The sequence below is a fragment of the Bacteroides caecigallinarum genome, from assembly GCF_016901995.1.
In the GTDB taxonomy this organism is placed as follows: domain Bacteria; phylum Bacteroidota; class Bacteroidia; order Bacteroidales; family Bacteroidaceae; genus Phocaeicola; species Phocaeicola cellulolyticus.
On the sequence record NZ_JACJLE010000001.1, the window covers coordinates 57,672 to 112,630 of the forward strand.

At 39.9% G+C, this 54,959-nt stretch carries 69 protein-coding genes and 4 tRNA genes (2 of these 73 cut by a window edge); 22 read left to right on the plus strand and 51 right to left on the minus strand.

The window, feature by feature from the left end; translation table 11 throughout:
* The 3 genes from H6A61_RS00230 to cysK form a co-directional block, all read left to right on the plus strand.
* A protein-coding gene (locus tag H6A61_RS00230; RefSeq protein ID WP_154043434.1) for an Lrp/AsnC family transcriptional regulator crosses the window boundary here: on the plus strand, positions 1-280 show its 3' portion. 185 nt of this gene lie to the left of the window's left edge; 280 of the gene's 465 nt are visible here — the last part of the coding sequence; the start codon falls outside the window, past its left edge; it ends in the stop codon at positions 278-280.
* Positions 280-609, plus strand: coding sequence for a DUF4491 family protein (locus H6A61_RS00235; RefSeq protein WP_154043435.1), 330 nt, complete (start codon positions 280-282; stop codon positions 607-609). The genes H6A61_RS00230 and H6A61_RS00235 overlap by 1 nt, the downstream gene beginning before the upstream one ends.
* Positions 610-704: 95 nt before the next feature.
* The gene (gene cysK / locus H6A61_RS00240) at positions 705-1,637 is read left to right on the plus strand and encodes a cysteine synthase A (protein WP_204390333.1); all 933 of its coding nucleotides are present in this window, start codon (positions 705-707) and stop codon (positions 1,635-1,637) included.
* 40 nt (positions 1,638-1,677) lie between these two features.
* On the opposite strand, the gene H6A61_RS00245 is transcribed toward cysK, so the two are convergent.
* The 6 genes from H6A61_RS00245 to H6A61_RS00270 form a co-directional block, all read right to left on the minus strand.
* Positions 1,678-1,983, minus strand: a complete 306-nt coding sequence (locus H6A61_RS00245) for a nucleotidyltransferase domain-containing protein (protein ID WP_204390334.1) — start codon at positions 1,981-1,983, stop codon at positions 1,678-1,680.
* Between the two features lie 27 nt (positions 1,984-2,010).
* A complete protein-coding gene (locus H6A61_RS00250) occupies positions 2,011-2,439 on the minus strand; it encodes an HI0074 family nucleotidyltransferase substrate-binding subunit (RefSeq protein WP_204390335.1) in 429 nt (142 codons plus the stop codon).
* A gap of 156 nt (positions 2,440-2,595) precedes the next feature.
* Positions 2,596-2,670 (minus strand) — tRNA-Val (locus tag H6A61_RS00255).
* A gap of 36 nt (positions 2,671-2,706) precedes the next feature.
* Positions 2,707-2,781, minus strand: a tRNA-Val gene (locus H6A61_RS00260).
* A gap of 35 nt (positions 2,782-2,816) precedes the next feature.
* Positions 2,817-2,891 (minus strand) — tRNA-Val (locus H6A61_RS00265).
* A 33-nt stretch (positions 2,892-2,924) separates the two neighbouring features.
* Positions 2,925-2,999 (minus strand) — tRNA-Val (locus H6A61_RS00270).
* A 458-nt stretch (positions 3,000-3,457) separates the two neighbouring features.
* Here H6A61_RS00270 and H6A61_RS00275 point away from each other — a divergent pair.
* Positions 3,458-4,426 (plus strand): calcium/sodium antiporter, encoded by a 969-nt coding sequence (locus tag H6A61_RS00275; protein ID WP_204390336.1) that lies wholly within the window; start codon positions 3,458-3,460, stop codon positions 4,424-4,426.
* 84 nt (positions 4,427-4,510) lie between these two features.
* Here the strand turns inward: H6A61_RS00275 and trpS are convergent, their stop codons facing one another.
* Positions 4,511-5,602 carry a tryptophan--tRNA ligase gene (gene trpS, locus H6A61_RS00280; protein ID WP_204390337.1) on the minus strand — a complete coding sequence of 364 codons (1,092 nt, stop codon included), beginning with the start codon at positions 5,600-5,602 and terminating at the stop codon, positions 4,511-4,513.
* Between the two features lie 80 nt (positions 5,603-5,682).
* Positions 5,683-6,321, minus strand: coding sequence for a lipoprotein signal peptidase (locus H6A61_RS00285; protein WP_204390338.1), 639 nt, complete (start codon positions 6,319-6,321; stop codon positions 5,683-5,685).
* A 325-nt stretch (positions 6,322-6,646) separates the two neighbouring features.
* Between H6A61_RS00285 and H6A61_RS00290 the strand changes: the two genes are divergently transcribed.
* From H6A61_RS00290 to carB, 4 genes are all read left to right on the plus strand, one after another.
* Positions 6,647-7,387, plus strand: a complete 741-nt coding sequence (locus tag H6A61_RS00290) for a (Fe-S)-binding protein (RefSeq protein ID WP_154043439.1) — start codon at positions 6,647-6,649, stop codon at positions 7,385-7,387.
* Positions 7,384-8,751: a lactate utilization protein B gene (locus H6A61_RS00295; protein WP_204390339.1), complete on the plus strand. Its 1,368-nt coding sequence runs from the start codon at positions 7,384-7,386 to the stop codon at positions 8,749-8,751. The genes H6A61_RS00290 and H6A61_RS00295 overlap by 4 nt, the downstream gene beginning before the upstream one ends.
* A 2-nt stretch (positions 8,752-8,753) precedes the next feature.
* Positions 8,754-9,368 (plus strand): LutC/YkgG family protein, encoded by a 615-nt coding sequence (locus tag H6A61_RS00300; RefSeq protein WP_204390340.1) that lies wholly within the window; start codon positions 8,754-8,756, stop codon positions 9,366-9,368.
* Positions 9,369-9,625: 257 nt separating this feature from the next.
* Positions 9,626-12,850, plus strand: coding sequence for a carbamoyl-phosphate synthase (glutamine-hydrolyzing) large subunit (carB, locus tag H6A61_RS00305; RefSeq protein ID WP_204390341.1), 3,225 nt, complete (start codon positions 9,626-9,628; stop codon positions 12,848-12,850).
* Positions 12,851-13,017: 167 nt separating this feature from the next.
* On the opposite strand, the gene H6A61_RS00310 is transcribed toward carB, so the two are convergent.
* From H6A61_RS00310 to H6A61_RS00330, 5 genes are all read right to left on the minus strand, one after another.
* The gene (locus tag H6A61_RS00310) at positions 13,018-13,317 is read right to left on the minus strand and encodes a heavy-metal-associated domain-containing protein (protein ID WP_154043443.1); all 300 of its coding nucleotides are present in this window, start codon (positions 13,315-13,317) and stop codon (positions 13,018-13,020) included.
* Positions 13,318-13,442: 125 nt separating this feature from the next.
* Complete coding sequence (locus tag H6A61_RS00315; protein WP_154043444.1) at positions 13,443-15,662, minus strand: TonB-dependent receptor plug domain-containing protein; 2,220 nt, start codon at positions 15,660-15,662, stop codon at positions 13,443-13,445.
* Positions 15,663-15,779: 117 nt separating this feature from the next.
* Positions 15,780-16,202: a hypothetical protein gene (locus H6A61_RS00320; protein ID WP_154043445.1), complete on the minus strand. Its 423-nt coding sequence runs from the start codon at positions 16,200-16,202 to the stop codon at positions 15,780-15,782.
* 131 nt (positions 16,203-16,333) lie between these two features.
* Positions 16,334-17,398, minus strand: coding sequence for a butyrate kinase (gene buk, locus H6A61_RS00325; RefSeq protein WP_154043446.1), 1,065 nt, complete (start codon positions 17,396-17,398; stop codon positions 16,334-16,336).
* Between the two features lie 13 nt (positions 17,399-17,411).
* Positions 17,412-18,323, minus strand: coding sequence for a phosphate acyltransferase (locus H6A61_RS00330; protein ID WP_204390342.1), 912 nt, complete (start codon positions 18,321-18,323; stop codon positions 17,412-17,414).
* Between the two features lie 79 nt (positions 18,324-18,402).
* Between H6A61_RS00330 and H6A61_RS00335 the strand changes: the two genes are divergently transcribed.
* Positions 18,403-20,169: a gamma-glutamyl-gamma-aminobutyrate hydrolase family protein gene (locus H6A61_RS00335; RefSeq protein ID WP_204390343.1), complete on the plus strand. Its 1,767-nt coding sequence runs from the start codon at positions 18,403-18,405 to the stop codon at positions 20,167-20,169.
* 70 nt (positions 20,170-20,239) lie between these two features.
* Here the strand turns inward: H6A61_RS00335 and H6A61_RS00340 are convergent, their stop codons facing one another.
* Entirely contained in the window at positions 20,240-21,769 is a 1,530-nt protein-coding gene (locus tag H6A61_RS00340; protein WP_154043449.1) for a Gfo/Idh/MocA family protein, read from the minus strand.
* 371 nt (positions 21,770-22,140) lie between these two features.
* Here H6A61_RS00340 and H6A61_RS00345 point away from each other — a divergent pair, with 371 nt between their 5' ends.
* Both H6A61_RS00345 and H6A61_RS00350 read left to right on the plus strand, forming a co-directional pair.
* Positions 22,141-22,368: a winged helix-turn-helix domain-containing protein gene (locus tag H6A61_RS00345; protein WP_204390344.1), complete on the plus strand. Its 228-nt coding sequence runs from the start codon at positions 22,141-22,143 to the stop codon at positions 22,366-22,368.
* 1 nt (position 22,369) lies between these two features.
* Positions 22,370-22,591, plus strand: coding sequence for a winged helix-turn-helix domain-containing protein (locus H6A61_RS00350; RefSeq protein WP_154043451.1), 222 nt, complete (start codon positions 22,370-22,372; stop codon positions 22,589-22,591).
* Positions 22,592-22,735: 144 nt separating this feature from the next.
* Here the strand turns inward: H6A61_RS00350 and groL are convergent, their stop codons facing one another.
* The 3 genes from groL to H6A61_RS00365 all read right to left on the minus strand — a co-directional run bounded on the left by groL (position 22,736) and on the right by H6A61_RS00365 (position 25,519).
* Positions 22,736-24,373 carry a chaperonin GroEL gene (gene groL, locus H6A61_RS00355; protein WP_154043458.1) on the minus strand — a complete coding sequence of 546 codons (1,638 nt, stop codon included), beginning with the start codon at positions 24,371-24,373 and terminating at the stop codon, positions 22,736-22,738.
* Positions 24,374-24,407: 34 nt separating this feature from the next.
* The gene (locus H6A61_RS00360; RefSeq protein ID WP_154043459.1) at positions 24,408-24,680 is read right to left on the minus strand and encodes a co-chaperone GroES; all 273 of its coding nucleotides are present in this window, start codon (positions 24,678-24,680) and stop codon (positions 24,408-24,410) included.
* Positions 24,681-24,895: 215 nt separating this feature from the next.
* Positions 24,896-25,519, minus strand: a complete 624-nt coding sequence (locus tag H6A61_RS00365; protein ID WP_204390345.1) for a Crp/Fnr family transcriptional regulator — start codon at positions 25,517-25,519, stop codon at positions 24,896-24,898.
* A gap of 132 nt (positions 25,520-25,651) precedes the next feature.
* On the opposite strand from H6A61_RS00365, the gene hcp reads away from it, so the two are divergent.
* From hcp to H6A61_RS00380, 3 genes are all read left to right on the plus strand, one after another.
* A complete protein-coding gene (gene hcp / locus H6A61_RS00370) occupies positions 25,652-27,331 on the plus strand; it encodes a hydroxylamine reductase (RefSeq protein ID WP_204390346.1) in 1,680 nt (559 codons plus the stop codon).
* Between the two features lie 150 nt (positions 27,332-27,481).
* Positions 27,482-27,847 carry a BlaI/MecI/CopY family transcriptional regulator gene (locus H6A61_RS00375; RefSeq protein WP_204390347.1) on the plus strand — a complete coding sequence of 122 codons (366 nt, stop codon included), beginning with the start codon at positions 27,482-27,484 and terminating at the stop codon, positions 27,845-27,847.
* Between the two features lie 25 nt (positions 27,848-27,872).
* Complete coding sequence (locus H6A61_RS00380) at positions 27,873-29,885, plus strand: M56 family metallopeptidase (RefSeq protein WP_204390348.1); 2,013 nt, start codon at positions 27,873-27,875, stop codon at positions 29,883-29,885.
* Between the two features lie 160 nt (positions 29,886-30,045).
* On the opposite strand, the gene efp is transcribed toward H6A61_RS00380, so the two are convergent.
* Positions 30,046-30,612: an elongation factor P gene (gene efp, locus H6A61_RS00385; protein WP_154043464.1), complete on the minus strand. Its 567-nt coding sequence runs from the start codon at positions 30,610-30,612 to the stop codon at positions 30,046-30,048.
* 192 nt (positions 30,613-30,804) lie between these two features.
* Between efp and rpmH the strand changes: the two genes are divergently transcribed.
* From rpmH to H6A61_RS00420, 7 genes are all read left to right on the plus strand, one after another.
* The gene (gene rpmH / locus H6A61_RS00390) at positions 30,805-30,966 is read left to right on the plus strand and encodes a 50S ribosomal protein L34 (protein ID WP_004292199.1); all 162 of its coding nucleotides are present in this window, start codon (positions 30,805-30,807) and stop codon (positions 30,964-30,966) included.
* Positions 30,967-31,105: 139 nt separating this feature from the next.
* Positions 31,106-31,756 carry a PASTA domain-containing protein gene (locus H6A61_RS00395; protein WP_154043465.1) on the plus strand — a complete coding sequence of 217 codons (651 nt, stop codon included), beginning with the start codon at positions 31,106-31,108 and terminating at the stop codon, positions 31,754-31,756.
* 14 nt (positions 31,757-31,770) lie between these two features.
* A complete protein-coding gene (locus tag H6A61_RS00400) occupies positions 31,771-32,844 on the plus strand; it encodes an RluA family pseudouridine synthase (RefSeq protein WP_204390349.1) in 1,074 nt (357 codons plus the stop codon).
* Positions 32,845-32,859: 15 nt separating this feature from the next.
* Entirely contained in the window at positions 32,860-33,849 is a 990-nt protein-coding gene (locus H6A61_RS00405; protein WP_204390350.1) for a D-alanine--D-alanine ligase, read from the plus strand.
* A 28-nt stretch (positions 33,850-33,877) separates the two neighbouring features.
* Entirely contained in the window at positions 33,878-35,032 is a 1,155-nt protein-coding gene (locus tag H6A61_RS00410; RefSeq protein WP_204390351.1) for a 1-acyl-sn-glycerol-3-phosphate acyltransferase, read from the plus strand.
* A complete protein-coding gene (locus H6A61_RS00415; RefSeq protein WP_204390352.1) occupies positions 35,029-35,685 on the plus strand; it encodes a NigD-like protein in 657 nt (218 codons plus the stop codon). Before H6A61_RS00410 ends, H6A61_RS00415 begins: the two co-directional genes overlap by 4 nt.
* 12 nt (positions 35,686-35,697) lie before the next feature.
* Positions 35,698-36,099, plus strand: a complete 402-nt coding sequence (locus tag H6A61_RS00420) for a rhodanese-like domain-containing protein (protein ID WP_204390353.1) — start codon at positions 35,698-35,700, stop codon at positions 36,097-36,099.
* Between the two features lie 52 nt (positions 36,100-36,151).
* Here H6A61_RS00420 and H6A61_RS00425 read toward each other — a convergent pair whose 3' ends face one another.
* The gene (locus tag H6A61_RS00425) at positions 36,152-37,114 is read right to left on the minus strand and encodes an acetylornithine carbamoyltransferase (RefSeq protein WP_204390354.1); all 963 of its coding nucleotides are present in this window, start codon (positions 37,112-37,114) and stop codon (positions 36,152-36,154) included.
* Between the two features lie 97 nt (positions 37,115-37,211).
* On the minus strand, positions 37,212-38,459 hold the full coding sequence (locus H6A61_RS00430; RefSeq protein ID WP_204390355.1) for a glutamate-5-semialdehyde dehydrogenase: 1,248 nt from the start codon (positions 38,457-38,459) through the stop codon (positions 37,212-37,214).
* Positions 38,460-38,669: 210 nt separating this feature from the next.
* Between H6A61_RS00430 and H6A61_RS00435 the strand changes: the two genes are divergently transcribed.
* A complete protein-coding gene (locus tag H6A61_RS00435; RefSeq protein WP_154043472.1) occupies positions 38,670-38,909 on the plus strand; it encodes a DUF2007-related protein in 240 nt (79 codons plus the stop codon).
* Positions 38,910-39,013: 104 nt separating this feature from the next.
* Here H6A61_RS00435 and rplQ read toward each other — a convergent pair whose 3' ends face one another.
* The 31 genes from rplQ to fusA all read right to left on the minus strand — a co-directional run.
* Complete coding sequence (gene rplQ, locus H6A61_RS00440; RefSeq protein ID WP_154043473.1) at positions 39,014-39,499, minus strand: 50S ribosomal protein L17; 486 nt, start codon at positions 39,497-39,499, stop codon at positions 39,014-39,016.
* Positions 39,500-39,502: 3 nt separating this feature from the next.
* The gene (locus H6A61_RS00445; RefSeq protein ID WP_154043474.1) at positions 39,503-40,495 is read right to left on the minus strand and encodes a DNA-directed RNA polymerase subunit alpha; all 993 of its coding nucleotides are present in this window, start codon (positions 40,493-40,495) and stop codon (positions 39,503-39,505) included.
* Positions 40,496-40,506: 11 nt separating this feature from the next.
* A complete protein-coding gene (gene rpsD, locus H6A61_RS00450; RefSeq protein ID WP_154043475.1) occupies positions 40,507-41,112 on the minus strand; it encodes a 30S ribosomal protein S4 in 606 nt (201 codons plus the stop codon).
* Positions 41,113-41,155: 43 nt separating this feature from the next.
* Positions 41,156-41,545, minus strand: a complete 390-nt coding sequence (gene rpsK / locus H6A61_RS00455) for a 30S ribosomal protein S11 (protein WP_005844897.1) — start codon at positions 41,543-41,545, stop codon at positions 41,156-41,158.
* 11 nt (positions 41,546-41,556) lie between these two features.
* Positions 41,557-41,937: a 30S ribosomal protein S13 gene (gene rpsM / locus H6A61_RS00460; protein WP_154043476.1), complete on the minus strand. Its 381-nt coding sequence runs from the start codon at positions 41,935-41,937 to the stop codon at positions 41,557-41,559.
* A gap of 33 nt (positions 41,938-41,970) precedes the next feature.
* Complete coding sequence (ykgO, locus tag H6A61_RS00465) at positions 41,971-42,087, minus strand: type B 50S ribosomal protein L36 (RefSeq protein ID WP_002558051.1); 117 nt, start codon at positions 42,085-42,087, stop codon at positions 41,971-41,973.
* A 13-nt stretch (positions 42,088-42,100) separates the two neighbouring features.
* Entirely contained in the window at positions 42,101-42,319 is a 219-nt protein-coding gene (gene infA / locus H6A61_RS00470; RefSeq protein ID WP_002558052.1) for a translation initiation factor IF-1, read from the minus strand.
* 9 nt (positions 42,320-42,328) lie between these two features.
* Positions 42,329-43,120: a type I methionyl aminopeptidase gene (gene map / locus H6A61_RS00475; protein ID WP_204390356.1), complete on the minus strand. Its 792-nt coding sequence runs from the start codon at positions 43,118-43,120 to the stop codon at positions 42,329-42,331.
* Positions 43,121-43,127: 7 nt separating this feature from the next.
* Positions 43,128-44,474: a preprotein translocase subunit SecY gene (gene secY, locus H6A61_RS00480; protein ID WP_154043478.1), complete on the minus strand. Its 1,347-nt coding sequence runs from the start codon at positions 44,472-44,474 to the stop codon at positions 43,128-43,130.
* A 4-nt stretch (positions 44,475-44,478) separates the two neighbouring features.
* On the minus strand, positions 44,479-44,925 hold the full coding sequence (gene rplO, locus H6A61_RS00485; protein WP_154043479.1) for a 50S ribosomal protein L15: 447 nt from the start codon (positions 44,923-44,925) through the stop codon (positions 44,479-44,481).
* Between the two features lie 29 nt (positions 44,926-44,954).
* Complete coding sequence (gene rpmD / locus H6A61_RS00490) at positions 44,955-45,131, minus strand: 50S ribosomal protein L30 (protein ID WP_154043480.1); 177 nt, start codon at positions 45,129-45,131, stop codon at positions 44,955-44,957.
* 10 nt (positions 45,132-45,141) lie between these two features.
* Positions 45,142-45,657 carry a 30S ribosomal protein S5 gene (gene rpsE / locus H6A61_RS00495; protein WP_204390357.1) on the minus strand — a complete coding sequence of 172 codons (516 nt, stop codon included), beginning with the start codon at positions 45,655-45,657 and terminating at the stop codon, positions 45,142-45,144.
* A gap of 6 nt (positions 45,658-45,663) precedes the next feature.
* Entirely contained in the window at positions 45,664-46,005 is a 342-nt protein-coding gene (gene rplR / locus H6A61_RS00500; protein ID WP_154043482.1) for a 50S ribosomal protein L18, read from the minus strand.
* A gap of 21 nt (positions 46,006-46,026) precedes the next feature.
* Complete coding sequence (rplF, locus tag H6A61_RS00505; protein ID WP_154043483.1) at positions 46,027-46,596, minus strand: 50S ribosomal protein L6; 570 nt, start codon at positions 46,594-46,596, stop codon at positions 46,027-46,029.
* 15 nt (positions 46,597-46,611) lie between these two features.
* Complete coding sequence (rpsH, locus tag H6A61_RS00510; RefSeq protein WP_154043484.1) at positions 46,612-47,007, minus strand: 30S ribosomal protein S8; 396 nt, start codon at positions 47,005-47,007, stop codon at positions 46,612-46,614.
* A gap of 58 nt (positions 47,008-47,065) precedes the next feature.
* Positions 47,066-47,365, minus strand: coding sequence for a 30S ribosomal protein S14 (gene rpsN / locus H6A61_RS00515; protein WP_154043485.1), 300 nt, complete (start codon positions 47,363-47,365; stop codon positions 47,066-47,068).
* A gap of 6 nt (positions 47,366-47,371) precedes the next feature.
* The gene (gene rplE / locus H6A61_RS00520; RefSeq protein ID WP_204390358.1) at positions 47,372-47,929 is read right to left on the minus strand and encodes a 50S ribosomal protein L5; all 558 of its coding nucleotides are present in this window, start codon (positions 47,927-47,929) and stop codon (positions 47,372-47,374) included.
* A gap of 3 nt (positions 47,930-47,932) precedes the next feature.
* Positions 47,933-48,253: a 50S ribosomal protein L24 gene (rplX, locus tag H6A61_RS00525; RefSeq protein ID WP_154043487.1), complete on the minus strand. Its 321-nt coding sequence runs from the start codon at positions 48,251-48,253 to the stop codon at positions 47,933-47,935.
* Positions 48,254-48,273: 20 nt separating this feature from the next.
* Positions 48,274-48,639 (minus strand): 50S ribosomal protein L14, encoded by a 366-nt coding sequence (gene rplN / locus H6A61_RS00530; RefSeq protein ID WP_154043488.1) that lies wholly within the window; start codon positions 48,637-48,639, stop codon positions 48,274-48,276.
* Between the two features lie 2 nt (positions 48,640-48,641).
* Complete coding sequence (gene rpsQ, locus H6A61_RS00535; protein WP_154043489.1) at positions 48,642-48,899, minus strand: 30S ribosomal protein S17; 258 nt, start codon at positions 48,897-48,899, stop codon at positions 48,642-48,644.
* 11 nt (positions 48,900-48,910) lie between these two features.
* Complete coding sequence (gene rpmC / locus H6A61_RS00540) at positions 48,911-49,105, minus strand: 50S ribosomal protein L29 (protein ID WP_154043490.1); 195 nt, start codon at positions 49,103-49,105, stop codon at positions 48,911-48,913.
* A 7-nt stretch (positions 49,106-49,112) separates the two neighbouring features.
* The gene (gene rplP / locus H6A61_RS00545; protein ID WP_154043491.1) at positions 49,113-49,544 is read right to left on the minus strand and encodes a 50S ribosomal protein L16; all 432 of its coding nucleotides are present in this window, start codon (positions 49,542-49,544) and stop codon (positions 49,113-49,115) included.
* A 21-nt stretch (positions 49,545-49,565) separates the two neighbouring features.
* Positions 49,566-50,297 carry a 30S ribosomal protein S3 gene (gene rpsC / locus H6A61_RS00550; protein WP_204390359.1) on the minus strand — a complete coding sequence of 244 codons (732 nt, stop codon included), beginning with the start codon at positions 50,295-50,297 and terminating at the stop codon, positions 49,566-49,568.
* Between the two features lie 6 nt (positions 50,298-50,303).
* Positions 50,304-50,714: a 50S ribosomal protein L22 gene (gene rplV, locus H6A61_RS00555; RefSeq protein ID WP_154043493.1), complete on the minus strand. Its 411-nt coding sequence runs from the start codon at positions 50,712-50,714 to the stop codon at positions 50,304-50,306.
* Positions 50,715-50,751: 37 nt separating this feature from the next.
* A complete protein-coding gene (gene rpsS / locus H6A61_RS00560) occupies positions 50,752-51,021 on the minus strand; it encodes a 30S ribosomal protein S19 (protein WP_013618002.1) in 270 nt (89 codons plus the stop codon).
* A gap of 22 nt (positions 51,022-51,043) precedes the next feature.
* A complete protein-coding gene (gene rplB, locus H6A61_RS00565) occupies positions 51,044-51,865 on the minus strand; it encodes a 50S ribosomal protein L2 (protein ID WP_154043494.1) in 822 nt (273 codons plus the stop codon).
* 8 nt (positions 51,866-51,873) lie between these two features.
* On the minus strand, positions 51,874-52,164 hold the full coding sequence (gene rplW / locus H6A61_RS00570) for a 50S ribosomal protein L23 (RefSeq protein WP_154043495.1): 291 nt from the start codon (positions 52,162-52,164) through the stop codon (positions 51,874-51,876).
* A gap of 19 nt (positions 52,165-52,183) precedes the next feature.
* Positions 52,184-52,813, minus strand: coding sequence for a 50S ribosomal protein L4 (gene rplD / locus H6A61_RS00575; RefSeq protein WP_154043496.1), 630 nt, complete (start codon positions 52,811-52,813; stop codon positions 52,184-52,186).
* Positions 52,813-53,430, minus strand: a complete 618-nt coding sequence (gene rplC, locus H6A61_RS00580; protein ID WP_154043497.1) for a 50S ribosomal protein L3 — start codon at positions 53,428-53,430, stop codon at positions 52,813-52,815. The genes rplD and rplC overlap by 1 nt, the downstream gene beginning before the upstream one ends.
* Positions 53,431-53,450: 20 nt before the next feature.
* Complete coding sequence (rpsJ, locus tag H6A61_RS00585; RefSeq protein WP_002558075.1) at positions 53,451-53,756, minus strand: 30S ribosomal protein S10; 306 nt, start codon at positions 53,754-53,756, stop codon at positions 53,451-53,453.
* Between the two features lie 91 nt (positions 53,757-53,847).
* On the minus strand, positions 53,848-54,959 hold the 3' portion of the coding sequence (gene fusA / locus H6A61_RS00590) for an elongation factor G (protein WP_154043498.1). It continues 1,006 nt past the right edge of the window; only the last 1,112 of its 2,118 coding nucleotides appear in the window; its start codon lies beyond the right edge, outside the window; its stop codon occupies positions 53,848-53,850.

Consider the following 54,959-nt stretch of genomic DNA (forward strand, 5'->3'; position numbering starts at 1 on the left):
AGGCTACATGACATGTACATACGTTGGTATCAAGCTGGAAAAAGGCTCAATGTATAAAAGCGTTGTGGCAGAACTGAACAAGATTCCTGAAATCGTGGAATGTCACTTCACTACAGGTCCTTACACAATGCTTACAAAGCTATATTCTAAAGACAACGAGCATCTGATGGATTTATTGAACTCACGTATTCAGGAAATTCCTGGTGTTACTGCCACTGAAACACTGATTTCATTGGAACAGAGCATAAAGAAAGAAATCCCTATTCATCTGGATAAATAATGGAAACAATAGCCGGATTAAACGCAGGAGGTATAATCATAGGTCTGTGCACATTCCTGATAATCGGTTTCTTCCATCCCGTAGTGGTCAAAGCCGAATATTATTGGGGAACAAGGTGCTGGTGGATTTTTCTTCTGCTTGGCATTGCTGGTTTAACAGGTTCTGTATTAACAGATAATATTCTGATATCCACACTCTTGGGAGTATTTTCATTCTCTTCGTTCTGGACTATAAAGGAACTTTTCGAACAGAGAGAAAGAGTCTTAAAAGGATGGTTCCCTATGAATCCTAAAAGGGAAAAAGAATACAGGACAAATTCAGATAAATAAAAGTAAAGCAAAATAGAAGATAAAGAGTTCATGGACTTCCATAAGGAATTGCGTGAACTCTTTTTTTTATCACATAACCACAAAAGCTCATAATCATGCAAAATATCAAAAACAATCTGACAGAGCTTATCGGCAACACTCCGATGCTCAGACTGAACAACATGGAGAGAACTTACAGTTCCGAGGCTTCAGTAATTGCAAAACTTGAAATGTTCAATCCGGGCGGAAGCGCAAAGGACAGGATTGCACTCAACATGATAAACGATGCCGAAGCAAAAGGGATACTCAAACCCGGAGCCACTATCATAGAACCTACCAGCGGAAACACCGGTGTAGGACTGGCATGGATTGCCGGACTGAAAGGTTACAAACTTATACTCACAATGCCGGAAACAATGAGTCGCGAAAGACAACTCCTTCTTAAAGCATACGGAGCAGAACTTGTGCTTACCACCGGCAGCAAAGGCATGGGAGGTGCTATAGAAAAAGCAAAGGAACTGAATTCTGAAATTGAAGGTTCGGTCATTCTGCAACAGTTCTGCAATCCGGCAAACCCGGAAGCCCATTACAACACTACCGCTGAAGAGATATGGAGAGACACTGATGGCAAGATAGACGTCTTCGTAGCTGGAGTCGGCACAGGAGGAACCATAAGCGGAACAGGCCGAAAGCTGAAAGAGAAGAATCCGGAGATAGAACTTATAGCCGTAGAACCGGACTCATCGGCAGTAATTTCAGGCGACAAACCGGGCCCGCACAAAATTCAGGGTATAGGTGCAGGCTTCATTCCAGATACACTTGACACAAAGATTATTGACAGAGTGTTCCGCGTAAAGAACGATGATGCAATGGCAACAGCACGCGAGCTTGCAAATAAAGAAGGAATACTTTGCGGAATATCATCCGGAGCGGCTGCATACGCAGCAATGAAACTATCTCAGGAAAGCAGATACAAAGGAAAGAACATTGTAGTATTGCTACCTGATACAGGTGAGAGATATCTCTCTACAGAACTTTTCGACAGATAACAAAAAAGCCTCGCAAATGCGAGGCTTTTCTTATATACTATCAACTCTCTTTCTTATAAAAAATCTTTCCCACACGGTTTATATGCTCACCTATAGGAGTATCCACATTCTTATTATAATCAACCACATCAACCTTATAGAGCAATCCCAAATCCTCTATCTGAATATTTATATCCATCAGCTGATTAAATGTGAGATCATGTCCTATAGCCGCCAAATCAATATCAGACCCTTCCGAATAAGAGCCTTTGGCTCTGGAACCAAAAATAAGCACCTCTTCAATATTCGGAAAACGCTGAAATACACTGCATATATCCGCTACAACCGTATCACTCAAGCCGTACATAATCCATTTATCAATTAAGTTTATCAGTTAAACCAACCCCAAGCGGAGTTTCTCCTGTTCAAGTTTATCATCCAACTGTTTCAGCAGATGAGAATATTCATCATATATCTTGCGTACAATCTCAATGGCATCACCCTCATTATAAGTATGCGAAGTGGTTATTCGTGCTTTAGCCATTCTGCGCCAACCATCATGGTTGGAAATCATACCATCCTCGAATGCCATCTGAAGCGTACCGTTCGGACCTTGTACAAACTCGTAGCCCTTATACTTCATCAAATCCTGAAGAGTCTTCCAGGCAAGTTCGAAAGTATACTCAAAACGCTGTATCAATCCTTCCATTTCCAGTTCAGACAAATCATCAGCCCTCTTTTCAGATTCTGTTATATCCAGAATACGCTTATTTGCACGATGATAGCTATCATATCTTTGTAACCAACGTATATCCTGTTCCATATTTATATCAATAGTCATATATTTATAAAATGAAATACGAGCAACACAAAGATAACGATTTATTATAAATGTCAAAATACTATACTAAAGAAATATAAATGAATGGAATTAGCTTTTTAGGACTAAACTTAATTAAAGAAAGAATATCTTCTAAAGTGGGCGTTGACGGATTCGAACCGCCGACCCTCTGCTTGTAAGGCAGATGCTCTGAACCAGCTGAGCTAAACGCCCGAAAGGAGAATATTTGATCAAATTATTTCTTTGAAGTGGGCGTTGACGGATTCGAACCGCCGACCCTCTGCTTGTAAGGCAGATGCTCTGAACCAGCTGAGCTAAACGCCCGAAAGGGGGAAATTTGATCAATTATTATTTAGGAGTGGGCGTTGACGGATTCGAACCGCCGACCCTCTGCTTGTAAGGCAGATGCTCTGAACCAGCTGAGCTAAACGCCCCTAAAACAAATTGAAAAAGAGATTTAATCGGAGTGGGCGTTGACGGATTCGAACCGCCGACCCTCTGCTTGTAAGGCAGATGCTCTGAACCAGCTGAGCTAAACGCCCGAAAAGGTCTCTTTGTCAATTGCGATGCAAAGGTATTACTTTTTTTTTAACCGACAATACATTTCCCGTTTTTTTTCTCAAAAAAACCTGTTTTTATTCTTTTTCGTACGTAATCATCATGCAAAAAGGCCTTACATGTTTATCTCCACACGGCCGTGTGGAGTACTCGACACGAACGTGAGGAGAACTCCGCACGAGCGTGTGGAGATCTTGACACGAGCGTGTGGAGACAGACCAGTTTTGTATTTCTGAAAACTGAAACACCTCATTCATTTCAGTAAGTCAAAAAGACATTTCAGAAAGTTAAAATCTTATCATACAGTCAGCGCATCCCCCGAGTTTGAAGGTTCAATACAAATAAGCCGCGAGAAAGTTCCTGCAATAAAAATGTGGTTGGCAGAGGAAATATAATATTAAACTATATCTTTGCAACCGTAAAAAACAATAAACTAAAAGTTATGATTTGGAATATCTTTATATTGGTTGCAGGTCTGGCATTGATATTGGTTGGAGCCAACGCACTGACAGACGGAGCCGCATCTGTGGCTAAACGGTTTAAAATATCCGACCTCGTAATCGGTCTTACTATCGTGGCATTCGGTACATCAGCACCTGAGCTGGTAATAAGCCTCCTGTCTTCAATACAGGGTAGCGCGGAAATGGCGATAGGTAATGTGGTGGGTAGCAATATCTTCAACATACTTATGATTATAGGCTGTACGGCTATGGTACTACCTATACAGGTGGGACAAGGAACAATGAGCAAGGAGATACCTCTGGTTATTCTTTCCTCACTAGTACTAGCTTTTATGGCTAATGATATCTGGCTAGACGGTGGAAGCAGCAATGTGATAGGTCGTGCCGACGGACTTGTACTGTTGGCTTTCTTCCTTATATTCATGCGCTACACATTCTCAATAGCTCGCAATCAGGAGGGAGAGTCTGAGGAACAGAAAATAGCTGAAATGCCTGTATGGCGTTCTTCTGTCTATATCCTTGGCGGATTGGCAGGACTGATTTTCGGAGGACAATGGTTTGTAGAAGGCGCCAGCGGTATAGCATCATCACTTGGAGTAAGCGACTCAATTATAGGTCTGACACTCGTAGCCGGAGGTACATCACTGCCCGAACTTGCCACTTCGGTGACTGCCGCTCTGAAAAAGAATCCTGGAATAGCTATAGGAAACGTGATAGGAAGCAACCTGTTCAATCTGTTCTTCGTATTGGGATGCAGTGCTTCGGTATCGCCACTGCCTATGGGAAATATCAACAATGTTGATATTCTGGTACTTGTATTGTCGTCCGTACTGTTCTGGCTGGTTGGCTGGTTCTTCAAGAAACGTACTATTACAAGAATCGAGGGTGCCTTACTTGTGGTTTGCTATATAGCTTACACAACATATCTTATCATGCAGCAACAGGCATAACAGACATATATATCAAGAAAAACGTCCGGAGCGATAAACACAATTATCATCCGGACATTTTTCGGTTATATACTAATTCAAGAATTATTCAGCAAAGCGTTTTGCCTGCTCGGCAATAAGTTCAGCATCATCAAAATAATTGATTTTCATAGCCCTGCGAACTTCATCCATTGTCTGTGCGGCAGTTTCACGTGCCACCTCGCAACCTTTCTTCAACATTTCGTAAACAGCCGGGATATCTTTTTCGAACTCGCTGCGACGCGCACGAATAGGTTCGAGTTCTTCCTGCATGATGGCAGCAAGGAACTTCTTAACCTTCATGTCACCAAGACCGCCACGTGTGTAGTGAGCTTTCAATTCGTCAAGGTTCGGATAATCAGGCAAGTAACGTCCGAAGTGTTCAGGACGGCAGAATGCATCAAGATATGTAAACACACAGTTGCCTTCCAATTTTCCAGGGTCGCTAACCTTGATGTGTGTAGGATCGGTGTACATGCTCTTTACCTTCTTTTCCACTTCATCAGCAGAGTCAGACAGATAGATACAGTTTCCAAGCGACTTACTCATCTTAGCCTTTCCGTCTGTTCCCGGAAGACGAAGACATGCGGCATTGTCTGGAAGCAGGATTTCAGGTTCTACCAGTGTTTCACCGTAAATATGGTTGAAACGGCGGACGATTTCGCGTGTCTGTTCTATCATAGGTTCCTGGTCTTCACCCACAGGCACTGTAGTAGCCTTGAACGCAGCTATATCGGCAGCCTGGCTGATAGGGTATGTAAAGAAGCCTACAGGGATACTTGTTTCGAAGTTACGCATCTGGATTTCAGTCTTAACTGTAGGGTTACGCTGAAGACGTGAAACAGTAACGAGGTCCATGAAATAGAAACTCAACTCGCAAAGTTCCGGAATCTGCGACTGAATGAAAATAGTAGATTTGTTCGGATCAAGACCTACCGCAAGATAGTCAAGAGCCACTTCAATAACATTCTGACGAACCTTTTCAGGGTTATCAATATTGTCTGTCAAAGCCTGTCCATCAGCTTCGAAAACGAATATCTTATCAAATTTTCCGGAGTTCTGGAGTTCTACACGACGACGCAAAGAACCCACATAATGACCTATATGAAGCTTACCGGTTGGGCGGTCGCCGGTCAGTATAATTTTTTCTTTTGCCATATATTAATTTATTAATAATTTCGATTTGCCGCAAAAATACAAAATAAAGAAGTATTTTGCACTAAACATTTAAACTTTAATTACTTGGATGTATTATTCTTACCGAATAACGAAAAACTCTCACCGAAAGTTTTTGAATAGAAAATCAACAAGGCTATAGTGCCACAGCTTATTGCCGCATCAGCCAAATTGAATACCGGGGAGAAGAAGATAAAGTGATTACCACCTACAACAGGCATCCATGACGGCCAGTCAAATTCGAATAACGGAAAATAAAACATATCCACCACCCTACCGTAAAGCCAATCCGCATAACCTTCACCGGCAGGAACAAAAGTAGCGACACTGGAATATGTACTTTCGCTGAAAATAGCTCCGTAGAATATACTGTCGATGACATTTCCTATTGCTCCGGCAAAAATCAGTGAGATGCAGGTTATATAACCGTTCTTATATTTCGCCTTCACAAGTTTCATTATATACCACAATATAAATCCTGAAAATACCAGTCGCATAATTGTCTGGACAGCCTTAGGCATAACCTGCATGCCGAATGCCATACCGTTATTTTCGATGAATGTAAGATAGAACCAGTCTGTTATACGAACACTTTCTCCATAATGGAAATTGGTCTTTATTATTATCTTAATGAGTTGGTCAAGAATTATAGTAACAAGTATCACGGCTATTGCCAATATGGATTTTGATTTATTGTTCATATAAATGTCTGATTAATTTAATTTCTGTTTCATTGAAGTGTGAATTACAGTAAACCTGTATGTAACTGTTTGCAAAGATAGTTATTCGAATGAAGAAACCTATTATATTTATCATAATTCATGATACGATATTTACCTCATAAATTTCTACTGAATAATGATGACTAAGATTTTAGCCACATTAAAGAAATTCCATCAATCTGTTAACAGAGTTATGTCACTATCGTGTAAACAATAAAGGTTTATTACTTTTTTATTTTTATTTTCTTGTTTATTCGATAATAACACATACCTTTGTTTATACAGAAACAAAATAGACAAAAAGATGAAAGTAGGATTATTTATTCCCTGTTATATCAATGCTGTTTATCCCGAAGTTGGAGTCGCTTCATATAAGCTTCTTAAAAGCTTGGGGGTAGATGTTGACTATCCGTTAGACCAGACCTGCTGCGGACAGCCTATGGCGAATGCAGGGTTCGAAAACGAATCGAAGGAATTAGCCAAGCGATTCGATAGATTATTTGAAAGCTATGATTATATAGTCGGCCCTTCTGCCAGTTGTGTAGTATTCGTGCGCGATCATTATGGCAATCTGCTGGAAGGAGAAAAACATCGTTGTGCCAGCGAAGGCAAGATATACGATATCTGCGAGTTTATTCACGATGTAGTAAAACCGTCTTCCCTTCAGGCTTCATTCCCTCATAAAGTAAGTATTCAGAACAGTTGTCATGGAGTGCGTCTGATGAAACTTTCTTCTCCAAGCGAATTGAACATACCTTATTATAATAAATTGCGCGATTTGCTGTCGTTGGTGAAGGATATCACGATTGTAGAGCCAGAACGTCCCGACGAGTGTTGTGGCTTTGGCGGTATGTTTGCCGTTGAGGAACACGATGTATCAGGGCAAATGGGGCGTGACAAAGTAAAACGTCATATGGCTACGGGAGCCGAATATATCGTAGGAGCTGACGGCTCTTGCCTGATGCATCAGAACGGTATTATCTCGCGTGAAAAACTTCCTATAAAGACCATTCATATTGTTCAAGTATTAGCTGCAGGATTATGAGTACAAAACATTCAAAAGCTGCCGGAAAGTTTCTGGAGAATAAAGGACTGGCAGCATGGCACGATGAAACATTGTGGATGGTTCGTGCCAAACGTGATAAAGTAAGCAAAGAGGTTCCTGAATGGGAACATCTGCGTGATATGGCGTCCGCTATAAAGATGTACAGCAACAGTCATCTGGAGCAGTTGCTGTTGGAGTTTGAAAAAAATGCCTTAGCCAACGGAGCTCATGTTTATTGGGCAAAAGATGCCGATGAGTATTGTTCCATTGTCTATAATATATTGAACGGACATCAGGTGAAGCATTTTATCAAAAGCAAATCAATGCTGGCTGAGGAATGTGGACTGAATGAATTTCTTGAAAATAAAGGTATAGAGGTCGTAGAAAGCGATTTGGGAGAACGTATTCTCCAGCTAATGCATAAACGTCCGAGTCATATCGTACTTCCTGCTATCCATGTTAAGAAAGAAGAAATCGGAGAGTTGTTCGTCCGTGAGATGGGAACAGAACCCGGCAATAATGATCAGACTTATCTTACCCATGCTGCACGTAAAAACCTGCGCCGTAAGTTTATCGAAGCCGAAGCAGCTATGACGGGCGCAAATTTTGCAGTTGCTTCAACCGGAGAATGTGTCGTTTGTACAAACGAAGGTAATGCCGATATGGGAACATCACAGCCAAAACTTCAGATAACAGCATTCGGCATGGAGAAAATTGTACCGGACCGTGATGCACTGGGAGTATTTACCCGTCTGCTTGCCCGTTCTGGTACCGGACAGCCTATCACAACCTATACATCTCACTATAGGAAACCTCGCAAGGGAGGAGAGTTGCATATCATCATTGTAGATAATGGCCGAAGCCGTATTTTGGCCGATCAGGAACATGTCAAAACCTTGAACTGTCTTCGCTGTGGAGCATGTATGAATACCTGTCCGGTATATCGCCGTTCGGGAGGTTACTCATATACTTACTTTATCCCCGGTCCTATAGGTATCAATCTGGGTATGCTGAAAGCACCTCTTCATTACTATGATAACGTATCGGCATGTTCTTTGTGCTATTCATGTCAGAATGTGTGTCCTGCAAAGGTAGATCTGGCAGATCAGATTTATCACTGGAGACAGCAACTGCATACATTGGGGGTAGCCAGCTCTTCCAAGAAACTGATGTCAGGTGGTATGAAATTCCTTATGTCACGTCCGGCATTATTCAATTTCGCTTTAAAAAATGCTCCGATTGTAAACTCATTGCCTCGAAGCATGATATACAACGGATTGAATGATTGGGGTAAAGAACGTGAAATACCAGAATTTGCCAAAGAGAGTTTCAACGAAATGTGGAAAAAGAATAAAGTGAAATAAGTATGAGTAGCAGAGAAGACATATTGCAAAGCATACGCCGCAATACCAGAGTGCGTTATGAAAAGCCAGACTTATCAGGTTTGGAGCATGAGGCTCTTACGTACGAAGATAAACTTTCGAAGTTTTGTGAGATTCTAAAACAGGTAGGCGGACAGGCTGTAATACTGAAAGATAAGGAAAATGTCAATGACGTGATAAAGACTGCATATCCTGAAGCCAAACGCATTGCTTCAACAATAAAGAAAATAAAGACAGGAAATACAATACAGCCTATTACTTGCAGCACTTTTCATCCGGACGATGTAGAGAAATCGGGAGAACTGGATGGTACTGATGTGGCAATTGTAGAAGGACATATAGGAGTCTGTGAGAATGGAGCTGTATGGTTGACACAAGATGTGGAACAACGTGCCGTATATTTTATATCCGAAGCGCTTGTAATTATACTCGACAGGAACAATCTGGTAAATAACATGCACGAGGCTTATAAGCAAATCGATACAGGCGAATATGGCTATGGCGTATTTATCTCAGGGCCTTCAAAAACAGCTGATATCGAACAAGCGCTTGTTATGGGAGCACACGGAGCCCGCAGCGTTACGGTAATTCTGATTTGAAAATTCTTTAAAACCTGAATAAAAGCTTGCCCTTACACATAGAGCAAGCTTTTTTTATTGGTATGTCCGGCACATATATTAGCCAGTCAAACCTTTAAAATCCAATTTCAGCGAAATATTGTTCATCCAACTGATGGATGAATTGTTTAAAGGCTGACAAATACTTTGTTTTCTTCGAAATAATTGTTTTCTTTGCATATATTGTAAAACACACTGAATTGAAAAACATAAACAACCTTAAATAAAAACAACATCTTATGAAACAGAAATTTAAAAAAGTACTTGTCCTTGGTTCAGGAGCACTGAAAATAGGTCAGGCTGGTGAGTTTGACTATTCAGGTTCACAAGCCCTCAAAGCCCTGCGCGAGGAAGGAATCAAGTCTGTTCTTATCAACCCAAACATCGCTACAATCCAGACATCCGAAGGTATAGCCGACAGAGTATATTTCCTGCCTGTAAATACACACTTCGTTACTGAAATTATAAAGAAAGAAAGACCGGACGGTATTCTTCTTGCATTTGGCGGACAGACTGCATTGAACTGCGGTACTGAACTTTATCAACAAGGTATTCTCAAGGAATATGGAGTAAGCGTCCTGGGTACATCAGTCGAAGCCATCATGTACACTGAGGACCGTGACCTCTTCGTAAAGAAACTGAACGAAATTCAGATGAAAACTCCTGTCAGCCAGGCGGTAGAGAACATGAAAGATGCTCTGGAAGCTGCACGCAGAATAGGTTATCCGGTAATGATCCGTTCGGCATACGCACTTGGAGGTTTGGGTAGCGGCATATGCCCTAACGAAGAAAAATTTATCGAACTGGCAGAAAGCGCATTCACATTCTCTCCTCAGATTTTGGTGGAAGAATCTTTGAAAGGATGGAAAGAAATTGAATTTGAGGTTATCCGCGATGCAAACGACCACTGCTTCACTGTTGCCAGCATGGAGAACTTCGACCCTCTGGGTATCCATACTGGTGAGTCTATCGTTGTTGCTCCTACTTGTTCACTCACAGAAGAACAGGTTACAATGCTTCAGGATCTGTCAAAGAAATGTATCCGTCACCTTGGTATCGTAGGTGAATGTAATATCCAGTACGCTTTCAATGCTGAGACAAACGACTATCGTGTAATCGAAGTTAACGCACGTCTGAGCCGTTCATCAGCTCTGGCTTCAAAAGCTACAGGTTATCCTCTTGCTTTCGTAGCAGCCAAGATCGGTTTGGGATATACTCTCGACGAAATAGGAGAAATGGGTACTCCAAACTCAGCTTACAAGGCACCTGAACTTGACTATCTTATCTGCAAGATCCCTCGCTGGGATTTGACTAAGTTCGTAGGAGTTTCAAGACGTATCGGCTCAAGCATGAAGTCTGTAGGCGAAATCATGTCTATAGGCCGTACTTTCGAGGAAATAATCCAGAAAGGTCTTCGTATGATAGGTCAGGGTATGCACGGTTTCGTAGGCAACGACCATACTAAGTTCGAGAATCTTGATGATGAACTTGCCAACCCGACAGACTTGCGTATCTTCGCCATTGCCCAGGCTTTGGAAGAAGGCTACAGCATAGAACGTATATACGACCTTACCAAGATTGACCCATGGTTTATCGGCAAACTGAAAAATATTGTTGACTACAAAGCTAAACTCCAGACATATAACTCTCTGGAAGAACTTCCTGCTGACGTTCTCCGTGAAGCAAAAGTCCTTGGTTTCTCTGACTTCCAGATAGCACGCTTCGCTCTTAAACCAACAAGCGGAAATATGGAAAAAGAAAACCTGGCTGTACGCGAATACCGTAAGAAGCTTGGTATCCTCCCGGCAGTGAAACGTATAAATACAGTAGCTTCAGAACATCCTGAACTGACTAACTATCTGTATATGACATACGCTGTGGAAGGCTACGATGTAAACTACTATAAGAATGAAAAATCTGTAGTAGTTCTCGGTTCCGGTGCATACAGAATCGGTTCTTCTGTAGAGTTTGACTGGTGTTCTGTAAATGCTATCCAGACAGCACGTAAGTTAGGCTATAAGTCCATCATGATTAACTACAACCCTGAAACAGTATCTACAGACTACGACATGTGCGACCGTCTGTATTTCGACGAGCTTTCATTCGAACGTGTTCTCGACGTAATCGACCTTGAACAGCCTCGCGGAGTTATCGTTTCAGTGGGTGGACAGATTCCTAATAACCTGGCAATGAAGCTTTACCGTCAGTCAGTGCCTATCCTCGGAACATCACCAGTATCTATCGACCGTGCAGAAAACAGAAACAAATTCTCTGCAATGCTCGACCAGCTTGGTATCGACCAGCCGGCTTGGCAGGAACTTACAAGTCTGGATGATGTGAAATCATTCGTACAGAAGGTAGGCTATCCTGTTCTTGTACGTCCTTCGTACGTACTGAGTGGTGCTGCCATGAACGTATGCTACGATGAAGAAGAACTGACACGATTCCTGCAGATGGCAAGTGAGGTATCTAAGGAATATCCTGTAGTAGTATCTCAGTTCATGCAGGAAACCAAGGAAATAGAGTTCGACGCAGTGGCACAAAACGGAGAGGTTGTGGAATATGCTATCTCTGAACATGTGGAATATGCAGGTGTACACTCAGGTGACGCTACATTGGTATTCCCAGCCCAGCAGATTTATTTCTCAACAGCACGTCTGATAAAGAAAATCAGCCGCCGCATCGCTAAAGAACTTAACATATCAGGTCCTTTCAATATCCAGTTCCTTGCACGCAAAAATGAGGTTAAGGTTATCGAATGTAACCTTCGTGCTTCAAGAAGTTTCCCATTCGTCTCAAAAGTTCTAAAGAGAAACTTAATCGAAACAGCTACACGCATCATGCTGGATGCTCCTTATACACAGCCTGACAAATCTGCATTCGACATAGACCGCATTGGTGTCAAGGCTTCTCAGTTCTCATTTGCACGTCTGCAGAATGCCGACCCTGTATTGGGTGTTGACATGTCGTCAACAGGTGAAGTAGGATGTCTTGGAGATGACTTCAACGAAGCTCTGCTCAACGCTATGATTGCTACAGGATATAAGATTCCTAAGAAAGGTATCCTTGTTTCTTCAGGAGCTACCAAATCTAAGGTTGACTTGCTCGATGCCAGCCACGCTCTAAGCCAGAAAGGTTACAGCCTATACGCTACAGCCGGTACAGCTGCATTCCTCAACTCACATGGTATCCCTACAACTCCTGTATTCTGGCCGGATGAACGTCCTGATGCAGAAAACAATGTGATAAAGATGATAGCTGAACATAAGTTCGACCTGATTGTGAATATTCCTAAGAACCACACAAAACGCGAGCTTACAAACGGTTACCGTATCCGCCGTGGTGCGATAGACCACAATATTCCGCTTATCACAAATGCGCGTCTTGCAAAGGCATTTATCGAAGCATTCTGCTCTATGGATGAAAAAGACATCCAGATAAAGAGCTGGCAGGAATATGTATAATGAATATTTTCTAAATCAATAATTTAAATCCCGGATACCGAACTGGTGTTCGGGATTTATTTGTTAAATGAGATATGCAAAATCGCGTATTTTAACAGTATATAGACAAAAAAGTAGAGCACAATATAACTTGTACCCTACTCTATTCAATATTGTAAAATTTTATCTTACTTTACTTCAACATCGCTGATGACCTTAGCCTCATATTTGAATTTTGCAAAGCCGTCTTTCAGTTTCTGTATATTTGTTTTATCTGAATCGTAAGTAATAGTAACTGTACGTGTCTTAAGATCTGTTTCCATCTTCTTTACACCTTTCTCGAAAGGTATATTCTTCTTCACTTTGTTTTCACAGTTAACGCATTCCATCTGGTCAACCTTGAATACAATCTTACGAAGTTCTTTAGCAGATACCTGAGCTGCACACATGAAAGCAGCCATAAATGTAAACAATAATACTCGTTTCATGTTAATCAATTAAGAATTAAAAATTAATAATTAAAAACCTTATTCAGTTTAGTAATTAACAATTAAAAATTAATAATGGCGTTAAACTAATTATTAACTCTTAATTATTAATTATTAATTCGTCGTTAGTTTCTTGGTAAATTATATCTCACTCCTATATATCCCTTTGCTCCGTGCATAGGTCCCCATATCATTGAAGCATCAAAGTTATCACCCCAAGGATCATCTGCACCGATAATGGCATTCTTCTGCTTGAAGTTTGTAAGGTTCTCGCCACCTATATATACAGACCAGTTTCTGAAGAAACGTGTAACCTGGAAGCTCAACTGTTCGAAGCCTTTGTATCTTTCATTCCATGATAATGTACCGTCGGCAAGAGTTTCCGGTGTCGGCATACGTCCACCACCGTTCAACTGCAACGTTCCGTCAAACTGCCATTTTCCAAGAGGAGTCTTGTAAGATGCAGTCAAGAGACCTTTATACTTTCCGGTAAGTGCTTTTTCGTAAAGTTTTCCGTTTATATCCTGCTTGACATCTGTCATACGCCATGCCGCAGTAAGGTTAAATCCTTCGAAGAACGGATATGTAGCCTCAATCTGGAATACCTGTGAATATGAACGTCCGTCAAGATTGGTAAAAGCTATTGTATGAGCATCTGATTCCATATCCACTACCAGCTGATTCTGGAAATCCGTATAGTAATATTCTGCATTCAGATTAAGTGTCTTACCGAACAAAGGAATATACGACGCTATACTCAAACCATAGTTCCATGCCTGCTCCTGATCCAAATCGTCAGCAATAACTACTTTTCTGCTGCTGGCAAGCATATAACAGTTTTCTGCCAATATATGGTTTGTGCGATACCCCTTTCCTGCAGAAGCACGGAAATTGATATATTCATTAGGAGCGTAGCGTACATTTGCACGCGGAGTAACAAAGAATCCGTACAAACTGCTGTAATCACCTCTAAGACCGGCCATAACAGTCAGTTTATCACTTGGCATATATGTATATTGTGCATAGACACCGCTTACAGTTTCTTTATCAAGTTCCGGAGTCAGACCTAGATTTACATCATTCACAAGACGGTATTCCTGATCATAACGGTCATAGTTCAAGCTAAGACCAGTTGACAAAGAATGCTGGGAAGTAAATTCTGTCTCGAACAAAAGTGATGCGTATGCATTCTGCTGATCTACGTTATAGAGTTTACGTCCATACACGGCATCCATATTATGAATGGTACCGGAAGTGATAAGCGCGATATTTGTGTTATGTTCCTTATTGAAGATATAAGCCTGTTTGATGAAAGCCTCATATCTGTCTGTATTCATATCTATACGATATGGATCGGCATATGTATGTCCGCCATGCGATACCTGTCCGCTGGCACGTTCTTCATTTATAAATTTGATACCTGCCTGGAACACATAGTGTTCGCCCATATATGCCCATCTGTTGAAAAGATTGTATTGTTCCACCTGTGGGATATCGGCAAATCCGTCACCATCGCTGTCGTGCGCCTTAGTCTCATTCTCATAATGAGCAAAAAGCATTGTACTCCACTTGTCCGACAGTTTAACTGAAGCATCAGCATTTGCCTCATAACGATTTGTAGTACTTGCAAACAGATTTGCAGAGAACCAGTCTGCCTCGGCAGCCTGAGGTTTCTTGAACTCGATATTAATCTGACCTGTAAGGGCCTCGTAACCGTTCTTTACAGAAGATGTACCTTTGCTCACCTGGATACTGCTCATCCACGGTCCCGGAACATATCCCAGTCCGTAAGGCGCAGAAGCACCTCTGAAGTTAGGAATATTTTCAGTTAGCATCTGTACATATGTACCTGACAGTCCAAGAAGTTTTATCTGCTTTGCGCCTGTTGCCGCATCAGAATAATTCACATCAACAGAAGGGTTAGTGACAAAGCTTTCTCCAAGGTTACAGCATGCGGCACGGCACAACTCATCCGAATTAATAAGTTCCGCGTTTGTCACGCTGCTACGTAGTTTCTGGAAACCCATTTTTCTTCCGGTCACGTTTACTTCAGCCAGCTGTACACCTTCATTCAATACTATATCAATATATTCCTGATAAGATGCAATGCTTATGGTATCTGTGTTATAACCGATAAAGCTCACAATAAGCTTGTCAGCATTAGCCGGACGTTCAAGAGTAAACTCACCATTCATATCAGTACTGGCTCCACGCGAAGAATTGAGCCATACAAGGTTTGCTCCGGGTATAGGTTCGCTGTTGCTATCTTTCACTGTACCCGTAAGAGTATTTGCCGCCATCATAGGCAAAGCGGTCAAAGACAATAAAATAATCAAGTATTTCATTAAAAAAAATATTTAGTTAAACACATTTTCACGGTGCAAATGTAGCTATTCCTCAATGCAACACGATTGCAAAGAAGGGGCAGCACATCAAGCATAACAAAAGCAAAATGTGTAAAACTAAATAATCAATACTGAATGAAAAGCCAATAATGTCCGTCCACTGTTATATACCGGAGGAGCATTAGGAGCCTGTGAGAATAAAAGTCCGGAAGAAACCGGAGGTATTATATAAGATACATGTTCAGGCAAATCAAATGGCATCGGAACAAACGACACCATATCATCATCCTGCGACACCTTAAAGAAGTCTATGTTATAATGAACATTGATACAAGAACATTCCTCAGAAACAGATGTACACGAAGTGTCTTCATTTGAATGATGACAACATCCTGACATATCAGTATGCTTATGCAAAATAGAAGAACATGTCTGTGTTTTGCAATAAGCCGAACAGATATGTACCATTCCTGCACCTGCTCCCAAGTTAAATACGGTGAAAGCAAGTATAAATACCAATATGTTGCACAAGTTCTTCATCGGCTGCAAAGATAATACAAACCGAGCGAAGTACAAAGTGAAAACAAAGTTTTCGACTTTTAATTCCGAGGTGCAGGCTATCTTATATAAAGATGCGAAAAACTATCAAAATATGACAATTTCGTGACAAACTATTCCGGATTGTAAACCTGCAAAGGCAATTCGCCACGTAATGCCCCCAGTGCATTCATAGCCAAAGCACCCATCTCGTCTTCACCCGGAATTACTTCTATCGGAGCAAGTCCGTCTATCCATGATGATATTTCAGATATGACATAATCACCGTGAGCCATTCCACCTGTAAGTATTATCGCATCTGTCTTTTGCCTCAAAACAATATGCATACTGCCTATAGTTTTTGCGATATTATATGCCATGGCATGCAAGACATTATATGCATGCTTGTTTCCGGCCTTTATTTCTGCAACGATACTTCTTACATCTGTAGTTCCCAAGTGAGCAAACAATCCTCCATGTCCGTTTATCATCTTACGTATCTCGTCATACGAATATTTTCCGCTGAAACATAAATCCACAAGTTGCCTCGTAGGTATCGAACCGGCTCTTTCGGGACTGAAAGGTCCGTCACCGTCAAGTGCGTTATTCACATCTATAACCCTGCCTTTTGAGTGTGCACTGATAGAGATTCCACCACCCAAATGGGCAACTATAAGATTAAGGTCTTCATACCTGCGTCCAACACTTGCAGCATATCTTCGTGATACGGCGCGACTGTTCAACGCATGAAAAACCGATATACGGGATATTTCCGGCATTCCGGTTACACGTGCCAGGTCGCTCATTTCATCCGTTACCACTGGATCAGCAATATACGCAGGACAATTACATCCTTTGGCAATCTCATCGGCAATCAATCCTGCCAGATTGGACGCATGCTCCATCTTGGCATTTATCAAATCGTATTTAATCTTTTCATCTACCAGATAAACACCACCCTGTGTAGGTTTAAGCAAACCTCCGCGTCCTATCACCGCATCGAATTCCACATTGAAACCTGCCTCTTCCAAAGACTTTATAATAAGCTCCTTTCTGAAATCGTGCTGTTCGTTGACATGCGAAAAACGCGAAAGTTCCTCAGCCGGATGATATACATTTTCACTCCACAGTTGTTTCTCATTATCATAAACGGCAACCTTGGTTGAGGTTGATCCGGGGTTTATTACAAGTATTCTCATAAAAACATAAGATTTATTTTCCTGCAAGGCATGCCAGCACAAGACTGTAGTATTTAGAATTACCGGAATCGCTTCGCGAAGGAACAACTACCGGAGCTATAGTACCGGTAAGCATTCCTGCCATGTTGGCATCTCCAAACAGGGAAAGTGTTTTATAAAAGGTATTTCCAGATTCGATGTTAGGGAATATCATAATATCGGCATTGCCGATAACAGGCGACGACATTCCTTTTATTTCTCCACTATGAGCGTCACAAGCAGTTTTCGCATCCATCGGACCATCAATATAAACCTTGCCCATCTTTCCTTCAGACGCTTCTTTTTTCAGTTCAGTATAACAAATGGTATGAGGGAATTTGGCATTCACCTTCTCCGAACAATGTATAAGAGCGACACGAGGTTCTTCCATTCCAAGCCTGTTGCATATCCTGATATCGTTCATTATCATAGCTCTGAACTGGTCTAATGTAGGTTTGGGAATTACGGCTGCATCCGAAAAGAACAATAATTTATGATAAAGCGGAATCTGTGCCACTGCCACATGACTAAGAATTCCACCAGGAGGAAGCAAACCTCTCTCTTTATGCAATACGGCCCTCAGAAGATTATCTGTATTTATCAATCCTTTCATCAGTACCTCAGCCTCGCCGGAACGTACCAGTTCTACAGCCAGAGCTGCAGCATCATCAGGTGTTGGAGCCGTATATACACGAACAAAATCAGGAGAAGCAGCATATAGACTGTTTGCTATATCGATATGTCCTTCATCAGTAACCAAAAGATATTCGGCTATTTCCTCTCTCAGACTTCTTATTATAACATATTCTGTATGTGGATCGTTAGGACAAACAACAGCAACTTTGCGCCGTGTTTTTCTCAAGCGCAACCTATTTACCATTTGGGAGAGTGTTCTTACTGGTTCCATAGAATGTTATTTTAAACAAATATCCGAAATAAATCCGATTTTTCCGTATATTTGTCAGAGTTATAATAAAGATTAACGTATGAAAACGTATAATACATTCGATATACAGGCTGATTATGACTATTTGCATAGCAAATTGCCATCCGACAAAAGACGTCCGATAATTGGCATTACCGCCAATATAAGCGATGGAAACGTATCACTGTTTCCGGGATATTTCAAATCGATATATGAAGCCGGAGGAGTTCCCCTGGTTATTCCTCCTTCTGATGACCTGACCATTCTGCCAAATCTGCTTGATTCATTAGACGGAATACTTCTCAGCGGAGGTGCAGATATCAATCCGTTATTTCTGGGAGAAGACCCTGTAAGGGAACTCCATAATATAAATCCTTACCGCGACCGTCAGGAACTGATGATAGTGAAAATGGCTGCCGACAGACAGATTCCGATTCTCGGCATTTGCAGAGGTATCCAGATAATGACTGCCGCATTAGGAGGTACTTTATATCAGGACATCTACTCACAAGCTGAAGGCAAACTGATAAAACACAGTCAGGATCTTGACAGATCATATGCATCACACACGGTAAATATAGATAAAGACAGCCTGCTTGCCGAAATAATGGGTAATACAATATTGCCAGTAAATTCGTTCCACCACCAGGCAGTCAAGGAGCCGGCTCCAGGATTCAGAGTATGTGCACGTTCAAACGACGGTATAATAGAAGCAGTGGAAAGCACTGAATACAAATCGATGCTCGGAGTCCAATGGCATCCCGAATGTTTTATCCTTAACGGGGATAGAAGCATGATGCCTATATTCGAATGGCTGATAAAAGAATCATCATCATTCAAAGAAGCAAAAAGGCTTCATCAGAGGATCCTGACACTAGATACCCATTGTGACACTCCCATGTTTTTCGGACAGGGAATAAACTTCGCAACAAGAGACAGCAAGATAAAAGTCGATCTTCATAAAATGACAGAAGGAAGACAGGATGCCACAATAATGGTTGCATATATTCCGCAGAAAGAACGTACAGACGAAGCATTGCTTGCTGCCACAGCAAAGGCAGACAGACTGCTCAATGAAATGGAAAAGATGATAGACGAAAACTGTACTGCTGTTGATATCGCATACGCACCTTCGGATCTTTACCGTCTTAAAACGGAAGGGAAAAAAGCTATAATGTTAGGTATTGAAAACGGATATGCCATTGGTAAAGACATCACCAATGTAGAACGTTTCAGAAAAAGAGGTGTGGTATATATGACATTGTGTCACAACGGTAACAACGACATCTGCGGTTCGGCAAGATATAATGACGAAAATCTTGGTGTAAGTCAGTTCGGTGAAGCTGTCATACGTGAGATGAACCACACGGGTATGATGATAGACCTGTCGCACAGTGGAGAAAGAAGTTTCTACGAAACACTGGAGATAAGCCAGATGCCTGTAGTATGTTCGCACTCCTCATGCCGTTCTTTATGCGATCATCCGCGAAACCTTACAGATGACCAGATAAAAGCCATTACCCGTAAAGGAGGAGTGATACAGGTTTGTCTTTACAGCGGTTTCCTCCGCTCAGACCGTGAAGCAAATATCCTTGATGCGATAGAACATCTGAACCACATAGTAAATCTTGCAGGTGTGGAACATGTGGGAATAGGAACAGACTTCGATGGTGACGGCGGAATAATAGGATGCAACGACTCATCGGAACTTATAAACTTCACCCGTCGTCTCATGAAAGAAAGATATAGCGAGGATGATATCAGACGAATATGGGGAGGCAACTTCCTGCGAGTAATGGAAGAAGTTCAAAAACACTCTTCACTATAAAATTTAAAGCCTTTTGAAAACTGTTTGCAAAGAGTTTTCAAAAGGCTTTAAAAATATTATCTATTCTGATTTATTTCCAATCCTCAGCACCCTGAAGTTTTAGTTTCTGTGTATAAGCCTCAGCTTTCTTGGCTGCTTCAGCCTCATCTTCAGTTGAAGCAAAGGCATGTCTGTATCCTTTCACCTTGTTCCAGTCACCACGGGTAAAGTCAGGGAATTCTACAGGAGCACAGTTATTATCCATAGACAATTCACCAAGTTCGGCAAGGCAGCACCATTCAGCCAGGTCATAAACATCCATATCCAATGGCAAACCGTTCTGTAGGCAATAAACCAGACGTGAATCCATAATGAAGTCCATACCACCGTGTCCGCCTACTTCCTTGGCCATATCACCGTATTTCTTCAATATAGGATGTCTGTATTTCTCTACCAGTGCATTCATTTCCTTTTCAGGAAGGAAGCTGTGTGCATTCAGATTGTCAACTTCCGGTTTTACGCCTGAAGCCTCAAGCTGGTCACCTCCTACAGCATATCCCTCAATAGGATATTTGTTTGCAAAACCTTTTGTTCCTGTAAGTTGATAAAGTCTGTTGTATGGTTGCGGAGTCATTACGTTATGCTGTATTTCGATAACCTTTCCATTTTCTGTACGTATCAAAGTTGTAGTATGATCACCGTTTCTGAAATTCTCGCATACTGAATCTGCAGATGCTTCAACCCATGCTTTTCCATTCACAGATTTGGTATCCATTGCCACCAAAGTCTTCATTCTGTCGCCACGATGAATATCAAGAGCCTGAGCTACAGGGCCTAAACCATGAGTGGCATATACATCACCACGATGACGCATATTATAATCCAAACGCCATCCCAACTTGTCTGATTCACCATTTTTCCAGTAATGTTTCCAGAATGGACTTAAATCGTGGATATAGGCACCCTGAGCACGTATCACCTCACCGAATACTCCCTGCTGTGCCATATTAAGGGTATTCATCTCGAACCAGTCATAACAGCAGTTCTCAAGAATCATACAGTGCTTCTGATATTTCTCACTCAAGTTTACCAATGTCCAACATTCATTTAAATTCATTGCAGAAGGAACTTCTATAGCCACATGCTTGCCATTTTCAAGGGCACATTTTGCTACAGGGAAATGATGCAGCCAGTCTGTTGCTATATAAACCAGATCAATATCTTCTCTTTTACACAGTTCCTCATATCCTTTTTCACCTGAATATATCTCAGCCTTTGGCAAAGAAGCATTCTTCAAATACTCCTGACAAGCCTCAGCACGAGAAGCCTCATGATCACATAAAGCTACAATATGTGTACCCGGAATGTGAGTGAAACGTTCCACGGCTCCAGGTCCACGCATTCCAAGCCCTACAAAGCCTACTCTGACTACTTCCATTTTAGGAGCTGTAAGTCCCAATACACTCTTTTGTCCGGCCTCGCGTTCTGGAGTGTTTACGACGATAGTACCGCCATCCCACTTCCACTCGGTTCCATGCTCATTGACATTTACCTTATCCGTGTTGGTCGCAGTACACGCACATAAGGCAATACACACAATTAAATATAAAATTCTCCTCATAACACTTATAACCTCCACATTTATAAACTACCATCCTATATGTAGTGGAGTTTTACCATGATAAGACAGTTCTTTTTTCAGGCGTAAAGATATGAAGATTTTATACAATAACCTCCAATTATTAGGAAACATTATAATCACAAAATACTGGAGCGAATTAAAAAAAAACGGATAAACAGACTATCCTAATAATTAACACATTAGTAATATTATCACCAAAACTGGTATATTTAATAACATCATATTAAAAAAAAGAATGTTCAAAGTTATAACATATACAAAAAAACAGTATATTTGTGAAAAGCCAGTATTTAAAAACGACTTAGTTTATGAGGAAATAACCTGTTTTATTAACCCAAATATTTAAATATATGGATGTACAAAGTATAGGAAATTGCGCAGGAGTAATTTGGAAATTACTGAATAGCGAACACCGCAAATGGTCTTACAGCGAGATCAAGAAGTCAACCGGATTGTCTGACAGAGAAATAAATGCTGCCATAGGATGGCTGGCCAGAGAAGGCAAACTCAATATAGAGGAGACTCAACAAGGAAAAAGAAATATTCTATACATTGAACTGAACTTTTTTATTGGTTAATATGGATAAACACATTATAGGAGAAAACGCAGGAGTTATCTGGCGTCTCCTCAACAACGGCGAAAGATGGGAGTATGAGAGCCTGAAAGCTGCTTCCGGACTTTCTGACAGAGATTTGAATCTTGCCATAGGATGGCTGGCAAGGGAAAACAAGATATTCTTTGAACGAAGTAAAGATCAGGATAAAGAATACATGTACCTGTCGATTGACTTGTATTTGTAGGACACAAGTCTAACCATATAGAAAATGCACGAATTTCATCAATTGGAATGTCATTCGTGCATTTTTTATTATAAAAAAACTCCTGCCGGACATCAGTCCGACAGGAGTCTAATATCAATATTTTATGTGATTAAAAGGGGAAGATTACATCATGCCACCCATGCCGCCCATTCCTGGAGCGCCCATTGGCATTTCAGGTTTGTCTTCTTTCTTTTCAACAATTACACATTCAGTAGTCAAGAACATACCTGCTATTGAAGCTGCATTTTCAAGAGCAACACGAGTTACTTTTGCAGGATCTACTACACCGGCAGCGTGCAAGTGTTCGTAAACATCTGTACGTGCATTGTAACCGAAGTCATCTTTACCTTCACGTACTTTCTGTACCACTACAGCACCTTCCTTACCAGCGTTAGCTACAATCTGACGAAGAGGTTCCTCGATAGCACGTTTGATGATTTCGATACCGGTTGTTTCGTCAGCGTTGTCACCCTTCAAGCCTTCCAATGCATCGATTGCACGGATGTAAGTTACACCACCTCCAGGTACGATACCTTCTTCGATAGCGGCACGAGTTGCGCACAAAGCATCGTCAACACGGTCTTTCTTTTCCTTCATTTCAACTTCGCTTGCAGCACCTACATAAAGAACTGCTACGCCACCTGACAATTTGGCAAGACGTTCCTGAAGTTTTTCTTTGTCATAGTCAGAAGTAGAATTCTTCATCTCAGCTTTGATCTGGTTGATACGTTCCTGGATGAGTTCTTTCTGACCGGCACCGTTTACGATAGTAGTATTTTCCTTAGAGACAGTAACCTTATCACAAGTACCAAGCATTTCGAGAGTAGCCTGTTCAAGTTTCAAGCCTTTTTCTTCGCTGATAACTACACCACCTGTCAATACTGCGATATCTTCAAGCATAGCCTTACGACGGTCGCCGAAGCCCGGAGCCTTAACAGCACAAATCTTCAACTGTCCGCGCAGACGGTTAACTACAAGTGTAGTCAATGCTTCGCTGTCAACATCTTCTGCTATAACCAACAAAGGACGTCCGCTCTGTACTGCCGGTTCAAGGATAGGCAAGAAATCTTTCAGATTAGAAATCTTCTTGTCATAGATAAGAATGTATGGGTGTTCCATTACACATTCCATCTTTTCTGTATCAGTTACGAAGTAAGCTGACAAGTAACCACGGTCGAACTGCATACCTTCTACAACACCGATTGTAGTGTCAGTACCTTTAGCTTCCTCGATAGTGATAACACCGTCTTTTGAAACCTTGCGCATAGCATCTGCAATAAGCTTACCGATAACAGGGTCGTTGTTTGCAGAGATTGTAGCAACCTGTTCAATCTTGTCGTAGTTGTCACCTACAGTTTCAGCCTGTGACTTGATAGATTCTACAACTTTAGCAACAGCCTTGTCGATACCACGTTTCAAGTCCATTGGGTTGGCACCTGCTGTAACATTCTTCAAACCTACACCTACGATAGCCTGAGCCAATACAGTTGCAGTAGTAGTACCGTCACCTGCATCATCACCAGTCTTTGAAGCTACAGATTTTACAAGCTGTGCACCTGTGTTCTGGAATGCGTCAGCCAATTCTATTTCTTTAGCTACAGTCACACCATCTTTAGTGATGTGAGGAGCACCGAATTTCTTTTCTATAATAACGTTACGTCCTTTAGGACCAAGTGTTACTTTCACTGCGTTAGCAAGTTCGTCCACACCTTTTTTCAACTGATCGCGAGCATCAATGTTGAAGAGAATATCTTTTGCCATAATTTTCTAAACTTTAAAATGTTGATTATATTTATTATTCCACAACAGCGAGTACGTCACTCTGGCGCATCATCAAGTATTTTACACCTTCGTGTTCGATTTCAGTACCAGAATATTTTCCATACAAAACAGTATCATTAACTTTCAATACCATTTCTTCGTCTTTAGTACCGTTGCCTACTGCAATTACTTTACCCTGTAATGGTTTTTCTTTTGCTGTATCAGGAATGATGATACCGCCGATAGTTTTTTCTTCTGCAGGAGCAGGAAGAATCAGAACTCTGTCTGCTAATGGTTTAATAGTCATAATAGTATATTTTTATTGTTATTTTTCAGTTTATCTAATGTCTTTAATAAGACACAATACTCAATACGAAAAGCGTGCCAAATACTAATTCTGTCATATTGGCATATCATTTCTTAATAAAGTATATGTAACACTGACATTTAATCAGTAGTGACACATATTTATATTGCTAAATCTACTGTTGTTCTAAAAAGCGGCAGGATATTTTTCCGAACTTAATATTTTGACAATCTATACCCTTCTTCGGTCTTTATCAATACACCTTCCTCAACCATAGCAGACAGCGTACGCGACAGTGACGGACGTGCCACTCCCATGATAAAAGCAACATCCTGAATATTGGTTATAACACCATTCCTCTGCAAATAGCTCACAATCCTTGTACTAAGATTCTGCAAGGCAAATTCATTAAGTTTACGACTCAGAAAGACACTCCTGTCTGATATCTGACGTAGAAAATTTCTCAGAAGAGCGTCGTCGGTTTCCATCATCTTAAGAAAATCATCTTTCGACAGAGACCATATTATGACATCATCCTCAGCCTGCAATGTTACAGGAAATCTGTTCTCTGTTCCGTAAATAAATGCAGGTGCCAATATATCCGGAGCCGCCAGATGTTCTATCACTATTTCCTTTCCCTCGGCATTCGTCATTTTGGCAAGCAGCGTACCCTGACACAACAGAGACAATGACTTACACAAACTGTCTTGAAAGATGGCGATATCTCCTTTCTTATACGAAGAAATCTTTTTAGAAGCATTCTTCAGAAATTCCGCAATACCATCTTTGTTTACTCCTTCGAAAAGAGTGAAGTCCAATATGTCATAAAATCGTCCCATACCTATTATCTGTGTATTAATTATTTTTATCAGTCATGGTAACATCTGTTACGGAATAAAGACTTACAACAGAATACCTTTGCACAAAAATAACAACAATAGTATTAACCACAAATTCAAATCACATTTATTATGACTGAAAATTCTATTGCAGTAAACGAAATGTTCTGTTTCCAATGTCAGGAGACAGCCAAAGGAATAGCCTGTACCATCAAGGGTGTATGCGGCAAGAGCAGCTCAACATCGGCAGCCATGGACTTGCTGTTGTTCGTAGTTAGAGGCGTGTGCTCCGTAGCAGACATTTTGAGAGAAAACGGCATTAAAACAAATCATGAGGTAAACACTTTCGTAACAGACGCATTATTCTCAACCATTACAAATGCCAATTTCGACGATGAAAGCATTCTGAAAAGAGTGGACCGAGGATTGGAACTGAAAACTAAACTGAAAAATATTGCAGAGAAAGAGAATATCAAACTTCCGGCAGTAGATGAAATAATCTGGAATACAGAAAACAGAAAATTCTACGATGAGAAATCAAGAACTGTTGGTATTCTTAGGGAAAAGAATGAGGATATCCGCTCACTGAAAGAGCTGATAATATATGGTCTGAAAGGTATGGCCGCATATCACGAGCACGCCATGCGCCTGGGATATAATGATGAAAGCATACACACTTTCATGCAGTCAACAATAAGAAAAATCACAATAGGCAACCTATCGGCAGATGAACTTACAGCATTAACACTTGCCGTGGGCGAAACAGGAGTGAAGGTAATGGCTCTATTGGATAAGGCAAATACGGAGACTTACGGAAATCCTGAAATCACAAAAGTGAATATCGGTGTAGGAACAAATCCGGGAATACTGATAAGCGGACATGACCTGCATGACATAGAGGAATTGCTAAAACAGACTGAAGGTACCGGAGTAGATGTATATACACACAGCGAGATGCTGCCGGCACACTACTACCCGGCATTCAAGAAATACAAACATTTCATCGGTAACTACGGTAATGCGTGGTGGAAGCAGCGCGAAGAATTCTCTTCGTTCAACGGTCCGGTGATATTCACTACAAACTGTATCGTCCCTCCTACTTCGAATGCTGTATATAAGGACAGAATCTTCACTACCAACTCTACCGGTTATCCGGGATGGAAACATATCACTGCAAACGAGAACGGAGTAAAAGACTTCTCCGAAGTGATTGAACTTGCAAAGAAATGCGATGCGCCAACACAGATTGAGGAAGGCGAAATAATAGGTGGATTTGCACATAATCAGATATTGAGCCTGGCAGACAAAGTAGTGGATGCAATCAAGGCCGGTGCAATAAGAAAATTCATTGTTATGGCAGGATGCGACGGCAGAATGAAAAGCAGAGACTACTACACCGAGTTCGCAAAGGCATTGCCGCAAGACTGTATAATCCTCACTGCAGGATGTGCGAAGTATAAATACAACAAACTTCCATTGGGCGATATTAACGGTATCCCTCGCATTCTTGATGCAGGACAATGCAACGACAGTTACTCACTGGCCGTTATAGCCATGAAGCTGAAAGAGGTATTCAATCTAAACGATATAAACGAACTGCCTATAGCATACAACATTGCATGGTATGAACAGAAAGCGGTAATCGTTCTGCTCGCTCTGTTGTCGCTTGGAGTGAAGAACATCCACCTCGGTCCTACTCTTCCGGCATTCCTCTCGCCTAATGTGGCCAAAGTTCTTGTTGACAACTTCGGTATCGCAGGTATAGGAACTGTTGACGAAGATATGAAGACACTTGGTATTAGTGTGGAATGAAAATACAAAAATCATTGAATTTCCGGGCCCAGAACTCTGGGTTCGGAAATTGTCTTTTATTGGCATTAATTATCTTTAACTATAAAAATTAGTTAACCAACTATATTTTTTAGTTACTTTGTCATAAACAAAAATCTAAAGCAAAGCCTTATGAAAAAACTGACATCAAAAGAAGAGGAAATCATGGAACTTTTTTGGGAAAAAGGTCCATTGTTCGTGAAAGAACTCCTTTCATTTTATGACGAACCGAAACCGCACATCAACACACTGTCAACAATTGTCCGCGGCTTGGAAGACAAAGGCTACATAGGACACAAAGCATACGGGAACACATTCCAATATTATGCCACAGTGAGCCGGGATGATTTCAGCACCAGCACACTGAAAAGTGTAATAAGCAAGTATTTCAACAATTCCTATCTCAATGTAGTGTCTTCCCTCGTAAAGGAAGAAGACATTTCAATTGACGAACTGAAAGAACTTATAAAGAAAGTCGAAGAAGAGAACAGGAAATAAGCAACGCTAGAAGAAGTTTAATAATATGGGAACACTACTTATATATATACTGAAATCGGCTGTTTGTCTGGCAATATTCTACCTATTCTACAAACTGCTGATGAGCCGCGAAACTTTTCATCGTTTCAACCGTTTTTCCCTGCTTGGCCTGATGATTATATGTTCTATAATACCTTTCGCCAAGATAAGCATGGAGAGACCTGTCGAAACAGTTCAGGTAGAAATATCCATGGATGAATCACTGATGATGCCGGTCATTACTGATACTGATCCGGCAACTCCAACAGGAAATTCTTCCACTATGGAATATATCATCTTGTTTGCTACTGCCATTTACCTTTTGGGAATAGTATTCTTTGCCGCAAAAGAAATCTTCCAGTTCAGAAAAGTGCTTAATATAACCCGCAGAGGCAAAGAAGAAGATATCAACCTGTATATAAAAGACAATACAAGTAAAATAAAACTTATAGTGACAGACGAAAACATATCACCTTTCAGCTGGATGAACCGTATAGTTATATCACGTACCGACCTGAAAGAAAACGGGAAAGAGATATTATGTCACGAAATGGCACACATATCCAACCATCATTCCATCGACCTTATTCTGGCAGATATATGCATACTTCTGCAATGGTTCAACCCTGCATCATGGCTTATCAAATCGGAACTTCAGAACGTACATGAATTTGAGGCCGACGAAACCGTAATAAAAAATGGTATAGACGCAAGGAATTATCAACTATTATTAATAAAAAAAGCTGTCGGCTCAAGGCTCTACTCAATCGCCAACAGCTTTAATCACAGTAAACTTAAAAAACGTATCACTATGATGATGAAAAAGAAATCCAGCCCATGGGCACGTGCGAAGTATCTCTACGTACTTCCATTGGCAGCTGTAGCAGTTGCCGCCTTTGCCCATCCTGAAATCTCAAAATTAACAGACGAGATTTCAAGTGTCAAAGTTAATGATTTTTCGGCAATTACGGAAAATCATGAGGTAGAAAACAGTTATTCCAAACCTAATGGCCTTATATTGGCGGAAGGTAGAATAGTTGACGATGCAACAGGAAAAGCAATAAAGGGCGCCAGTATCGTGGAAAGAGGTTCTACGAATGGGACTATTTCGGATGAAAACGGGAAATTCAGTCTAAGAGTTTCAGAAAATTCTGTAATAGTAGTTTCGTTTATAGGAAAGCAGACATGTTCTTTCGTTGCTTCGGCTATCGAGGTTAAAAACATGAAAGACAAGCCAATAAGAATGAAGGACGAGGTACAGGTTACGGATGAAGTGGTTGTAGTAGGCTACGAACAGGAAGAAGTTCCTCAAAAAGAGGAAGTGCCACAAGCCTCAAAATCAGAAAATGGAGAAGTTTTCATGATAGTGGAGCAAATGCCTGAATATCCAGGAGGAATGTCCGAGTTGATGAAATACATAGCACGCAACATTAAATATCCGGCTGATGCCTTAAGAGAGAAAACACAAGGAAGAGTGATAGTCCAGTTTATAGTAGGGACAGACGGATACACCTCTGACTTCAAAGTCATGAAAAGCGTATCTCCATCGCTTGACGCTGAAGCAATAAGAGTGCTGGCGAACATGCCTAGATGGACTCCGGGAATGCAAAGAGGAGAAGCTGTTCCTGTAAAATTTACAGTACCTGTAACTTTCAAGCTCGACAATCAGGATAAAGCCGCGTCCCAAACCACCGCCGATTCTCCTACTATGCCCGGAAACGTAAGTTTCAACAAGTCATTGGAGAATGTCCTGATTGTTATAGACGAGAAAGTGGCATCACAGCAAGAATTCAGTGCCTTGAAACCTCAAAACATTGAAAGAATAGAAGTCATAAAAGAAGATAGCAAGGCACAGGAAATATTCCGTAAATACAGTGTATTCGACAAGAAAGAAGGAGTAATAATGATTAAAACGAAAGTATGGAATGATGAACCAACTGTAACTCTAAGCGCTGATAAAATGGACAGTAAAACTGCGAAAATAATAAAAGACAAACTGATTAACGACTACACAAAATAGGCGTGCGCACATTCGACTTAAAACGGGCGTCCATTCAATCCAAAACGGACGCACGTTTTACCTAAAACGCCTTGTCGTTTTTTTAAAAAATATGCTCCCCCTATCAGAGTTCTGAAAGAGGGAGCATTTATACTATTAAAATTCGTGCAAAAACAAATTATCAAGCCTTAACACGACCTACGTATGAACCATCGCGAGTATCAACTTCGATGATTTCATCCTGATTGATGAACAATGGAACACGTACTGTAGCACCTGTTTCTACTGTAGCAGGTTTAGTAGCGTTAGTTGCTGTATCACCCTTCAATCCTGGTTCTGTGTAAGTAACCTTCAACTGAACCTTAACAGGCAATTCAGCGAAAAGGATAGTTTCAGTAGAAGCGTCAGAAACAACTTCGATAACCATTTCTTCTTTCAGGAAGTCAACACCTTCGATAAGATCGTGAGCGATAGGCACCTGTTCGAAAGTTTCCTGATTCATGAAGATATAATCATTACCTTCCTTATACAAGTACTGGTAAGGACGACGTTCAACACGTACATCTTCAAGTTTTTCACCGATATTGAAACGACGTTCCAAAACGTAACCGTCAACAACATCTTTCAATTTAGTACGCATGAAAGTGTTTCCTTTACCCGGTTTTACATGAAGGAAGTCAATACAGAAATAAATCTTGCCATCCATACGGATTGCTGTTCCGATTTTAATGTCTTGAGCATTAATCATAAGTAGAAATCTTTATATTTATATGTAATAATTGATATTCAGAGTAATAATTCGGGTGCAAAATTAATCTAAATCACGAAAAAACGCAAAAAGTTTTGTGTAAAAATGACTTATATCTTTGATTATTAAAAAAAAGTCACTAATTTTGCAGCCCGAACGCATAGAATAATAACATAAATAGTATATACAAAAATGAAAAGAACATTCCAACCCTCTAACAGAAAGAGAAAAAACAAACACGGTTTCCGTGAAAGAATGGCTACTGCAAATGGTCGCCGAGTATTGGCAGCACGTCGTGCTAAAGGTCGTAAAAAATTGACTGTATCTGACGAATACAACGGAGTTAAGGCATAAGCCGTGCTTTGGAATTAAGATTTAAGAAAAGCCGCAATGTACTGATGACAGTATTTTGCGGCTTTTTCTGTTTTTATACATTATCAATAAAACGAATAACCAAAAAAATCGTATCTTTGTCGAAAATATTCAACAAGTTATGATAGGATTTAAAGACTTCTTTTCGTTCCAGAAAAATAAATTCTTCTGGATTAACATAATTGGTATGGTTGTGGTAATAATAGCTGTGACATGGGGAACTTTGGCTTGGCTTGATTCATATACCAGACATGGAGAAGCACATATAGTGCCTGATGTAAAAAACAAAAACATAGAGGAAGCCGTCAGAATTCTGAATGAAGGTACAATGGAAAGTGTAGTCATAGACTCAAATTACGTTAAAGGTGTACCGGCAGGAATGGTTCTGGAACAGACTCCCGCTGCAGGAGCCAGAGTAAAGGAAGGCAGAACTGTATATCTGACAATAACCACTACCTCTGTTCCACTGATACAGCTGCCTGACATTATTGACAACAGTTCCATAAGACAAGCAGAAGCAAAACTGAAAAGTATAGGTTTCAAGCTTACAGAACCTGAACTCGTTCCGGGAGAACAGGACTGGGTGTATGGAATAAAATACAGAGGAAGAGAACTGAAATCGGGCGATAAAGTGCCTAACGAGGCTCTTCTCACCTTGTGTGTGGGAGATACTCATTTAAGGGATTCACTTGCTATGGATTCCACTATGATTGAAATAAATCCAATGCCTCAAAATGAAGAAAAACCTGAGGTGGATGATTCCTGGTTCTAACTAATAATGAAAGAATGGCAGAAGATATTTTTCTTGATGATATTGACGATACATTAGACGACCTTGAGCCGACCGGAAATTCCGGAGAGTTGTATGAGCACTTCAAGGTTGTAGTCGATAAAGGACAGTCGCCGGTAAGAATAGACAAATACCTTTTTGAAAGGATAGTAAACGCCTCAAGAAACAGGATACAGGCTGCTGCGGATGCGGGGTTCGTTATGGCTAACGGAAAACCGGTGAAAAGCAGCTATAAGGTGAAACCTTTGGATGTACTGACGGTGATGATGGACCGTCCGAAATATGACAACGACATTATTCCTGAAGATATTCCACTTGACATTGTTTACGAGGACAGTGAACTTATGGTGATAAACAAGCCTGCAGGACTTGTGGTACATCCGGGATGCGGCAATTATCATGGCACATTGGTCAATGCTATTGCATGGCATCTGAGAGACGTTCCTACATACGACCCGAACGATCCTCAAGTGGGATTGGTGCATAGAATAGACAAGGATACATCCGGACTGTTGGTTATAGCCAAAACACCTGATGCGAAGACCAGCCTGGGAATGCAATTCTACAATAAGACCACAAAACGTGAATACAACGCACTGGTGTGGGGAATAGTGGAAGAGGACGAAGGAACAATAACGGGCAACATAGGACGTAATCCCAAAGACAGAATGCAAATGGCTGTAATGGCTGATCCGAATCAAGGGAAACATGCCGTGACGCACTATAAGGTTTTGGAAAGGCTTGGATATGTGACACTTGTGAAATGTGTGCTGGAGACTGGAAGAACACATCAGATTCGCGTACACATGAAGCATATAGGGCACGTACTTTTCAATGACGAAAGATATGGCGGCAACGAAATTCTGAAAGGGACTCATTTCAGCAAATACAAACAATTCGTAAACAACTGTTTTGATATTTGTCCAAGACAGGCGTTACATGCCAAGACTTTAGGTTTCGTACATCCTAAGACCGGAGAAGAAATGTTCTTCACATCGGAACTGCCTAAGGATATGACAGAACTGATTGAGAAATGGAGAACTTATATCAGTAATAGAGAACAGATTTGAATAATATAAATAAAGATGAAACGTACAGTAGCAATTATTGCAGGCGGTGACTCTTCGGAACATGAAGTGTCAATGAACAGTGCAAAAGGCATTTATTCTTTTATTGATAAGGAAAAATACAATCTATATATAGTAGAATTGAGCAAGAAGGCCTGGGAAGCCGTGCTTGCCGATGGAACACGTTCGAAAATAGACAAGAACGATTTCAGTTTTATGGATGGCGACAAAAAGGTGAAACCTGACTTCGCATATATCACCATACATGGCACTCCGGGTGAAAATGGTATCCTGCAGGGGTATTTCGAATTGTTGGATATCCCCTACTCTACTTGCGACGTCCTGGTTTCTGCCATGACTTTCAGCAAGTTTACATTGAACCAATATCTGAAAGGATTCGGCATCAGAGTTGCGGAGTCTATGCTGGTAAACAAACGTTTCGGCATAGAGGATAAGGATGTTATAGAGAAAATAGGTCTTCCTTGTTTTATCAAGCCTAATGCCAGCGGTTCAAGCTTCGGTGTGACAAAAGTAAAAACAGCGGATCAGATACAACCTGCCCTGAAAGCTGCCTTTGCAGAATCGGATGATGTGATGATAGAGGCATTCATGGACGGTATTGAGCTGGCAAACGGATGTTATAAGACAAAGAATAAATCTGTAGTATTCCCTATCACTGAAGTGGTTAGCGACAATGAGTTTTTCGATTATAACGCAAAATATAAAGGTGAAGTGACTGAAATAACTCCTGCACGTCTCAGTCCTGAGCTTACAGAGAGGGTAAAGAAGCTGACTTCTGCCGTGTATGATATTTTGGGATGTAAGGGTATAGTAAGAGTTGACTATATCATTACTGAGGGTGAAAAGATTAATATGCTCGAAATAAACACCACTCCGGGAATGACATCTACAAGCTTTATTCCGCAGCAGGTAAAGGCTGCAGGACTTGACATGAAAGATGTGATGACAGACATCATAGCAGAAGGACTGGAAAAGTATTCTAAATAAACATTCATAACCATAAAAACTGAAAGCCATGAGAATACCTGAAGAATTTGACGAAATCCGCCCCTATTCTCCGGAAGAACTTCCAAAGATCTTCGAAGAATTATTGTCTGACAGTGATTTTATAGAGGTGATAAAGAAGGTATTGCCAGATACTCCAATTGAGGCATTGGCCAATATATTGAGAAACTGCAAGACTAACCTTGATGTGCAGAAGAATATTTTTTATGGATTACTGCATGACATCATAAAGAAATGCAGCGACGGATTCAGTTTCGACAGCTCGCAGATTGCAGACAAGAACAAAGGATATACTTTTATATCCAATCACAGGGATATTGTACTGGACTCCGGGTTCCTTTCAGTAGGACTCATTGACAACGGATTCCCTACTACAGTAGAAATAGCAATAGGTGACAATCTTCTGATATACCCGTGGATAAAGAAGCTGGTGCGTGTAAACAAGGCGTTCATAGTACAAAGGGCACTGAGCATGCGACAAATGCTTGAGGCTTCGGCCAGAATGTCAAGATATATTCATTTTGCAGTTACACAGAAGCAGGAAAATATATGGATAGCGCAACGCGAGGGAAGAGCAAAGGACTCTAATGACCGTACTCAGGACAGTGTGCTGAAGATGCTGGCAATGGGTGGTAGCGGCGACGTAATAGACAGTCTGAAGGAGCTTAACATAGTGCCTTTGTCACTGTCATATGAATATGACCCGTGTGATTTCCTTAAAGCTCAGGAAATGCAGCTGAAAAGAGATGTAGAAGGCTTCAAGAAAAGCCAGCAGGACGACCTGGTGAATATGCAGACAGGAATTTTCGGATACAAGGGAAGAATACATTTCCAGACAGGCCCATGCATAAACGACGAACTGGAGGCTTTGCGCGGATTGCCTAAAGTGGAGATATTTACAAAAGTTTCTGAGATTATAGACAGATATATCCACCGCAATTACAGAATGTATCCTGCCAATTATATTGCATGTGATATGCTTAACGGAAACAAGGCGATGGCAGAACATTATACGGCTGAAGACAAGGCAAAATTTGAGGCTTATCTCGAAAAGAAGATTTCGCTTATAAACATTCCTGACAAGGATATTGACTTCTTACGTGAACGTATTCTGACTATGTATGCAAATCCTGCTATCAATCATCTCCATGCAATAAAGGAATGAGGAAAGGTTTTTACATAATAATTCTAGTATGCATTGTGGCTTTTTCATCTTGCAAGAAAGATGAATATGTATATCCTAGTGTACTGACAGGACTTGTTGACATAAAGACAAATTCTTCCGGAAAACTATCGTATATTCAAAGCGACAACGGAGATATGTATCAGATAATGGAGAGGAGTGGACTGGAAGGTTTCACTCCGGACTCTACTTATAGGGCGCTATCAATCTTCGAACCCGGAGAAAGCAGCAACGATGTTTTTACAGCCAAGGTTTATTCATGTCAGTTTGTTATTTCAGTTATTCCATCTCCGGCAGACAAGTTTGATAAAGGGATAAAAACTGATCCGCTGGATATAGACAGAATTTGGAGTTCGGGAAACTATATAAATATGGTACTGGACATTATGGCAAAAGACAAAACGCACGTATTGAATTTCGTTGATAACGGGATAACAAACAATGCAGATGGAAGCAAGACACTGGATATAACGGTTTATCATGATCAGAATGGTGATTATGAAGCCTACACGAAAAAAGCGTATGCTTCTATTCCGTTATGGCCTTATAGAGGAGTTTTGGCAGAAGGTGACAGAATAATAGTGCACATAAACACATTTAAGGAAGGAAATACGACAAGAGAGTTCCATTACTAAACATTCTATATTATGACATTGAAGAGTATATATTTCATGTTCTTTGTATGTGTCTTTCTGTTTGGACTGATGGCATGCAGTTCGAAACCAAAAGACAAATTCACAAATCTTTCGGCAGACGAATTCGAGAAGCTGATAGAAAACGATGATGTACAAAGACTGGATGTAAGGACTGTTGCCGAATATAGTGAAGGTCACATACCAGGCAGCATAAACATAAATATATTTGATGATAAGTTTTCAGCTGCGGCTGATGAGATTCTTGACAAATCCAGACCAGTAGCTGTATATTGCAAGAGTGGACGCAGAAGCAGGAATGCCGCAAGACTTCTGGTAAAGAAAGGATATACGGTATATAATCTTGACAAGGGTATCCTGAACTGGATAGACTTAGGTAAAGATATAGAGAAATAACATAAAAGGGCAGTTCAAACCGAAATGGTAGAGAACTGCCCTTATTTATTTTTTACAATGACTGAAGCATTCTTTTCAATACAACTGTTGCTGAGATCTCACGGTTTGCCGCCTCAGGAATAACCAACGATGTAGGTGCTTCAATAACATCATCGGTAACTATCATATTTCTGCGCACAGGCAAACAATGCATGAAATAGGCATTATTAGTGACTGCCATATGTTTGGCATCAACAGTCCATCCCATATCCTTTGAAAGCACCTTTCCATAATCAGCAGGATTGGTAACTCCTGGACATGCCCAGTTCTTTGCATATATAAAATCTGCGCCTTCGAAAGCCTTCATCTGATCATACTCAACTTTTGCACCACGTACAAATTTAGGGTCGAGTTCGTAGCCTTCCGGATGAGTAATAACGAAATCAACATCTGCCTCGTTCATGAAGTCTGCAAATGAGTTAGGCACTGCCTGAGGGAGGGCTTTAGGATGTGGAGCCCAGGTAAGCACAACTTTAGGACGGTCCTTTTTCTTATATTCTTCTATAGTGATAAGATCTGCAAATGCCTGTAGAGGATGTCCTGTAGCAGCTTCCATAGAAAATACAGGCTTGCCTGAATATTTGATGAACTGGTTAAGAATTTTCTCGGTATAATCGTCTGTGCGACTCTCAAACTGTGCAAACGAACGGACACCGATTATGTCACAATAAGAAGCCATCACCGGTATTGCCTCCAGAAGATGTTCACTCTTATCACCATCCATGACAACTCCACGTTCTGTTTCAAGCTTCCATGCTCCCTGATTAACGTCCAACACTATCACATCCATTCCTAAATTACGTGCTGCCTTCTGTGTGCTTAAACGTGTACGAAGACTATTATTGAAAAATATCAGCAAGCATGTTTTGTGCTTTCCCAATGATTCATATTTATATCTGTCACTCTTTATCTCGAAAGCTTCAGCCAAAGCTGTTTTCAAGTCACCCAAGTCGAATACGTTAGTATATGTTTTCATAAGATGTATGTATATTAATTAGTTTTCGATAGCAAAAATACAATAAAAATACAATTATACGCTATAATAACGAATATTATTACATAAATATTAATGTTTACTTCCTTATCTGACCGTTTCCCTCTATAATCCACTTGTAAGTGGTTATCTCTTTTAATCCCATCGGGCCACGGGCATGGAGTTTCTGGGTACTGATCCCTATCTCTGCACCCAAGCCAAACTGTGCACCGTCAGTAAACGAAGTCGGAGCATTCACATAAACACAGGCAGCATCGACAGCTCGTCTGAAATACTCTGCTGCATTTTTATCTTCTGTCACTATACACTCACTGTGTTTTGAACTGTATTTGAATATATGATTGATGGCTTCATCTATATTGCTCACGGTTTTTATTGCCATTTTATAATCCAGGAATTCTGTTCCGTAACTATCTTTTGTAGCTGGTTGCAATAATTCCGCCGGATAAGTGCCTTTTAAGGCATCGTATGAGGATTTATCTGCGTATATGATAACATTGCTGGAAGATAATTCCGAGCAAATCTGGGGCAAATCTGAGAGTCTGTCGAAGTGTATCAGAAGGCAGTCCAAAGCATTACATACACTGACTCTCCTTGTCTTGGCGTTATTGACTATTCGAGCGCCTTTATTGACATCACCTGCCAAATCAAAATAAGTATGACAAATTCCCGCTCCGGTTTCAATTACAGGCACGGTAGCTTCAGTACGCACATAATTGATAAGGTTACTGCTGCCACGTGGTATTATCAAATCTACATATCCATTGGCATGAAGAAGTTCGGTAGTAGTTTCTCTGTCTGTTGGCAATAAGGTTACTATATTTTCATCAACTGCAAATTTTACAAGCACTTCGCGGATTATTTCTACGATAGCCATATTGGAATTATATGCATCACTTCCACCTTTCAACACACAAGCACTTCCGCTTTTCATGCAGAGAGAAAAAACATCAAAGCTTACGTTTGGACGTGCTTCATAAATAACTCCTATTACTCCAAACGGCACACTGACCTTCTTTATTTTCAAACCGTTCGGACGTACGTCTTCATACAGGACATTACCTAAAGGTGATGGTAAGGAGGCTACATTACGTATGTCTGAAGCTATATCACATATTCTCTCTCTTGTTAGCTTCAAACGATCATACTTGGGATTAGAAACTTCCATCTTTTGAAGATCCATTACGTTTGCTGTCAAAATCCTTTCAATATTTTCAACAGCTGCATCAGCCACAGCTATAAGAATCTCATTGATTTTCTTTGTATCAAGAAGAGCTAACTTACGGGAAGCTAGCCTTACGGCTTCTAAAGTTTCATTTAGACTCATAATTTCACGTTTTTCAATCCAATATTCGCAAAATTAGGATTAAATTTTGAAATATGATAATTTATTGATAAAAAAACAATATTAAGTGAAAATCATTACCGTACTGTTTGTTTAACTATGATTTATTTGCTTTTAAGAAGAAAAAAACTTAACTTTGAAAATAACAGAGAGTGTTAACCGATTATTATTAACCATTAAAAGATTATAGCTATGGCAGAAATCAATTATGACTCATTAGTAGAAGTTTTCAAAGGCAATCTTTGGGAAGCTGAATTAGTAAAAGGCTTATTAGAATCTGAAGGTGTTCAAGCTATGATAAAAGACGAAACATTGTCAGCTGTTACTTCACCATATTCTGGTATGGGTGGAGCCGTACTAGTATTGGTTAATAAGGAAGAAGAAGTCTATGCAAGAAAAATTGTAGAAGAAAGGAAAGATAGAAAAGTATAATGCAGTAAACCTACAATAAGGGTACATACTGAAAATAGGAAGAAATAAAAAATGCTGTCCCAAGAAATCTTGAGACAGCATTTTTATATATAGCATTTACAGAATTATTCAGCTTTAGGGGCTTCCTCTGTTGTTGCTTCAGTAGTAGTTTCTGCCGGTGCTTCAGTTGCAGCAGATTTTTTAGAACGACGTGTACGAGTTGTCTTCTTGGCAGCGCTCTTAGCCATGTTTTCGTTGTAGTCAACCAACTCGATGAAACACATTTCAGCGTTATCACCTAAACGGTTACCAGTCTTAATTATACGAGTATAACCGCCTGGACGATCAGCAACCTTAACAGAGATTTCTTTGAAAAGTTCTGTTACAGCAAACTTATCCTGCAAGTTACTGAATACTACACGACGTGAGTTTGTTGTATCTTCCTTTGATTTTGTTATCAGAGGTTCAACGAACTTCTTCAAAGCTTTAGCCTTCGCAACAGTCGTAGTGATTCTTTTGTGCTTGATCAAAGAACATGCCATGTTTGACAACATTGCGTTTCTATGAGAAGCAGTACGACCTAAATGGTTAAATTTTTTATTATGTCTCATTTTTTATTCTTTATCTAATTTATATTTAGAAATATCTGTTCCAAACGTAAGATTCAGACTCTCGAGCAAATCATCAAGCTCAGTGAGCGATTTCTTTCCAAAGTTTCTGAACTTAAGAAGATCAGTCTTGTTGAACTGAACGAGATCACCAAGTGTCTCAACATCTGCAGCCTTAAGACAATTAAGCGCACGAACTGAAAGGTCCATATCGACTAACTTAGTCTTGAGCAATTGTCTCATATGCAATACTTCTTCATCGAATTCTTCGTTGCTGTCTGCATCTGATGCTTCAAGAGTGATCTTTTCATCAGAGAACAACATAAAGTGATGAATCAATATTTTTGCAGCTTCTTTAAGCGCTTCCTTTGGATGAATGGAACCATCCGTACTAATTTCAAGTACAAGCTTTTCAAAGTCTGTTTTCTGTTCAACACGGAAGTTTTCAACAGAATACTTGACATTACGTATCGGAGTATAAATAGAATCAATAGGAATTACATTAACATCAGTGCAATACACTCGATTTTCATCGGCTGGAACGTATCCGCGACCTTTGTTAATTGTAATGTCTATTTGCATAGTTGCTTTTGAGTCTAAATGGCAAATAACCAATTCAGGATTTAACACTTCAAATCCGGTCAAATGCTTTCCAATGTCACCTGCCTTGAATTCAGTTGAATTCTCAACAGTTATGCTGACACTTTCATTTTCGTATTCGTCAACTATCTGCTTGAATCTTACTTGCTTCAGATTCAAGATAATGTTAGTCACATCTTCTTTTACACCAGGAATAGTTGCAAATTCATGTTCTACACCTTCAATACGTATAGTGTTGATTGCATAACCTTCCAAAGAAGAAAGAAGAATACGGCGTAAAGCATTACCTACGGTAATACCGAAACCGGGTTCAAGCGGACGGAATTCAAATTTACCGAATTTAGAATCCGCTTCTAACATTAATACTTTATCTGGTTTTTGAAATGCTAATATCGCCATGAAATTAATTATTATTTAGAGTACAATTCAACGATTAAGTGTTCTTTTATGTTTTCTGGAATGTCAGCTCTCTGTGGTATGTGCAACATCTTACCAGTCTTAGAGTTCTGATCCCATTCTAACCAAGGGTATTTGCTGTGGTTGAATCCAGTCAATGCATTTTCAATAACTTCGAGTGACTTAGATTTTTCACGTACACCTACCAACTGACCAGGTTTTACAGCATATGATGGGATGTTAACAACTTTACCATCAACAACAATATGCTTGTGACCTACCAACTGACGAGCTGCAGCACGAGTTGGGGCGATACCCAAACGGAACACAACATTATCAAGACGACATTCAAGTGCCTGTAACAAAAGTTCACCAGTAATACCATTCTGACTTGCTGCTTTTTCAAACATATTACGGAACTGTTTTTCAAGTACACCGTAAGTATATTTAGCTTTCTGTTTTTCAGCCAACATGACACCGTATTCAGATGTTTTTCTACGGCGAGTATTTCCATGCTGTCCAGGAGGATAATTTCTTTTTGCTAAAACTTTATCTGCTCCGAAGATAGCTTCACCGAATTTACGTGCAATTCTACTTTTTGGTCCAGTATATCTAGCCATTTTTATTTGAAATTTTAATTGTTATTAATACAGGTGTCTAATATTATACTCTTCTTCTCTTAGGAGGACGACAACCGTTATGAGGCAATGGTGTTACATCGATAATTTCAGTAACTTCGATTCCAGCTCCGTGTACGGTTCTAATAGCAGACTCACGTCCGTTACCTGGACCCTTAACGTATGCTTTAACCTTTCTCAATCCGAGGTCAAATGCTACCTTTGCACAATCCTGTGCAGCCATCTGTGCTGCGTATGGAGTGTTCTTCTTTGAACCTCTAAATCCCATTTTACCTGCAGAAGACCAAGAAATAATCTGACCTTCACTATTTGCTAAAGAAACAATGATGTTATTGAATGATGAATGAACATGCAACTGTCCGTTAGCATCAACCTTCACATTTCTTTTTTTAGCTGCGACTGTTTTTTTTGCCATATCAACAATTATTATTTAGTAGCTTTTTTCTTATTTGCAACAGTTTTCTTTCTTCCCTTACGTGTACGAGCATTGTTCTTAGTACTCTGTCCTCTTACAGGAAGTCCCAAACGGTGACGAACACCACGATAGCAACCAATATCCATTAATCTCTTAATGTTTAACTGGATTTCTGAACGAAGATCACCTTCTACTTTATATTCAGCAGCGATGATTTCACGGATTTTTGCAGCCTGATCATCTGACCAATCCTTTACTTTCAGGTCACGGTCAACACCTGCCTTATCCAAAATTTTTGCTGAACTACTGCGTCCTATACCATATACGTATGTTAACGCAATCTCACCTCTTTTATTCTGAGGCAAATCTACACCAACTATTCTTATAGCCATAAACTAAATTATTTTTTTTGCAAAAATAATAAATTATCCTTGACGTTGTTTATACTTAGGATTTTTCTTGTTAATAACATACAAACGGCCATTACGTCTAACGATCTTACATTCTGGCGTACGTTTCTTTAATGAAGCTCTTACTTTCATATCTTAATTTCAATTATTTATATCGGAAAACAATTCTTCCTTTTGATAAATCATATGGAGACATTTCAACTCTCACCTTATCACCAGGAAGTATCTTAATGTAATGCATTCTCATCTTTCCAGAGATATGAGCTGTTATCTCATGTCCGTTCTCAAGTTCAACTCGAAACATTGCATTTGACAATGCTTCAACTATTACACCATCTTGTTCTATTGCAGATTGTTTTGCCATATTTATTATTTACTTTTCTTCTAATACTTGTTCTATAAATTCAAAAGATGATAAGATATCAGCCTTTCCTATACCTACTGCCACCGTATGTTCGAAATGAGCGGCAAAACTATTGTCTCGGGTTCTGACAGACCAATTATCTTTCTCAAGATAAATCTTCCTGTCTCCCAAAGTTATCATAGGTTCTATTGCAAGGCACATACCTTTCTTTAAGAGTGTACCACTACCACGCTTACCATAATTAGGAACAGCCGGATCTTCGTGCATTTCTCTTCCAATGCCATGTCCGACGAATTCTCTAACTACGCCGTAATGATAAGATTCGCAATGACTCTGGACTGCATATCCAATGTCACCCAATCGCTTTCCATGAACTGCATTCTCAATACCTTTGTATAATGCTTCTTTTGTTACTTTTAATAATTGGCGAACTTCCGGACTTACTTCTCCAACACAAAATGTGTACGCTGAATCACCGCAAAAACCATTTAAAAAAGTTCCGCAATCTACTGAGACGATATCGCCATCTTTCAATGGCTCATCATTCGGTATTCCATGCACGACCTGACTATTTACTGACGTACAAATTGAAGCAGGGAAAGGAGAACCATACGGATTAGGAAAACCTTTAAAAGTTGGTATCGCTCCATTATCACGTATAAACTCTTCTGCAACCTTATCAAGTTGTCTGGTAGTAACTCCAGGTTTTATTAATTTGGCTACTTCAGCCAAAGTCCTTCCAACAAGAAGGTTACTTTGACGAAGTAGCTCTATCTCATCATCAGTTTTAAGAATTATCATAGAGTAATTAGTAAGCAGCAACGTTTCCAGAACGTCCTCTAATTCTTCCTGAGCTTAACAAGCCATCGTAATGTCTCATCAACAAATGGCTTTCAACTTGCTGAAGAGTATCAAGTACAACTCCAACCAAGATCAACAAAGATGTACCTCCGAAGAATTGAGCAAATTCAGCTTGAATACCAAAATAACCAGCGAAAGCAGGAAGAACTGCAATAATGGCAAGGAAAATAGAACCCGGCAATGTGATTCTTGTCATAATTGTATCCAAGTAATCAGAAGTTTGTTTACCAGGTTTTATACCAGGAATAAAACCATTATTTCTCTTCATGTCTTCAGCCATCTGGTTAGGATTTATTGTAATTGCTGTATAGAAATAAGTAAAGACAATAATCAAAACTGCAAAGACCAAATTGTATGCAAAGCTAGTATGATCAATTAAAGATCTCATTATACCACTGGCATTTTCTGTATTAGAAAAACCGATGAATGTAATAGGAATAAACATGATTGCCTGAGCAAAGATGATAGGCATTACATTCGCAGCATTTACTTTCAATGGTATATACTGTCTAGCGCCACCATATTGTTTGTTTCCAACAATACGTTTTGCATATTGTACTGGAACTTTACGAACTCCCTGAACCAACATAATAGCAGCTGCGATAACTGCAAGCAAGGCAACAATTTCAATAATGAACATTATGACACCACCAGTTTCTGCCAATGTCAAGCGAGATACTAACTCACCTCCAAATGCTTGAGGAAGACGAGCTATAATTCCCACCATAATGATCAATGAGATACCATTACCAATACCTTTGTCTGTAATACGTTCACCTAACCAAAGAACAAACATACTACCAGCTGCCAGTATTATTGTAGATGTAATTATAAAGAAAGTCCAATCTAATGAAGCATTAAGAGCTGGTCCAGCTTGAAACTTTAAGTTGATCAAGTAAGACGGTGCCTGGAAAATAAGAATCAATAATGTCAATATACGTGTATATTGATTGATTTTTCTTCTTCCACTTTCACCTTCGCGCTGTAATTTCTGGAAATATGGAACAGCAATAGCCAACAACTGAATCACGATGGATGCTGAGATGTATGGCATAATTCCCAATGCGAATATAGATGCATTAGAGAAAGCACCACCAGAAAACATATTCAACAAAGCAAGAAGACCTTCACTTGTCTGCTCATGCAATTTTGACAACATTTCAGGGTTGATACCTGGAAGAACCACATACGAACCTAAACGGTAAATTGCGACAAACAATATGGTAATGAGGATCCGTTTTCTCAGATCCTCAATATTCCATATATTTTTTAATGTTTCAATAGATTTTCTCATTTAATCAGAGTTTTACTGCATTACCACCAACGGCTTCGATTGCAGCTACTGCACTTTTTGAGAAAGCATTTGCTTCAACATCAAGTTTAGTAGTTAAACTACCGTTACCAAGAACTTTCACTAACTGTTTTGAAGAAATATAACCAGCTTCAATCAAATCATTGATACCAACTTTTGTCAAGTTTTTAGCATCAGCCAAAGCCTGAATTGTATCAAGGTTGATTGCTTTATATTCTACACGGTTGATATTCTTAAAACCAAATTTCGGAACACGACGCTGAAGAGGCATCTGACCACCTTCGAATCCGATCTTCTTTGAATAACCAGATCTAGACTTTGCTCCTTTATGTCCTCTTGTAGAAGTTCCACCTAAACCAGAACCTGGTCCACGACCAATTCTTTTTCTAGTCTTTACAGAGCCTTCTGCTGGAGTTAAACTATTTAAATTCATATTGTAAAATCTTTATTATTAACAATATATTACTTAACGATTTGTACAAGGTGCTTTACCTTCTCAATCATACCAAGGATTGATGGAGTTTCTTCGTGTTCAACCACACGATTCATCTTACGAAGACCAAGTGCATCCAATGTTCTTTTCTGGTCAGCAGGAGCACCAATTCTACTCTTAATTTGCTTAATCTTTATAGTTGACATGTTTTCCTCCTTATCCTCTAAATACTTTATCCAAACTTACACCTCTGTTCTGTGCAACCATTCTTGCATCTCTCATTTCGCCCAAAGCCTTGATAGTAGCTTTAACCAAATTGTGAGGGTTTGAAGAACCTTTTGACTTAGCCAAAACGTCAGTTACACCAACACTTTCAAGTACTGCACGCATTGCACCTCCAGCAACAACTCCTGTACCTGTAGAAGCAGGCTTAATGAAAACTTCAGCACCGCCAAATTTAGCAGACTGTTCGTGAGGAACAGTTCCTTTCAATACAGGAACGCGAGTAAGGTTTTTCTTAGCAGCTTCTACACCTTTAGCAATTGCTGCTGTAACTTCACCAGCTTTACCAAGTCCCCAACCGATGATACCATCTTCATTTCCTACTACAACAATAGCAGAAAAGCTGAATGTTCTACCACCTTTTGTAACTTTAGTAACACGGTTGATAGCAACCAGTCTATCTTTTAACTCTATATCGTTAGTGATCTTAACTCTATTATTAACTGCCATAATTCATTAAAATTTAAGTCCACCGTTACGAGCAGCATCAGCTACTTCTTTTACTCTCCCATGATACAAGTAACCATTACGGTCGAATACGACAGTCGTAATACCAGCTTCCTGAGCTTTCTTAGCGATCAATTCACCAACTTTAGCTGCCTGTTCTTTCTTTGGACATGCTTCCATACCAAGAGATGAAGCTGCTGCAAGTGTTTTACCATTCAAGTCATCGATTACTTGAACGTAAATCTGCTTGTTACTTCTAAATACACTCATACGCGGACGTTCAGGAGTACCTGAAATTTTATTGCGTACTCTATATTTGATCTTAATTCGTCTTTCTATTTTTGTTGTCATAATTATACGTATTTAAGTGAATTATTTAGCACCAGCTGACTTACCAGACTTTCTACGAATTTCTTCGCCAACAAACTTAATACCTTTTCCTTTGTAAGGTTCAGGCTTACGGAAAGAACGTATTTTTGAACAAACCTGACCGAGCAGCTGTTTGTCACAAGATTCCAAAATTATAAGTGGGTTCTTATTTCTTTCAGACTTAGTTTCAACTTTTACTTCAGGTGGCAACTGCAAAAATATATTGTGTGTATAACCTAATGCGAAATCGATTATATTTCCATTATTTGAAGCACGATAACCTACACCGACAAGTTCCAACTCTTTCTTGTAACCCTGAGAAACACCAACAACCATGTTGTTGATCAATGCACGATACAAACCGTGGAAAGCGTGACGCTGCTTTGGGTTATCAAGCAAAGCATTTTCATTCTCAGTCAATACAACGTGACCATCAGCTATTTCAACATTGATAGAAGGATCAACAAACTGACTCAATTCTCCTTTAGGTCCCTTAACGCTAACTACATTATCCTTAAGAGTTACTGTAACTCCTGAAGGTATAGAAATAGGCAATTTACCAATTCTTGACATAGTTTATCCTCCTAATTAATATACATAACAAAGAACTTCACCACCTATTTTCAATTCAGCAGCTTCCTTGTTTGTCATTACACCTTTGGAAGTAGATATGATTGCAATACCTAATCCATTAATTACTCTCGGCATGTCTTTGTATCCAGTGTATTTACGCATACCTGGAGTTGAAACTCTAATAAGTTTCTTAATGGCGTTAACCTTGTTAACGGCATCATACTTCAAAGCCACTTTGATAGTTCCCTGAGGACCATCTTCTACAAATTTGTAGTTCAGAATGTAACCTTTGTCAAACAAGATTTTTGTAATCTCTTTTTTCAAATTTGATGCAGGCACTTCTACTACTCTGTGCTTAGCACTAATTGCATTTCTCAATCTAGTGAGATAATCTGCTATTGGATCTGTCATAAAATAAAATTGTTAAATTAATCAGGACTACCCTGACAATATTTAATAATAAAAAATCTTACCAGCTAGCTTTCTTTACACCCGGGATCAAACCGTTAGATGCCATTTCACGGAACTGAATACGTGAAATTCCGAACTGACGCATATAACCTTTTGGACGGCCAGTAAGTTTGCAACGGTTGTGCAAACGAATCGGATTTGAGTTTTTAGGAAGATCTTGCAATTTCTGTGCAGCTTCAAAAGCTTCAACAGGATCACCTGTATTAACGATTTTCTTGAGTGCAGCACGCTTCTCAGCATATTTTGCAACAAGTTTAGCTCTCTTTACTTCACGAGCTTTCATTGATTCTTTTGCCATAGCTTATCAATCTTTTTTAGCGTTTTTAAACGGTAAACCGAATTCTTTCAAAAGAGCATAACCTTCTTCATCAGTCTTAGCAGAAGTCACGAAAGTGATATTCATACCTAAGATTTTTGTGATGCTATCTATATTGATTTCAGGGAAGATAATCTGCTCCTGGATACCAAGAGTATAATTACCTCTACCATCAAACTTGCTTTCAATACCTTTGAAGTCACGGATTCGTGGCAAAGCTACACGAACAAGTTTTTCAAGGAATTCATACATTCTTTCACGACGCAAAGTTACCATAACACCGATAGGCATTTTTTTACGTAACTTAAAGTTTGCGATATCCTTACGAGATACAGTCGCAACAGCTTTCTGACCAGTAATTGCAGTCAACTCGTTTATTGCAACATCAATGATCTTCTTGTCAGCTACAGCCATTCCCAAACCTTGATTGATAACAATCTTCTTGAGAACCGGAATCTGCATTGTTGAAGAATACTGGAATTGATTCTTCAATGCTGGAGCTATACGCTCAGCATATTCTTTCTTAAGGCTTGCAGTATTACTCATTTATTAGATCTCCTCTCCTGATTTTTTTGCATAACGAACAAATGTTCTTCCGTCAGAACTTTCTCTTCTACCAATTCGTGTTGGTTTGCCTGTTTTAGGATCAACAGGGTTAAGGTTTGAGATGTGAATAGGAGCTTCCTGTTTCACAATACCTCCCTGAGGGTTCTTAGCATTAGGCTTAGTACTCTTAGATACCATATTGATACCTTCTACCAAAGCGCGTCCTTCTTTAACAAGAACTTTCAACACACGTCCAGTCTTACCTTTATCTTCACCAGAGTTAACGTAAACTGTATCGCCTTTTTTAATATGTAATTTACTCATTACTTAAATCTTTTACAAAATTAAAGTACTTCAGGTGCCAAAGAAACTACTTTCATGTTTGCATTACGCAATTCTCTCGCAACCGGACCAAAGATACGACTTCCTCTAATTTCGCCAGCGTTGTTAAGCAATACGCAAGCATTATCATCAAAACGAATATAAGAACCGTCAGCACGACGAATTTCTTTCTTAGTACGTACGATCAGGGCTTTTGATACGGCACCTTTTTTAACATCACTTGAAGGGATTACACTCTTTATTGAAACTACAATAACATCCCCAACAGAGGCATAACGTCTTTTTGTACCACCTAAAACACGGATACAAAGAGCTTCCTTAGCACCACTGTTGTCACACACTGTAAGTCTTGATTCTGTCTGTATCATGATTACTTAGCTCTTTCAATAATTTCAACTAATCTCCATCTCTTAGTTTTGCTCAATGGACGAGTTTCCATGATACGAACTGTATCGCCTGGAAGACATTCGTTCTTCTCATCGTGAGCATGGTATTTCTTCGTTTTGCTAACGAACTTACCATAAATAGGGTGTTTCTCTTTAAACTTAGCAGCAACAGTAATGGTCTTATCCATCTTGTTGCTAATAACAACACCAGTTCTTTCTTTTCTTAAATTTCTAACTTCCATGTGGACCATTATTATTTGTTAAGTTCTCTCTGACGCAATTCTGTCTTCATTCTTGCGATAGTTTTACGCAACTGTTTAATCTGAGCAGGATTAGCCAAAGGAGAGATTGAATGATTCAAAACCATCTGTTTGTAATTAGCTTCTTCAGTCTGTATTCTTTCAGCTAATTCGCTAGTAGCTATTTCTCTTATTTCTGCTATCTTCATATCTCAATTAAGCATTTTGACTTGCGTCGTAATCACGTCTAACAATAAACTTAGTAGTAACTGGAAGTTTCTGAGCTGCAAGGCGCAGAGCTTCTTTAGCAATATCAAAAGGAACTCCTTCAACTTCAATCAGGATACGTCCTGGAGTTACCGGAGCAACAAATCCTTCTGGAGAACCTTTACCTTTACCCATACGTACATCGGCAGGTTTACGAGTAATAGGTTTATCAGGGAATATACGTATCCAAATCTGTCCCTGACGCTGCATATATCTTGTTACAGCAATACGAGCTGCTTCAATCTGACGTCCAGTGATCCATTTTGTCTGCAAAGATTTGATACCAAATGTACCAAAAGCCAACTGATGACCTCTCTGGGCATTACCTTTAGCGCTACCTTTCTGCTGTCTTCTGAATTTTGTCTTTTTCGGTTGTAACATAATTCCTAAAATTCAAATTCGTTAGCGATTGTTGTTTCTTTTCTTACGGAAATTCTTTCCACCATTGTTTGCACCGTTGCTACGGCCTGTTTCCTTAGTCTGTGTGAAGTTAGGAGCTAACTCACGTTTTCCATAAACTTCGCCACGGCATATCCATACCTTAATACCAAGAAGACCTACTTTTGTCAATGCTTCAGCATGACAATAGTCGATATCAGCACGGAATGTATGAAGTGGAGTACGTCCTTCCTTGTACATTTCTGAACGAGCCATTTCAGCACCATTCAAACGTCCGGAGATAAGGATCTTTATACCTTCAGCGCCCATACGCATTGTGTTAGCAATTGCAGTCTTGATAGCGCGTCTGTAAGCGATTTTTCCTTCAACCTGACGTGCAATGTTATTAGCAACAATCACAGCGTCTAACTCAGGTCTTTTTACTTCGAAGATATTAATCTGAATATCTTTGTCAGTGATCTTCTTCAACTCTTCCTTCAACTTATCAACTTCCTGACCACCTTTACCTATGATAATACCTGGACGAGCAGTGCATACAGTGATTGTCACCAATTTCAGAGTACGTTCAATTACAATTCTTGAAACGCTTGCTTTAGCAAGTCTGGCATTCAAGTACTTACGGATTTTGCTATCTTCGAGCAAAGCGTCACCATAATTTTTGCCACCGTACCAATTTGAATCCCATCCTCTGATAATTCCTAAACGGTTGCTTATCGGATTAACTTTCTGTCCCATCTACTCTTAATTTTGATTATCATTAGTATTTTTAGAATCAACGAACAAAGTCACATGATTTGAGCGTTTGCGGATTCTGTATCCTCTACCCTGTGGAGCTGGTCTCATACGTTTAAGAGTTGCACCACCATCAACATAAATCTTAGTTACAAACAGTTCACCGCTTTCAGCCTTACGTTCGTTTTTCTGTTCCCAGTTAGCAATAGCAGAGCGTAACAATTTTTCCACTCTTGCAGAAGCTTCTTTAGAAGAAAACTTCAGTACACCAAGTGCTCTATTCACTTCCATTCCACGGATCATGTCAGCCACGAGACGCATTTTTCTTGGAGATGTAGGAACATTCTGCAACTTGGCAAAATACATGGTTTTAAGGGCTTCTTTTCTTTTTTCAGCCGATATTTTTTTTCTTGCTCCCATTATTATTTACTTTATTATTTTTCAAACAAGTTTCCTGTTATTTTTTCTTGTTACCGGCGTGTCCACGGAATGTACGAGTAGGAGCAAATTCTCCCAACTTGTGACCTACCATGTTTTCTGTAACATAAACAGGAATAAATTTGTTACCGTTATGAACTGCAATAGTATGCCCAACAAAATCAGGCGAAATCATTGAAGCTCTGGCCCAAGTCTTAACAACTGATTTCTTGCCGCTTTCATTCATAGCAAGCACCTTCTTTTCCAGTTTTACATTAATATATGGACCTTTTTTTAATGAACGACTCATAATTTACTCAATTAATCAGTTATTACTTTCTTCTCTCAATTATATACTTAGAAGACTGTTTCTTAGGTGCTCTAGTCTTCAAGCCCTTAGCATACAAGCCTGTACGTGATCTTGGGTGACCTCCAGACTGACGTCCTTCACCACCACCCATTGGGTGATCAACAGGGTTCATTACAACACCACGGTTGTGTGGACGACGACCTAACCAACGAGAACGTCCTGCCTTACCAGAAGATTCAAGTGCGTGGTCTGAGTTACCTACACTACCGATAGTAGCTTTACAAGCACTCAAGATTTGTCTTACTTCACCTGAAGGCAATTTGATTACACAATATTTTCCTTCACGAGAAGTCAACTGAGCAAAATTACCAGCCGATCTTACTAAAGCCGCACCTTGTCCTGGACGTAATTCAATGTTGTGAATAACTGTACCTACAGGGATGTTTTCAAGCGGAAGTGCATTACCAATCTCAGGCGCTGCAGTCGCTCCAGACATCAAAGTGCTGCCAACTTGCAATCCATTAGGAGCAATAATATATCTCTTTTCTCCATCAGCGTAGAACAACAAAGCGATACGAGCCGAACGGTTTGGATCATACTCTATTGTCTTAACTACTGCTGGAACACCGTCTTTATTTCTCTTGAAGTCGATGAAACGGAATTTTCTCTTATGACCACCGCCGATATAGCGCATTGTCATTTTACCAACGTGGTTACGACCACCAGTAGAACGCTTTCCACATACAAGAGATTTTTCTGGTACCGATGCAGTAATTTCTTCAAAAGTACCAATAATTTTGTGTCTCTGCCCCGGTGTTGTGGGCTTAAATTTACGTACTGCCATCTTATTTATTAAATATTGCTATAAAAATCAATAGTATCGCCTTCTTTCAATGTCACTATTGCTTTTTTGTAAGCATTAGTACGACCTTTAATCAGGCCAGATTTAGTATAACGGCTCTTGTTCTTACCAGCATAACGGATAGTGTTAACATTAAGAACTGTTACGTTATACAAAGCTTCGATTTCACTCTTAATCTCTAATTTGTTAGCATCAGGACGCACAATAAAACCGAAACGATTGAACTTTTCAGTTATAGCTGTCATTTTTTCTGTTACTAACGGTTTAATAATAATTCCCATTTTACTAAGCCTCCTTTAATTATTTAACTAAGGTTTCCTCGATAGCTTTCAATGCACTCTCAGTTACAACAAGAGTTTCTGCATTCAATACAGAGTAAGTATTTAACGCAGAAGCAATTGCCAAGTTTGTACGCTCTAAGTTACGAGCGGACAAATATACGTTTTTATTTGCTTCCGGCAAAACCATAAGTAGCTTTTTGCCAGCCACTTTCAGATTATTCACAACATTTATAAATTCTTTAGTCTTTGGAGCTTCAAAACTGAAATCTTCAACTACTACGATGTTGTTACTCTGAGCCTTATAAGCTAAAGCAGATTTACGTGCTAAAGCCTTAACCTTCTTATTTAATTTAAACCAATAATCACGTGGTTTAGGACCAAACACGCGAGCACCACCTACCAAAAGTGGAGAGTTGATATCACCGCGACGTGCACCGCCACCACCTTTCTGACGACCCAATTTACGAGTAGAACCGCTAATTTCGCTTCTTTCTTTTGATTTGTGAGTTCCCTGGCGCTGATTAGCCATGTACTGCTTAACATCAAGATAGATAGCGTGATCGTTTGGTGTAATACCGAAGATAGCGTCGTTAAGAGCTACTTTTCTACCAGTATCTTCACCTTTAATATTTAATACGTTAACTTCCATTATTTCTCAATTATTACGATTGAACCTTTGTAACCTGGAACTGAACCTTTGATAAGAAGAAGGTTATGTTCAGGAATTACTTTTAATACCTGCAAGTTGTGAGTAGTCACTCTATCACCACCCATTTGTCCGCCCATGCGCATTCCTTTGAATACTTTTGCTGGGTAAGAACAAGCACCGATAGAACCCGGTTTACGAGCACGGTTGTGCTGACCGTGAGTAGTCTGTCCAACACCACCGAAACCATGACGTTTTACAACACCCTGGAAACCTTTACCCTTAGAAGTACCAATAACGTCAACATAAGCTGAATCATTGAACAATTCTACAGTAATAGTGTCTCCTAAATTCAATTCCTGTGAGAAATCTTTGAACTCGGCCAAGTGTCTCTTTGGAGTTACACCAGCTTTCTTAAAGTGTCCCATCAATGGTTTTGTAGTGTGTTTTTCCTTTTTGTCCTGGAAACCTACCTGCACTGCAGCATAACCATCTTTTTCTACACTCTTAATCTGAGTAACTACACAAGGACCAGCTTCGATAACAGTGCATGGTACATTCTTACCATCAGCACTGAATACGGATGTCATTCCGATTTTCTTTCCTAATAATCCTGGCATTTCAGTTAAATTTTAATTGATTAAACTTTAATTTCTACTTCTACTCCACTTGGTAACTCTAACTTCATCAAAGCATCTACTGTCTTAGCAGTTGAGCTATAGATGTCGATAAGTCTCTTATAAGAAGACAATTCAAACTGTTCACGTGACTTCTTGTTTACGAAAGTCGAACGGTTAACAGTAAAAATTCTTTTGTGAGTTGGCAATGGAATAGGACCACTTACGATAGCACCTGTTGCCTTCACAGTTCTTACAATCTTTTCAGCTGACTTATCAACCAAGTTGTGATCGTAAGATTTCAGTTTAATTCTGATTTTCTGACTCATTGTTAAATTTTTAATTAATTATTATTGATAAGATGAAGCATGAGGGCTAAGAGTCATTCGCTAGCCCTCATAGGCTTCAAGATATTATTTATTAAACTAGATCAACGCGACCTTTAACTTCTTCAAGAACAGTCTTAGCGATTGAGCTTGATACCTGTGCATGGTGATCGTATGACATTGATGATGTAGCACGACCTGAAGTGATTGTACGCAAAGCAGTAACATAACCGAACATTTCAGCCAGTGGTACCATAGCTTTTACAATACGTGCTCCTGAACGGCTTGATTCCATACCTTCAACCTGACCACGACGTTTGTTCAAGTCACCGATAACATCACCCATGTTTTCTTCAGGAGTTACAACTTCAAGCTTCATGATAGGCTCCATCAAAACCGGACCTGCCTTAGCACAAGCATTCTTGTAAGCCTGGATTGCACAGATTTCGAAAGACAACTGGTCTGAGTCAACCGGGTGGAATGAACCATCCTTCAAAACAACCTTCAATGAATCGAGAGGGAAGCCGGCCAACACACCATTCTTCATTGCAGTCTGGAAACCTTTCTGTACTGAAGGGATGAATTCCTTAGGCACGTTACCACCTTTAACCTCATCGATGAACTGAAGTCCACCTTCTTTGTAATCTTCGTCAACTGGGCCGATAGTTACGATGATATCAGCAAACTTACCACGACCACCAGACTGTTTCTTATAAACTTCACGAAGCTCTACAGTCTTAGTAATAGCTTCCTTGTAGTTAACCTGAGGACGACCCTGGTTACATTCAACCTTAAATTCACGTTTCAAACGGTCGATAATGATATCCAAGTGAAGCTCACCCATACCAGAGATAACTGTCTGACCTGTCTGTTCGTCAGTTCTTACAGTAAATGTTGGGTCTTCTTCAGCAAGTTTAGCCAAACCGTTAGAAAGTTTGTCAAGGTCTTTCTGAGTCTTAGGTTCTACTGCGATACCGATAACTGGTTCAGGGAAGTCCATAGACTCAAGAACGATTGGAGCAGTTTCGTCGCACAAAGTATCACCTGTACGGATATCTTTGAAACCAACACCTGCACCTATATCACCAGCGCTGATTACTTCAACTGGGTTCTGCTTGTTTGAGTGCATCTGGAACAGACGAGATACACGTTCTTTCTTGCCTGAACGAGAGTTAAAGATATATGAACCGGCTTCAATCTTACCTG

What these genes read in the sequence shown, in the direction of transcription:
- H6A61_RS00235 (WP_154043435.1), top strand. Translation starts at nt 280, where the DNA reads ATGGAAACAATAGCCGGATTAAACGCAGGAGGTATAATCATAGGTCTG.
- cysK (WP_204390333.1), top strand. Translation starts at nt 705, where the DNA reads ATGCAAAATATCAAAAACAATCTGACAGAGCTTATCGGCAACACTCCG.
- H6A61_RS00245 (WP_204390334.1), bottom strand. Translation starts at nt 1,983, where the DNA reads ATGTACGGCTTGAGTGATACGGTTGTAGCGGATATATGCAGTGTATTT.
- H6A61_RS00250 (WP_204390335.1), bottom strand. Translation starts at nt 2,439, where the DNA reads ATGGAACAGGATATACGTTGGTTACAAAGATATGATAGCTATCATCGT.
- H6A61_RS00275 (WP_204390336.1), top strand. Translation starts at nt 3,458, where the DNA reads ATGATTTGGAATATCTTTATATTGGTTGCAGGTCTGGCATTGATATTG.
- trpS (WP_204390337.1), bottom strand. Translation starts at nt 5,602, where the DNA reads ATGGCAAAAGAAAAAATTATACTGACCGGCGACCGCCCAACCGGTAAG.
- H6A61_RS00285 (WP_204390338.1), bottom strand. Translation starts at nt 6,321, where the DNA reads ATGAACAATAAATCAAAATCCATATTGGCAATAGCCGTGATACTTGTT.
- H6A61_RS00290 (WP_154043439.1), top strand. Translation starts at nt 6,647, where the DNA reads ATGAAAGTAGGATTATTTATTCCCTGTTATATCAATGCTGTTTATCCC.
- H6A61_RS00295 (WP_204390339.1), top strand. Translation starts at nt 7,384, where the DNA reads ATGAGTACAAAACATTCAAAAGCTGCCGGAAAGTTTCTGGAGAATAAA.
- H6A61_RS00300 (WP_204390340.1), top strand. Translation starts at nt 8,754, where the DNA reads ATGAGTAGCAGAGAAGACATATTGCAAAGCATACGCCGCAATACCAGA.
- carB (WP_204390341.1), top strand. Translation starts at nt 9,626, where the DNA reads ATGAAACAGAAATTTAAAAAAGTACTTGTCCTTGGTTCAGGAGCACTG.
- H6A61_RS00310 (WP_154043443.1), bottom strand. Translation starts at nt 13,317, where the DNA reads ATGAAACGAGTATTATTGTTTACATTTATGGCTGCTTTCATGTGTGCA.
- H6A61_RS00315 (WP_154043444.1), bottom strand. Translation starts at nt 15,662, where the DNA reads ATGAAATACTTGATTATTTTATTGTCTTTGACCGCTTTGCCTATGATG.
- H6A61_RS00320 (WP_154043445.1), bottom strand. Translation starts at nt 16,202, where the DNA reads ATGAAGAACTTGTGCAACATATTGGTATTTATACTTGCTTTCACCGTA.
- buk (WP_154043446.1), bottom strand. Translation starts at nt 17,398, where the DNA reads ATGAGAATACTTGTAATAAACCCCGGATCAACCTCAACCAAGGTTGCC.
- H6A61_RS00330 (WP_204390342.1), bottom strand. Translation starts at nt 18,323, where the DNA reads ATGGAACCAGTAAGAACACTCTCCCAAATGGTAAATAGGTTGCGCTTG.
- H6A61_RS00335 (WP_204390343.1), top strand. Translation starts at nt 18,403, where the DNA reads ATGAAAACGTATAATACATTCGATATACAGGCTGATTATGACTATTTG.
- H6A61_RS00340 (WP_154043449.1), bottom strand. Translation starts at nt 21,769, where the DNA reads ATGAGGAGAATTTTATATTTAATTGTGTGTATTGCCTTATGTGCGTGT.
- H6A61_RS00345 (WP_204390344.1), top strand. Translation starts at nt 22,141, where the DNA reads ATGGATGTACAAAGTATAGGAAATTGCGCAGGAGTAATTTGGAAATTA.
- H6A61_RS00350 (WP_154043451.1), top strand. Translation starts at nt 22,370, where the DNA reads ATGGATAAACACATTATAGGAGAAAACGCAGGAGTTATCTGGCGTCTC.
- groL (WP_154043458.1), bottom strand. Translation starts at nt 24,373, where the DNA reads ATGGCAAAAGATATTCTCTTCAACATTGATGCTCGCGATCAGTTGAAA.
- H6A61_RS00360 (WP_154043459.1), bottom strand. Translation starts at nt 24,680, where the DNA reads ATGACTATTAAACCATTAGCAGACAGAGTTCTGATTCTTCCTGCTCCT.
- H6A61_RS00365 (WP_204390345.1), bottom strand. Translation starts at nt 25,519, where the DNA reads ATGGGACGATTTTATGACATATTGGACTTCACTCTTTTCGAAGGAGTA.
- hcp (WP_204390346.1), top strand. Translation starts at nt 25,652, where the DNA reads ATGACTGAAAATTCTATTGCAGTAAACGAAATGTTCTGTTTCCAATGT.
- H6A61_RS00375 (WP_204390347.1), top strand. Translation starts at nt 27,482, where the DNA reads ATGAAAAAACTGACATCAAAAGAAGAGGAAATCATGGAACTTTTTTGG.
- H6A61_RS00380 (WP_204390348.1), top strand. Translation starts at nt 27,873, where the DNA reads ATGGGAACACTACTTATATATATACTGAAATCGGCTGTTTGTCTGGCA.
- efp (WP_154043464.1), bottom strand. Translation starts at nt 30,612, where the DNA reads ATGATTAATGCTCAAGACATTAAAATCGGAACAGCAATCCGTATGGAT.
- rpmH (WP_004292199.1), top strand. Translation starts at nt 30,805, where the DNA reads ATGAAAAGAACATTCCAACCCTCTAACAGAAAGAGAAAAAACAAACAC.
- H6A61_RS00395 (WP_154043465.1), top strand. Translation starts at nt 31,106, where the DNA reads ATGATAGGATTTAAAGACTTCTTTTCGTTCCAGAAAAATAAATTCTTC.
- H6A61_RS00400 (WP_204390349.1), top strand. Translation starts at nt 31,771, where the DNA reads ATGGCAGAAGATATTTTTCTTGATGATATTGACGATACATTAGACGAC.
- H6A61_RS00405 (WP_204390350.1), top strand. Translation starts at nt 32,860, where the DNA reads ATGAAACGTACAGTAGCAATTATTGCAGGCGGTGACTCTTCGGAACAT.
- H6A61_RS00410 (WP_204390351.1), top strand. Translation starts at nt 33,878, where the DNA reads ATGAGAATACCTGAAGAATTTGACGAAATCCGCCCCTATTCTCCGGAA.
- H6A61_RS00415 (WP_204390352.1), top strand. Translation starts at nt 35,029, where the DNA reads ATGAGGAAAGGTTTTTACATAATAATTCTAGTATGCATTGTGGCTTTT.
- H6A61_RS00420 (WP_204390353.1), top strand. Translation starts at nt 35,698, where the DNA reads ATGACATTGAAGAGTATATATTTCATGTTCTTTGTATGTGTCTTTCTG.
- H6A61_RS00425 (WP_204390354.1), bottom strand. Translation starts at nt 37,114, where the DNA reads ATGAAAACATATACTAACGTATTCGACTTGGGTGACTTGAAAACAGCT.
- H6A61_RS00430 (WP_204390355.1), bottom strand. Translation starts at nt 38,459, where the DNA reads ATGAGTCTAAATGAAACTTTAGAAGCCGTAAGGCTAGCTTCCCGTAAG.
- H6A61_RS00435 (WP_154043472.1), top strand. Translation starts at nt 38,670, where the DNA reads ATGGCAGAAATCAATTATGACTCATTAGTAGAAGTTTTCAAAGGCAAT.
- rplQ (WP_154043473.1), bottom strand. Translation starts at nt 39,499, where the DNA reads ATGAGACATAATAAAAAATTTAACCATTTAGGTCGTACTGCTTCTCAT.
- H6A61_RS00445 (WP_154043474.1), bottom strand. Translation starts at nt 40,495, where the DNA reads ATGGCGATATTAGCATTTCAAAAACCAGATAAAGTATTAATGTTAGAA.
- rpsD (WP_154043475.1), bottom strand. Translation starts at nt 41,112, where the DNA reads ATGGCTAGATATACTGGACCAAAAAGTAGAATTGCACGTAAATTCGGT.
- rpsK (WP_005844897.1), bottom strand. Translation starts at nt 41,545, where the DNA reads ATGGCAAAAAAAACAGTCGCAGCTAAAAAAAGAAATGTGAAGGTTGAT.
- rpsM (WP_154043476.1), bottom strand. Translation starts at nt 41,937, where the DNA reads ATGGCTATAAGAATAGTTGGTGTAGATTTGCCTCAGAATAAAAGAGGT.
- ykgO (WP_002558051.1), bottom strand. Translation starts at nt 42,087, where the DNA reads ATGAAAGTAAGAGCTTCATTAAAGAAACGTACGCCAGAATGTAAGATC.
- infA (WP_002558052.1), bottom strand. Translation starts at nt 42,319, where the DNA reads ATGGCAAAACAATCTGCAATAGAACAAGATGGTGTAATAGTTGAAGCA.
- map (WP_204390356.1), bottom strand. Translation starts at nt 43,120, where the DNA reads ATGATAATTCTTAAAACTGATGATGAGATAGAGCTACTTCGTCAAAGT.
- secY (WP_154043478.1), bottom strand. Translation starts at nt 44,474, where the DNA reads ATGAGAAAATCTATTGAAACATTAAAAAATATATGGAATATTGAGGAT.
- rplO (WP_154043479.1), bottom strand. Translation starts at nt 44,925, where the DNA reads ATGAATTTAAATAGTTTAACTCCAGCAGAAGGCTCTGTAAAGACTAGA.
- rpmD (WP_154043480.1), bottom strand. Translation starts at nt 45,131, where the DNA reads ATGTCAACTATAAAGATTAAGCAAATTAAGAGTAGAATTGGTGCTCCT.
- rpsE (WP_204390357.1), bottom strand. Translation starts at nt 45,657, where the DNA reads ATGGCAGTTAATAATAGAGTTAAGATCACTAACGATATAGAGTTAAAA.
- rplR (WP_154043482.1), bottom strand. Translation starts at nt 46,005, where the DNA reads ATGACAACAAAAATAGAAAGACGAATTAAGATCAAATATAGAGTACGC.
- rplF (WP_154043483.1), bottom strand. Translation starts at nt 46,596, where the DNA reads ATGTCAAGAATTGGTAAATTGCCTATTTCTATACCTTCAGGAGTTACA.
- rpsH (WP_154043484.1), bottom strand. Translation starts at nt 47,007, where the DNA reads ATGACAGATCCAATAGCAGATTATCTCACTAGATTGAGAAATGCAATT.
- rpsN (WP_154043485.1), bottom strand. Translation starts at nt 47,365, where the DNA reads ATGGCAAAAGAATCAATGAAAGCTCGTGAAGTAAAGAGAGCTAAACTT.
- rplE (WP_204390358.1), bottom strand. Translation starts at nt 47,929, where the DNA reads ATGAGTAATACTGCAAGCCTTAAGAAAGAATATGCTGAGCGTATAGCT.
- rplX (WP_154043487.1), bottom strand. Translation starts at nt 48,253, where the DNA reads ATGAGTAAATTACATATTAAAAAAGGCGATACAGTTTACGTTAACTCT.
- rplN (WP_154043488.1), bottom strand. Translation starts at nt 48,639, where the DNA reads ATGATACAGACAGAATCAAGACTTACAGTGTGTGACAACAGTGGTGCT.
- rpsQ (WP_154043489.1), bottom strand. Translation starts at nt 48,899, where the DNA reads ATGGAAGTTAGAAATTTAAGAAAAGAAAGAACTGGTGTTGTTATTAGC.
- rpmC (WP_154043490.1), bottom strand. Translation starts at nt 49,105, where the DNA reads ATGAAGATAGCAGAAATAAGAGAAATAGCTACTAGCGAATTAGCTGAA.
- rplP (WP_154043491.1), bottom strand. Translation starts at nt 49,544, where the DNA reads ATGTTACAACCGAAAAAGACAAAATTCAGAAGACAGCAGAAAGGTAGC.
- rpsC (WP_204390359.1), bottom strand. Translation starts at nt 50,297, where the DNA reads ATGGGACAGAAAGTTAATCCGATAAGCAACCGTTTAGGAATTATCAGA.
- rplV (WP_154043493.1), bottom strand. Translation starts at nt 50,714, where the DNA reads ATGGGAGCAAGAAAAAAAATATCGGCTGAAAAAAGAAAAGAAGCCCTT.
- rpsS (WP_013618002.1), bottom strand. Translation starts at nt 51,021, where the DNA reads ATGAGTCGTTCATTAAAAAAAGGTCCATATATTAATGTAAAACTGGAA.
- rplB (WP_154043494.1), bottom strand. Translation starts at nt 51,865, where the DNA reads ATGGCAGTACGTAAATTTAAGCCCACAACACCGGGGCAGAGACACAAA.
- rplW (WP_154043495.1), bottom strand. Translation starts at nt 52,164, where the DNA reads ATGGGAATTATTATTAAACCGTTAGTAACAGAAAAAATGACAGCTATA.
- rplD (WP_154043496.1), bottom strand. Translation starts at nt 52,813, where the DNA reads ATGGAAGTTAACGTATTAAATATTAAAGGTGAAGATACTGGTAGAAAA.
- rplC (WP_154043497.1), bottom strand. Translation starts at nt 53,430, where the DNA reads ATGCCAGGATTATTAGGAAAGAAAATCGGAATGACATCCGTATTCAGT.
- rpsJ (WP_002558075.1), bottom strand. Translation starts at nt 53,756, where the DNA reads ATGAGTCAGAAAATCAGAATTAAACTGAAATCTTACGATCACAACTTG.